Origin of the sequence: Enterococcus sp. AZ089 (genome assembly GCF_050547225.1) — a bacterium.
GTDB classification, from domain to species: domain Bacteria; phylum Bacillota; class Bacilli; order Lactobacillales; family Enterococcaceae; genus Enterococcus_D; species Enterococcus_D entomosocium.
This window is the reverse complement of sequence record NZ_CP172954.1, coordinates 1,051,029-1,108,355: the sequence shown is the minus strand read 5'-3', so window position 1 is coordinate 1,108,355 and position 57,327 is coordinate 1,051,029. Positions and strand designations below refer to the sequence as shown.

At 39.0% G+C, this 57,327-nt stretch carries 59 protein-coding genes, 1 tRNA gene, 1 other RNA gene and 2 pseudogenes (1 of these 63 cut by a window edge); 21 read left to right on the top strand and 42 right to left on the bottom strand.

From position 1 onward, the window contains the following. Positions 1-50 precede the first annotated feature (50 nt). From IGJ01_RS05100 to IGJ01_RS05080, 5 genes are read right to left on the bottom strand one after another with little or no spacing between them, the layout of a single operon-like run. On the bottom strand, positions 51-344 hold the full coding sequence (locus IGJ01_RS05100) for a hypothetical protein (RefSeq protein WP_142964693.1): 294 nt from the start codon (positions 342-344) through the stop codon (positions 51-53). Beyond that, on the bottom strand, positions 337-591 hold the full coding sequence (locus IGJ01_RS05095) for a hypothetical protein (RefSeq protein WP_087627986.1): 255 nt from the start codon (positions 589-591) through the stop codon (positions 337-339). Before IGJ01_RS05095 ends, IGJ01_RS05100 begins: the two co-directional genes overlap by 8 nt. 4 nt (positions 592-595) lie before the next feature. Then, positions 596-733, bottom strand: a complete 138-nt coding sequence (locus IGJ01_RS05090; protein WP_170927549.1) for a hypothetical protein — start codon at positions 731-733, stop codon at positions 596-598. Positions 734-746: 13 nt separating this feature from the next. Next, entirely contained in the window at positions 747-1,073 is a 327-nt protein-coding gene (locus tag IGJ01_RS05085; RefSeq protein WP_041120560.1) for a DUF771 domain-containing protein, read from the bottom strand. 15 nt (positions 1,074-1,088) lie between these two features. Continuing rightward, a complete protein-coding gene (locus IGJ01_RS05080; protein ID WP_142964690.1) occupies positions 1,089-1,352 on the bottom strand; it encodes a helix-turn-helix transcriptional regulator in 264 nt (87 codons plus the stop codon). Positions 1,353-1,501: 149 nt separating this feature from the next. Between IGJ01_RS05080 and IGJ01_RS05075 the strand changes: the two genes are divergently transcribed. The 4 genes from IGJ01_RS05075 to IGJ01_RS05060 all read left to right on the top strand — a co-directional run bounded on the left by IGJ01_RS05075 (position 1,502) and on the right by IGJ01_RS05060 (position 4,471). Beyond that, positions 1,502-1,939, top strand: coding sequence for a helix-turn-helix domain-containing protein (locus IGJ01_RS05075; protein ID WP_413135702.1), 438 nt, complete (start codon positions 1,502-1,504; stop codon positions 1,937-1,939). 8 nt (positions 1,940-1,947) lie between these two features. Further along, positions 1,948-2,424 (top strand): ImmA/IrrE family metallo-endopeptidase, encoded by a 477-nt coding sequence (locus tag IGJ01_RS05070; RefSeq protein ID WP_142964689.1) that lies wholly within the window; start codon positions 1,948-1,950, stop codon positions 2,422-2,424. 93 nt (positions 2,425-2,517) lie between these two features. Further along, positions 2,518-3,228: an Ltp family lipoprotein gene (locus IGJ01_RS05065; RefSeq protein ID WP_430601495.1), complete on the top strand. Its 711-nt coding sequence runs from the start codon at positions 2,518-2,520 to the stop codon at positions 3,226-3,228. A 109-nt stretch (positions 3,229-3,337) separates the two neighbouring features. Then, entirely contained in the window at positions 3,338-4,471 is a 1,134-nt protein-coding gene (locus tag IGJ01_RS05060) for a tyrosine-type recombinase/integrase (RefSeq protein WP_154694574.1), read from the top strand. A 142-nt stretch (positions 4,472-4,613) separates the two neighbouring features. Here the strand turns inward: IGJ01_RS05060 and IGJ01_RS05055 are convergent. Then, positions 4,614-4,701, bottom strand: a tRNA-Ser gene (locus tag IGJ01_RS05055). A gap of 84 nt (positions 4,702-4,785) precedes the next feature. Further along, entirely contained in the window at positions 4,786-5,352 is a 567-nt protein-coding gene (locus IGJ01_RS05050) for a TetR/AcrR family transcriptional regulator (protein WP_086299272.1), read from the bottom strand. A 277-nt stretch (positions 5,353-5,629) separates the two neighbouring features. Between IGJ01_RS05050 and IGJ01_RS05045 the strand changes: the two genes are divergently transcribed. The 4 genes from IGJ01_RS05045 to IGJ01_RS05030 all read left to right on the top strand — a co-directional run bounded on the left by IGJ01_RS05045 (position 5,630) and on the right by IGJ01_RS05030 (position 9,615). Continuing rightward, positions 5,630-6,388, top strand: coding sequence for a threonine/serine exporter family protein (locus IGJ01_RS05045; RefSeq protein WP_016619873.1), 759 nt, complete (start codon positions 5,630-5,632; stop codon positions 6,386-6,388). Next, positions 6,385-6,855 (top strand): threonine/serine exporter family protein, encoded by a 471-nt coding sequence (locus tag IGJ01_RS05040; protein WP_005237187.1) that lies wholly within the window; start codon positions 6,385-6,387, stop codon positions 6,853-6,855. The genes IGJ01_RS05045 and IGJ01_RS05040 overlap by 4 nt, the downstream gene beginning before the upstream one ends. Before the next feature lie 188 nt (positions 6,856-7,043). Beyond that, positions 7,044-7,643, top strand: coding sequence for a TVP38/TMEM64 family protein (locus tag IGJ01_RS05035; RefSeq protein WP_005229140.1), 600 nt, complete (start codon positions 7,044-7,046; stop codon positions 7,641-7,643). Between the two features lie 169 nt (positions 7,644-7,812). Further along, complete coding sequence (locus IGJ01_RS05030; protein WP_034872501.1) at positions 7,813-9,615, top strand: glycerophosphoryl diester phosphodiesterase membrane domain-containing protein; 1,803 nt, start codon at positions 7,813-7,815, stop codon at positions 9,613-9,615. A gap of 61 nt (positions 9,616-9,676) precedes the next feature. Here IGJ01_RS05030 and IGJ01_RS05025 read toward each other — a convergent pair whose 3' ends face one another. The 3 genes from IGJ01_RS05025 to gdhA all read right to left on the bottom strand — a co-directional run bounded on the left by IGJ01_RS05025 (position 9,677) and on the right by gdhA (position 13,047). Next, positions 9,677-9,886: a hypothetical protein gene (locus IGJ01_RS05025; protein WP_005229136.1), complete on the bottom strand. Its 210-nt coding sequence runs from the start codon at positions 9,884-9,886 to the stop codon at positions 9,677-9,679. 362 nt (positions 9,887-10,248) lie between these two features. After that, positions 10,249-11,595, bottom strand: coding sequence for a glucose-6-phosphate isomerase (locus IGJ01_RS05020; protein WP_005229134.1), 1,347 nt, complete (start codon positions 11,593-11,595; stop codon positions 10,249-10,251). A gap of 102 nt (positions 11,596-11,697) precedes the next feature. Next, positions 11,698-13,047 (bottom strand): NADP-specific glutamate dehydrogenase, encoded by a 1,350-nt coding sequence (gene gdhA, locus IGJ01_RS05015; RefSeq protein WP_194188552.1) that lies wholly within the window; start codon positions 13,045-13,047, stop codon positions 11,698-11,700. A 160-nt stretch (positions 13,048-13,207) separates the two neighbouring features. Between gdhA and IGJ01_RS05010 the strand changes: the two genes are divergently transcribed. Both IGJ01_RS05010 and IGJ01_RS05005 read left to right on the top strand, forming a co-directional pair. After that, positions 13,208-14,470: an NAD(P)/FAD-dependent oxidoreductase gene (locus tag IGJ01_RS05010; RefSeq protein ID WP_086316975.1), complete on the top strand. Its 1,263-nt coding sequence runs from the start codon at positions 13,208-13,210 to the stop codon at positions 14,468-14,470. A gap of 137 nt (positions 14,471-14,607) precedes the next feature. After that, positions 14,608-15,645, top strand: a complete 1,038-nt coding sequence (locus IGJ01_RS05005) for a tagatose 1,6-diphosphate aldolase (protein WP_005237193.1) — start codon at positions 14,608-14,610, stop codon at positions 15,643-15,645. 55 nt (positions 15,646-15,700) lie between these two features. Here the strand turns inward: IGJ01_RS05005 and ybaK are convergent, their stop codons facing one another. From ybaK to IGJ01_RS04990, 3 genes are read right to left on the bottom strand one after another with little or no spacing between them, the layout of a single operon-like run. After that, positions 15,701-16,192, bottom strand: coding sequence for a Cys-tRNA(Pro) deacylase (gene ybaK, locus IGJ01_RS05000; protein ID WP_008377655.1), 492 nt, complete (start codon positions 16,190-16,192; stop codon positions 15,701-15,703). 50 nt (positions 16,193-16,242) lie between these two features. Beyond that, positions 16,243-16,995 (bottom strand): type I 3-dehydroquinate dehydratase, encoded by a 753-nt coding sequence (gene aroD / locus IGJ01_RS04995; protein WP_194188551.1) that lies wholly within the window; start codon positions 16,993-16,995, stop codon positions 16,243-16,245. 5 nt (positions 16,996-17,000) lie between these two features. Next, entirely contained in the window at positions 17,001-18,170 is a 1,170-nt protein-coding gene (locus IGJ01_RS04990) for a class I SAM-dependent rRNA methyltransferase (RefSeq protein ID WP_430601494.1), read from the bottom strand. A 237-nt stretch (positions 18,171-18,407) separates the two neighbouring features. On the opposite strand from IGJ01_RS04990, the gene IGJ01_RS04985 reads away from it, so the two are divergent. The 3 genes from IGJ01_RS04985 (at position 18,408) to IGJ01_RS04975 (ending at position 21,862) form a co-directional block, all read left to right on the top strand. Next, entirely contained in the window at positions 18,408-20,492 is a 2,085-nt protein-coding gene (locus IGJ01_RS04985; protein ID WP_016613914.1) for an LTA synthase family protein, read from the top strand. A 180-nt stretch (positions 20,493-20,672) separates the two neighbouring features. Then, entirely contained in the window at positions 20,673-21,410 is a 738-nt protein-coding gene (locus IGJ01_RS04980) for a hypothetical protein (protein ID WP_430601493.1), read from the top strand. Beyond that, positions 21,389-21,862 (top strand): hypothetical protein, encoded by a 474-nt coding sequence (locus IGJ01_RS04975; RefSeq protein WP_005237198.1) that lies wholly within the window; start codon positions 21,389-21,391, stop codon positions 21,860-21,862. The genes IGJ01_RS04980 and IGJ01_RS04975 overlap by 22 nt, the downstream gene beginning before the upstream one ends. Before the next feature lie 106 nt (positions 21,863-21,968). On the opposite strand, the gene IGJ01_RS04970 is transcribed toward IGJ01_RS04975, so the two are convergent. From IGJ01_RS04970 to IGJ01_RS04955, 4 genes are all read right to left on the bottom strand, one after another. Further along, positions 21,969-23,264: an ISL3-like element ISEfa11 family transposase gene (locus IGJ01_RS04970; RefSeq protein WP_429972316.1), complete on the bottom strand. Its 1,296-nt coding sequence runs from the start codon at positions 23,262-23,264 to the stop codon at positions 21,969-21,971. Between the two features lie 237 nt (positions 23,265-23,501). After that, complete coding sequence (locus IGJ01_RS04965) at positions 23,502-24,962, bottom strand: sensor histidine kinase (protein ID WP_005237199.1); 1,461 nt, start codon at positions 24,960-24,962, stop codon at positions 23,502-23,504. Then, positions 24,962-25,675, bottom strand: coding sequence for a response regulator transcription factor (locus IGJ01_RS04960; protein WP_005237200.1), 714 nt, complete (start codon positions 25,673-25,675; stop codon positions 24,962-24,964). Before IGJ01_RS04960 ends, IGJ01_RS04965 begins: the two co-directional genes overlap by 1 nt. Continuing rightward, positions 25,656-26,006: an SdpI family protein gene (locus tag IGJ01_RS04955; protein ID WP_005237201.1), complete on the bottom strand. Its 351-nt coding sequence runs from the start codon at positions 26,004-26,006 to the stop codon at positions 25,656-25,658. The genes IGJ01_RS04960 and IGJ01_RS04955 overlap by 20 nt, the downstream gene beginning before the upstream one ends. Positions 26,007-26,151: 145 nt before the next feature. Here IGJ01_RS04955 and IGJ01_RS04950 point away from each other — a divergent pair, with 145 nt between their 5' ends. Then, positions 26,152-26,922 carry a Cof-type HAD-IIB family hydrolase gene (locus tag IGJ01_RS04950; protein WP_016619858.1) on the top strand — a complete coding sequence of 257 codons (771 nt, stop codon included), beginning with the start codon at positions 26,152-26,154 and terminating at the stop codon, positions 26,920-26,922. A gap of 62 nt (positions 26,923-26,984) precedes the next feature. Then, positions 26,985-27,348, top strand: a transfer-messenger RNA (tmRNA) gene (gene ssrA, locus IGJ01_RS04945). A gap of 323 nt (positions 27,349-27,671) precedes the next feature. Here ssrA and IGJ01_RS04940 read toward each other — a convergent pair. Continuing rightward, positions 27,672-27,887: a helix-turn-helix domain-containing protein gene (locus tag IGJ01_RS04940; protein ID WP_034872498.1), complete on the bottom strand. Its 216-nt coding sequence runs from the start codon at positions 27,885-27,887 to the stop codon at positions 27,672-27,674. Positions 27,888-28,001: 114 nt separating this feature from the next. Here IGJ01_RS04940 and IGJ01_RS04935 point away from each other — a divergent pair, with 114 nt between their 5' ends. From IGJ01_RS04935 to IGJ01_RS04925, 3 genes are all read left to right on the top strand, one after another. After that, entirely contained in the window at positions 28,002-28,301 is a 300-nt protein-coding gene (locus tag IGJ01_RS04935) for a hypothetical protein (RefSeq protein ID WP_016613909.1), read from the top strand. Between the two features lie 147 nt (positions 28,302-28,448). Further along, positions 28,449-28,817 carry an ACT domain-containing protein gene (locus IGJ01_RS04930; protein WP_005237205.1) on the top strand — a complete coding sequence of 123 codons (369 nt, stop codon included), beginning with the start codon at positions 28,449-28,451 and terminating at the stop codon, positions 28,815-28,817. A 509-nt stretch (positions 28,818-29,326) separates the two neighbouring features. Beyond that, positions 29,327-30,427, top strand: a complete 1,101-nt coding sequence (locus IGJ01_RS04925; RefSeq protein ID WP_005237206.1) for a mandelate racemase/muconate lactonizing enzyme family protein — start codon at positions 29,327-29,329, stop codon at positions 30,425-30,427. Between the two features lie 53 nt (positions 30,428-30,480). Here the strand turns inward: IGJ01_RS04925 and IGJ01_RS04920 are convergent, their stop codons facing one another. Next, positions 30,481-31,896: a glycoside hydrolase family 1 protein gene (locus tag IGJ01_RS04920; protein WP_430601492.1), complete on the bottom strand. Its 1,416-nt coding sequence runs from the start codon at positions 31,894-31,896 to the stop codon at positions 30,481-30,483. A 15-nt stretch (positions 31,897-31,911) separates the two neighbouring features. After that, a pseudogene (locus IGJ01_RS04915) lies at positions 31,912-33,217 on the bottom strand (PTS sugar transporter subunit IIC). A gap of 170 nt (positions 33,218-33,387) precedes the next feature. Here IGJ01_RS04915 and IGJ01_RS04910 point away from each other — a divergent pair. Then, positions 33,388-34,089, top strand: a complete 702-nt coding sequence (locus IGJ01_RS04910; RefSeq protein WP_430601491.1) for a GntR family transcriptional regulator — start codon at positions 33,388-33,390, stop codon at positions 34,087-34,089. Positions 34,090-34,138: 49 nt separating this feature from the next. On the opposite strand, the gene IGJ01_RS04905 is transcribed toward IGJ01_RS04910, so the two are convergent. The 4 genes from IGJ01_RS04905 to IGJ01_RS04890 form a co-directional block, all read right to left on the bottom strand. Continuing rightward, entirely contained in the window at positions 34,139-34,906 is a 768-nt protein-coding gene (locus IGJ01_RS04905) for a serine hydrolase (RefSeq protein ID WP_086299221.1), read from the bottom strand. Positions 34,907-34,942: 36 nt separating this feature from the next. Then, positions 34,943-35,854 (bottom strand): C40 family peptidase, encoded by a 912-nt coding sequence (locus tag IGJ01_RS04900; protein WP_176285399.1) that lies wholly within the window; start codon positions 35,852-35,854, stop codon positions 34,943-34,945. 21 nt (positions 35,855-35,875) lie between these two features. Beyond that, positions 35,876-36,949: a dipeptide epimerase gene (locus tag IGJ01_RS04895; RefSeq protein WP_430601490.1), complete on the bottom strand. Its 1,074-nt coding sequence runs from the start codon at positions 36,947-36,949 to the stop codon at positions 35,876-35,878. A 182-nt stretch (positions 36,950-37,131) separates the two neighbouring features. Then, positions 37,132-38,793, bottom strand: a complete 1,662-nt coding sequence (locus IGJ01_RS04890; protein WP_430601489.1) for a peptide ABC transporter substrate-binding protein — start codon at positions 38,791-38,793, stop codon at positions 37,132-37,134. 718 nt (positions 38,794-39,511) lie between these two features. On the opposite strand from IGJ01_RS04890, the gene IGJ01_RS04885 reads away from it, so the two are divergent. Further along, the gene (locus tag IGJ01_RS04885; RefSeq protein ID WP_244733302.1) at positions 39,512-39,847 is read left to right on the top strand and encodes an antibiotic biosynthesis monooxygenase family protein; all 336 of its coding nucleotides are present in this window, start codon (positions 39,512-39,514) and stop codon (positions 39,845-39,847) included. A 74-nt stretch (positions 39,848-39,921) separates the two neighbouring features. On the opposite strand, the gene IGJ01_RS04880 is transcribed toward IGJ01_RS04885, so the two are convergent. From IGJ01_RS04880 to IGJ01_RS04815, 14 genes and pseudogenes are all read right to left on the bottom strand, one after another. Continuing rightward, on the bottom strand, positions 39,922-40,695 hold the full coding sequence (locus IGJ01_RS04880; protein ID WP_086332132.1) for a hypothetical protein: 774 nt from the start codon (positions 40,693-40,695) through the stop codon (positions 39,922-39,924). Between the two features lie 168 nt (positions 40,696-40,863). Next, positions 40,864-41,091, bottom strand: coding sequence for a hypothetical protein (locus IGJ01_RS04875; protein WP_005237217.1), 228 nt, complete (start codon positions 41,089-41,091; stop codon positions 40,864-40,866). A gap of 181 nt (positions 41,092-41,272) precedes the next feature. Continuing rightward, positions 41,273-41,734, bottom strand: coding sequence for a GAF domain-containing protein (locus IGJ01_RS04870; protein ID WP_008377623.1), 462 nt, complete (start codon positions 41,732-41,734; stop codon positions 41,273-41,275). 166 nt (positions 41,735-41,900) lie between these two features. Beyond that, positions 41,901-42,551, bottom strand: coding sequence for an NAD(P)-dependent oxidoreductase (locus tag IGJ01_RS04865; RefSeq protein ID WP_244733300.1), 651 nt, complete (start codon positions 42,549-42,551; stop codon positions 41,901-41,903). Between the two features lie 135 nt (positions 42,552-42,686). Next, positions 42,687-43,112: an Rrf2 family transcriptional regulator gene (locus tag IGJ01_RS04860; RefSeq protein ID WP_034878711.1), complete on the bottom strand. Its 426-nt coding sequence runs from the start codon at positions 43,110-43,112 to the stop codon at positions 42,687-42,689. Between the two features lie 191 nt (positions 43,113-43,303). Beyond that, entirely contained in the window at positions 43,304-43,708 is a 405-nt protein-coding gene (locus IGJ01_RS04855; RefSeq protein WP_096742382.1) for a VOC family protein, read from the bottom strand. A gap of 267 nt (positions 43,709-43,975) precedes the next feature. After that, on the bottom strand, positions 43,976-44,695 hold the full coding sequence (locus IGJ01_RS04850; protein ID WP_176285408.1) for an AraC family transcriptional regulator: 720 nt from the start codon (positions 44,693-44,695) through the stop codon (positions 43,976-43,978). 101 nt (positions 44,696-44,796) lie between these two features. Then, the gene (gene adhP, locus IGJ01_RS04845; protein ID WP_008377614.1) at positions 44,797-45,810 is read right to left on the bottom strand and encodes an alcohol dehydrogenase AdhP; all 1,014 of its coding nucleotides are present in this window, start codon (positions 45,808-45,810) and stop codon (positions 44,797-44,799) included. A gap of 909 nt (positions 45,811-46,719) precedes the next feature. After that, positions 46,720-47,898 (bottom strand): tyrosine-type recombinase/integrase, encoded by a 1,179-nt coding sequence (locus IGJ01_RS04840; RefSeq protein ID WP_430601488.1) that lies wholly within the window; start codon positions 47,896-47,898, stop codon positions 46,720-46,722. Positions 47,899-48,000: 102 nt separating this feature from the next. Beyond that, the gene (locus tag IGJ01_RS04835) at positions 48,001-48,312 is read right to left on the bottom strand and encodes a helix-turn-helix transcriptional regulator (RefSeq protein ID WP_430601487.1); all 312 of its coding nucleotides are present in this window, start codon (positions 48,310-48,312) and stop codon (positions 48,001-48,003) included. 342 nt (positions 48,313-48,654) lie between these two features. Next, a complete protein-coding gene (locus tag IGJ01_RS04830; protein WP_430601486.1) occupies positions 48,655-48,888 on the bottom strand; it encodes a helix-turn-helix domain-containing protein in 234 nt (77 codons plus the stop codon). Then, positions 48,885-49,286, bottom strand: a complete 402-nt coding sequence (locus tag IGJ01_RS04825) for an RNA polymerase sigma factor (protein ID WP_430601485.1) — start codon at positions 49,284-49,286, stop codon at positions 48,885-48,887. Before IGJ01_RS04825 ends, IGJ01_RS04830 begins: the two co-directional genes overlap by 4 nt. A 567-nt stretch (positions 49,287-49,853) precedes the next feature. Continuing rightward, a complete protein-coding gene (locus IGJ01_RS04820; protein ID WP_430601484.1) occupies positions 49,854-50,138 on the bottom strand; it encodes a glycoside hydrolase family 2 TIM barrel-domain containing protein in 285 nt (94 codons plus the stop codon). 194 nt (positions 50,139-50,332) lie between these two features. After that, positions 50,333-50,440 (bottom strand): annotated as a pseudogene (locus IGJ01_RS04815) (glycoside hydrolase family 2 TIM barrel-domain containing protein); the annotation flags it as partial. Between the two features lie 284 nt (positions 50,441-50,724). Here IGJ01_RS04815 and IGJ01_RS04810 point away from each other — a divergent pair. Further along, entirely contained in the window at positions 50,725-51,291 is a 567-nt protein-coding gene (locus IGJ01_RS04810; protein WP_430601483.1) for a transposase, read from the top strand. A 202-nt stretch (positions 51,292-51,493) separates the two neighbouring features. On the opposite strand, the gene IGJ01_RS04805 is transcribed toward IGJ01_RS04810, so the two are convergent. The 4 genes from IGJ01_RS04805 to IGJ01_RS04790 all read right to left on the bottom strand — a co-directional run. Further along, on the bottom strand, positions 51,494-53,734 hold the full coding sequence (locus IGJ01_RS04805; RefSeq protein ID WP_430601482.1) for a S8 family peptidase: 2,241 nt from the start codon (positions 53,732-53,734) through the stop codon (positions 51,494-51,496). Next, the gene (locus IGJ01_RS04800) at positions 53,706-54,836 is read right to left on the bottom strand and encodes an AAA family ATPase (protein WP_430601481.1); all 1,131 of its coding nucleotides are present in this window, start codon (positions 54,834-54,836) and stop codon (positions 53,706-53,708) included. Before IGJ01_RS04800 ends, IGJ01_RS04805 begins: the two co-directional genes overlap by 29 nt. A 1,151-nt stretch (positions 54,837-55,987) precedes the next feature. Then, on the bottom strand, positions 55,988-56,758 hold the full coding sequence (locus tag IGJ01_RS04795) for a hypothetical protein (RefSeq protein ID WP_430601480.1): 771 nt from the start codon (positions 56,756-56,758) through the stop codon (positions 55,988-55,990). A gap of 131 nt (positions 56,759-56,889) precedes the next feature. Further along, positions 56,890-57,327 carry the 3' portion of an LPXTG cell wall anchor domain-containing protein gene (locus IGJ01_RS04790; RefSeq protein WP_430601479.1) on the bottom strand. It continues 138 nt past the right edge of the window, so 438 of the gene's 576 nt are visible here — the last part of the coding sequence; its start codon lies beyond the right edge, outside the window; its stop codon occupies positions 56,890-56,892.

Here is a 57,327-nt window from a genome sequence, read left to right as displayed (position 1 = left end):
TTTTCCAAATACTCGATTGCCTTCGACAACATTTACATCACCTGCAGCTTTCACTCATCTTCGAACAAATTTATCTGTCCAGAATTATTGACATCAATTGGATAAACAACTGGTTCCAATTCTCGTTTCGGTAATCCGTGATTCGATTCTGCATCGATGGTAATTCCTCGATGATCACTAGTGACTTTGATTCCAACCTTTATTGAGATCGTGCGTTTTGCTTCAATGTCCTTTTGAGTATCCTGTAAATCGTTAGTAATTGTTCGAACTTCTGCATCTAGCAAACTGTTGACTTTTGCCATCAACTTATCGGCTAACGTTAAGGCTAACTTGTCATTATTCATATTGAATTCCTCCTTTACTTACTAAATCCGGTAGCAATTTAGGGATGGCCATTTGCAACTTTTGAAACTGATCATCAGAAACAACGAAATATAAAGCAATCGTTGGTGTCTCATCGCTATCAAATGAACGATCCTCTACTTCACATGTCGATTCAAACTTATTCCAGATAATCGACTTAATTTTTTGAGTGTATGGCTTAACATACATTCGATTAGTAGTGAAAATAATTTCTCTTTCTTTAAACATCTAGTTACCCTCCAATCATTAATAGGAAACAAATAGCTAACAAAATACCGTTTAACAATAAGCTGGCATAAGCAATCCCTTGTAATTGACGTGCTTTATACAATGGATTGTTATGGAGTGTTGCTAACCATTTCTTATTCACAAAATCCCTCCTTTCAATCTGACATGATATTTGCCCAGTTTTCTTGCAAATACTTTGCCATTTCTAAAGCATTGAATTTCCAAGGGTTCCCTTTGCCTTTTGAGTAACGAACAAAACCGCCGTTTCTGACATCTAGTATTTCTCTGTTTGGATAAAGAATTTTTTCCTTTATCCAATCTTCGTCAGTAGTTTGCAGCCGTTCCTTAAGATCATCCATTGTCCATGTTTGACCCATCAAATCTTTTTTCTTTAATGATTCATATTCTTCAATCTCCACAACTTTTAAATGTGAAGGTATTAAGATTTGAATCGGTGTATTGATTTCAATGGTTTGAGACATAGTGTTTCTCCCTCCCTAATTTCTTTGTTTGCTTTTGAAGGTCAAAATGATTGATTTCTTTTTATCTTGCTCATGTACGAAATTTTCGTATTCGTTACCTAAAAAAATTTCATCATACTTGACACCGAAAGCATCAATATATTTCCTAAGCAAACTATCTTTTATTTTTGAAGAGTCTTTTTCCATATTTTGAATAGTTCTTGAAGTAACATCAAAAAGTTCAGCTAGCTCTTCCTGAGTCAAACTATGCATCACTCGCAACTCTTTTAGGGTCTTCATCCAACTTCCTCCTCATAGTTCTGTATTTGATGAGTCAAATATAATACGATTTTTTCGTATTGTCAACAAATAAATTCGTAATTTTCGTACTTATATATTTACTTTGATTCGATTTTTTCGTATAATATGAAATATAAAGAGGTGAGAACATGGATGATAAACAAAGGAATATCATTATTGCAGCAAATATAAAAAGTTTTATTAGAAAAAATAATATAACCCAAAAACAGTTAGCTAAAGAAATTGGGATTTCTCCATCAACTATGAGTGACTATATGAATTTGCGCTCTAATCCATCTCATGGAGTTATTCAAAAAATCGCTGATTATTTTGGGATTATGAAAAGTGATATTGACACTACTTACAAAGAAAGCAAGTCTTCAATAGATTCTATTTACAGCCAGTTGAATATGGATCGCCAAAAAAGAGTATATGATTTTGCTCAAAATGAACTCAAAGAACAGAAGAAAGAATTATTCACAATCGCAGCTCACTCTGACGATCCTAATATGAAGTTATCTAAAAAAGAATTTGAAGATCTAAATCTATATTTAGATGAGGCAGATAAAAAATTTGATGATAAGTAGGGTTGCAGATGGATGATTTTGAAAATCTTTTAAACAAGGTTACGACTGAAATTCCAGTTATAGAATTACCTTTAGAACAGGACACTGGATATACAGGTCTTTATAGAAACAATCGGATATACTTAGATAAAAATAAATCAAGTAGAAAAAAGAAGGTTGTTTTGGCTGAAGAATTTGGTCACCATAAAAGAACTATTGGAAATATTCTTAATTATAAAGATCCCGAGGCTTGGAAAGAAGAATGGAAAGCTAGAAGATATGGTATTGAAATTCTGATCACACTTGATGATCTCTTAGACTGTGCTTTGAATGGATGTAACAACATTTATGAATGCAGCGAACACCTGAATGTAACTCCCGAATTTTTTGAAGATACCCTCATTCACTATTTCAACAAATACGGTAAATACCATTATCATCGCAACTATAAATTTACATTCGACAATGAGTTTATATTCGTGGAACCTATTAAAATTTTTGGATAAACAAAAAATCTTTTGGAAGTTCCCGCTCCCAAAAGATCTGCTCATTTCTGAGACTGTACAAATATATTATATCAAAGAAATGAGGAAAGAAAAATGGCAAAAAGAGTTAGAGGCGAAGATGGTAAAATGTACAAGGTTAAGAAACCATTTTACAAAAGGGTTTGGTTTTGGGTACTAGCTATTATCTTTATAGCAATAGTTGGTAACGGATTATCTGGTGGTAATAATGATTCTGCTGCCGAAAAAACTTCAAATAGCTCTTCTGTAGCAGATAAATCGACAAGTTCATCAATTAAAGAAGAAAGTTCATCTACTGTTGTTGAAAAAGAGTCTAAGCCAGAAGATAATGTTTCTAGCGAATTTAAATCTGCACTGAATCAAGCGAAATCATATTCAGATACAATGCACATGTCCAAACAAGGAATTTATGATCAGCTAGTATCCGAGTATGGTGGTCAATTTCAACCTGATGCTGCGCAGTATGCAATTGATAATATCCAAGCTGATTGGAATGCTAACGCATTGGAACAAGCTGAATCTTATTCTGATTCAATGCATATGTCTAAACAAGGAATTTATGATCAACTAATTTCTGAAAATGGCGGTCAGTTTACTGCTGAAGAGGCACAATACGCTATTGATAACATTAAAGCTGATTGGACTGCTAATGCATTGGAACAAGCGAAAAGTTATCAAGAAAGCATGTCAATGTCTCCTGAAGGTATTAGAGATCAATTAGTTTCTGAACACGGAGGTCAGTTTACACAAGAAGAAGCTGATTACGCTGTTAATAATTTAGATTAATAAGAAAAACACGTCCCTCTTCTTGGCGGTCGAGGACGTGCTGGACACAAATAAACGTAAGGCTTATTTAGTCATGCCTATTGTAGCAAAACTAAGGAGTTGAATCAATATGGCTAGTATTCAAAAGAAAGAAAACGGATGGCAGTATCGTGTCTCTTATAAAGATACTGATGGTAAATATAAAACAAAAACAAAAGGAAAATTTGCAACAAAAAAAGAAGCGCATCTAGCTGCTGCTGCTATTGAAAAGAAACTAACTGAAGGATTTAGAATTTCTGATTCTGACCAGGAGTTTTCTGTTTATTTTCGAGAATGGTATGAAGTTTATAGAAAAGGAAAGTTTTCTAAAGCAAATGATGCCGATATAGAAAAGTCTATAAAATTTGCGGAAGCAAATTTCAAAGGAATAAAACTTAAAGATTTGAATAGGAAAATATACCAACAGAAGTTGAATGAATTCGCTAAAACGCGACGAACCTCCACTGTTTCAAAAATTCACATCTATATGAAAGCAGCGATACAAGATGCACTGCAAGAAGGAATTATTTTCAAGGACCCTACTTATAAGGTTTCATCTCGTGGTGGTGTTTCAGATAAATCAGATAGAGATAAATTCCTAAGCTACAATGAAACCAAAAAACTCACAAATTCTTTAATTGATGGTATCAAACCAACATACGTATCCAGATATATGATTCTTTTAGGTATTGCTACAGGAATGCGATATGCGGAAATACTTGGATTGACTTGGAACTGTATAGATTTTGAAGATAAAACTGTTAGGGTTGAGAAGACATGGGACTATGTATACAAACAAGACTTTTCAAATACTAAGAATTACCAATCAATGCGCCTTATTACTGTTGACGACTTCACTCTTGATCTTCTGAAACAATTAAAGAAACATCAACGTGAATATTACTTTGGCAGAATACTAAAGAATGAGAAAAATCTAGTTTTTTTAAATGACGATATGGAGTTAATATCAAACTCTGCAGTAAACAAAACGTTGAAGAAACATCAAAAGAAAATTGGAATAGATCAACCGATAAACTTTCATGGCCTTCGACATACACATGCATCAATACTTATCTATCAAGGTGTTAATCTAAAATACGTTTCCAGACGTTTGGGCCATAAAAAAATTGAAACGACATTAGGTATTTATCAGCATATTCTTGATGAAATGGAACAAAAAGAATCTCAAATCGTTAGCACGACAATGGGTGAGCTATTTGCATGAATCCTTAATCTCGTGCAAAATCGGTGCAAAATAATCTTATTTTCTCTAGTTTTCTTCCACTTTCTTATATATTAAAAAACACAAGAACCCTTGATATATAAGCATTCCTTATATAATCAGGGGTTCTTCTGGTTTCTTCATAAGGAGAGTACAGGATTTGAACCTGCGCGCCGGGATGAACCGGGTCGGCGGATTTCGAGTCCGCTGCATTACCACTCTGCCAACTCTCCATAACAGTTATTTTCGCTAGTTTTACAAAAAATGTCAAGAAAAATCTGCATCCAAAATGGAAATGGATACAGATTTTTTGTTCTTTAATCGAAAATATAGTTTTCTTTCTTTTCGATTACGCCTGCGATCGTCTCGTTGATGATTTTGATGATCTGATCATCGGTGGGTGTGATGATACCCGCCGACATTAAGGAAGCCAAACCAGTCACAACGATCCATGCGCCATTATGTAGTGCATTTATCGCATCTTCGGATAGATCTGCATATTTTTCTTCTGATTTGATCAAGGATTTGAAATAGGTGGATGAAAAATCATGCATCAATTTCCCACCGCCGTAGTCGTCGATAAAAAGGGCGATGTAGAGATTGTGCTGCTCTTGCGCGAAGCGTATATAATTCAGGCCTAAATCAACAAGTTTGTCTCCTGTTCGAACGACTGGAAAAACATTTTCCGATAAATCTTTGAAAACAGCCTCCACCAAGGTATTTTTTAAGTCCTGCATATTTTCGAACTCAAGATAAATTGGTTGAGTAGAAATTCCCATGTGCTTAGCGATATTCCGGGCCGTAAAGTTGCCAAAACCTTCTCTATTGATCAGTTCATAAGCGGCCTTCAAAATGTGTTCTCTTGTATAGACCTTCCTTCGCATCAATAAATCCCCCTTTTTATATTTATTTAATTGTAACCGAGATATTCATTTTTTAAAAATAAAACACTCCTTCCGTTATCTTATTTCTATTCACTTTGTTCACTAAAAACGAATGTTTAGTAATAGGAAATGTTCTGCTTTTTTCATTTATCACAAAAAATCCAACGGATGGCGTTCTAGTTATTTTTCAAATCTACTTTTCTTTCTTGTTGAAAACTCGCTGAAATTGTACACTAGGAGTGTAGCACGCAAATTCGATTGAAAAAGGGGTTTGGAAATGGCTGAATCAAAAGAGCTATTATTGGAGACCTGCTTATTAGCAGGGAAAATCATGATGGAAAACGGCTCGGAAGTGTATCGCGTGGAAGATACGATGAATCGAATTGCGGCAAACGCTGGAGAGCAAGGGAGTATTAGTTATGTAACAGCAACTGGACTTTTTATGGGCTTACGCAGTAGCCACTATGCACAAGTAGAAAATGTTCATGATCGAGTCATCAATCTCGAAAAAATTGTTGCCGTCAATGGGCTCTCTCGCGCCTATGCGGAAAAGAAACTTTCCTTAGCGGAACTGCATGAGGCATTAAAAAAGGTCAATCAGACAACACCAAGTTTTCCTTACTGGCTACAGGTTCTTAGTGCTGGCGTGGTCAGCAGTACCTTAATGATTATTTTTGGCGGTGCTTGGTTTGACTTTCTAGCGACCTTCGTCATTGGCTGCCTTGGCTTTTTGTGTGCGTATTGGGTCAAGAAACTGATCGACATTCGCTTTTTGGATATGTTTTGTGCCTCCTTACTGATCGGTACTTTGTCTGTCTTAGCGGTCTCTCTTCATATCGCACAAAACGTCGATAATTTGATTATCGGTGCCGTCATGCCCTTAGTTCCTGGTGTAGCAATCACCAATTCCTTTCGGGATATCTTGGCGGGCCATCTCATTAGTGGCACAGCTCGGGGAACAGAGGCCATCTTTACTGCTGCCGCGATCGGTGTAGGCATCGCCACGGTCTTCACCTTATTTGGAGGGATCTCATGACGATTTTTATTCACCTTTCCTTCAGCTTCTTAAGCACTGTAACCTTCGGCATCTTGACCAATATTCCTAAAAGAGCCTTAGTTGCCACAGGCATTGCTGGAACGGTTGGCTGGATGATCTATTGGTCATTGCAAACGATTGGCTACGGTCTAGGCAGTGCCAACTTCTTAGCCGCATTTGCCGTCGGTTGCGTCAGCATCTTTTTTTCCCGCAGAAAAAAAATGCCCATGATCATTTTTAACATTCCTAGCCTCGTTCCCCTCGTACCGGGTGGGCCTGCCTACAAAGCCGTTCGAGAATTCGCTTTGGGCGACAACTTTGTCGGTTTTGAAAATCTGATGATCGTTGTCATCACCGCTGGGGCGATTGCCGGCGGGTTCATGATGACGAGTGTGGTTGAAAAGATCGTCAATCGCTGGCAAGTGAAACGCACAAAAAAACGTCACCCGGATAAAAAAATCTCCTAAAACTATTGGCGCGCAGAAACTATAAATTTTTCTTATTTCAGACTTTAGTACAATGTTTTCTTTTCGGACTTCTTTTATAATAAAGGCATACCTTACAAAACTGTTTGACGTTTGTCATTTGTTTTACTGGATTTTTCTGGTCCCACCCCGTATAGTGAGATTATGAAACATAAAGGAGATGAAGTCCTGTGAGCATAGCAACTTCTCGTCGTATCATTAATACGATTTCTATTATTGGCTTAGGTTTATCGATCGCGTTAACCATCTATTTTATCAATCTAGGTGTTTTTAAAGATATTAATGCACTGCGAGGTCTAGTTGGAAATTCCGTTATCTTAGGACCAATCGTCTTTATCCTATTGCAGATCTTGCAAGTAGTAATCCCGATTATTCCCGGTGGTGTCTCCAGCGCTGCAGGTGTCTTGATTTTCGGTCCTTATCTAGGATTCGTTTATAACTATGTAGGAATCAGTATTGGTTCTGTCATTATTTTCCTGCTTGGCCGACGATACGGTAAACCATTCATTTTAAGTATGATCAGTGACAAAACTTACGATAAATATATCGGCTGGTTAGACAACCAAAGCCGATTTGAAAAACTTTTCGCCCTTGCAATCTTTCTACCGGTTGCCCCTGATGATGCCCTTTGTCTAATGGCTGGCTTGACCAACATGACGGTGAAGAAATTTACGTTGATTATTTTGTTGGCAAAACCTGCTTCAATTTTCTTGTACAGTATGGCATTGATTTACGGTGGAACATTCTTAACTGGTTTGTTAGGCGGATAAGAATCATATGTAAGAAAAACGATCAATTCAGCGAGCCGAACGTAAAGAAGCTGCTTTTCAAACAGGGAACTATGCCTGTGGCAAATGTGCTTCTAAAACTGTTCGGCTCTTTTTTACCGCCTTTCTAGAATAAATTAACCACAATACTTACTTTGTTAGGATGACGACCATGAATTATTTAAAAAACAGCTTAGTCAACACGTGGGATTTTTTGAAAGACAGCAATGCCTACTTCCGTGATGTTTTATTGATGCACGGTGCCTTGTTGTTCTTAGTGATCCCGATATTATCGGCTTCCACCAAGTTCGTCTTAAAGCGCGGCGGATTGCCCTACCTTTCTTTCGATAATATCGGTAGTATCTTTACAGATCACCCTATTGTGTTGCTCTCATTAACCCTGATTTTGCTTTTGATCTTATTAGCCGTCTTTTTTGAATTTACTTTCTTGCTGCTGAGTGTCTATTTTATCAAAAAGAAGCAGCCCATCAGCTTGCGGCAATTGTTACGAATGACTATTTTGCAATTGCGCAAATTACGGCCGATGACCTTTTTATTTTTCCTTTTTTACTTCTTACTGATTTTACCCATCGGTGGATTGAGTTTTAATTCGGATTTACTCGCAAAAATCAAAATCCCTGCCTTTATCATGGACTTTATTTTTGCCAATCGTGTCTTGATCATTGGGGCAGTGCTTTTGGTTTATGTTTTGTTGATTTACTTGGGGATTCGCGTGATCTTTGCCTTACCGGAAATGATTTTACGTGATCTGCCCTTTCGAAAAGCGATCAAAGAAAGCCTCCAAGTAACAAAACGCCGTTTTTTTGCCATCGTTGGTCAATTTGTCTTTATCGGTGGTAGTATCTTATTGATCACGACTCTGGGCTTCACGCTGCTGATTACCCTTCAAGCAGTGATTGAAGTTGTTACACCGGACTATGCGTTGTATAGTGCTGTTTTTATTATGACTTTCTTGCAGTTTATTTTGTTACTGAATGTCATTTTATCGACCGTGGCTATTTTTTACATCATCGTTGATTTCATGGATGATGAAGGCTTTTTACCAGAGATCCCTTCGTGGTTCCACCAAGAACCATTGAACCAGCGACATTTTCTAGGACTGAAAAGTTCCTTGTTTACCTTGGTCACGGTACTTTTTGGTGTTGGGGTTAGTCTGTATAATATGAACTATCTGACCTCAGCTGCTTCGATCCATCCGGTAACGATCTCCCATCGAGGGGTAAGCGACGGACAAGGGGTCCAAAATTCCCTTGAAGCGTTACGATTTACTAGTGAGAAATATCAGCCGGACTACGTGGAAATGGACGTCCAGCAAACAAGTGATGGTCATTTTATTGTCTACCATGATTTTTCTTACCGGCCTTTGACAGGCGGCAAAGGAAAACCCGAGCAATTGCCCTTGAGTTACGCCGAATCACTGACGGTTTCAGAAAACAACCAGACAGCCCGTATTCCAACTTTTGACGAGTACTTGGCGCTTGCCAATCAGTTGGACCAAAAATTACTGGTGGAGATCAAAACCCAACAAAAAGATACTGCGGCACTCGTAGATGCCTTCTTAGACCGATACCAAGAGGATTTAGTTGCAAATGGGCATATTATGCAAAGTCTCTCCTATACAGTTGTTGAAGAATTAAAAGATAAGGCGCCTGAATTGACGTCGGGATACATCATGCCTTTCAATGTCGTAGGGCCGCCACTGACCAGTGCCGACTTTCTGACAATGGAATACAGTACGATCAACCGCAACTTCATCGCTTCTGCCCGGACCGATGGCAAGGAAGTGTTCGTTTGGACCCCCAATGATGCGGATACTATCAGCCGAATGCGTTTTTACGGTGTAGACGGGATCATTACTGACCAAATGGGGATTTTAAATGAAGAGTTGAGTTTGTCGGAAGAAGACATGACTTATTCAGACAAACTATTGAATTTCGTGATTGGGGTTGGCTGATCTCACACAAAGAAAAATACTGCTCACGGTGATCCGTTGAGCAGCATTTTTTGCTAGTTGGTTAGGCAACGTTCGTTTGCGTACAAATTTTATTGAAACTGACGATCATCCGACGATTACAAGCTTCTACTTGTGCTTGATCTTCTTCTTCATAACTTGAAACGACGATCAACGCCGTATTTACGTATAGTTTTTCAACCACACCAATCACAGGCTTGCTCGCCCCGACAGGTTGGCAGACATATTTTTCACCAATCGTAATATTCTCCATATCCTCACCTCAACCGTTTTCTTTCTTAAAGATATAATAACAAAAAAGCATCAAATTGAAAACGTTTTATTTCAATTCATCACGCATTTGTCACCAAGAAATGACAGTTTCGTTCGTTGAAACGCACTGGTTTGTTCGTGCCACTTCTTAAAAAGCATTTTATACTAAAGGAAATCAAAAGGAGATGAGTCAAATGCCAATTATTCAAACCTGTATCTTTGGACTATTGTCTGCTGCGTTGCTTTGGGGATTAAAAGAAGACCGCTGATTTATTGGATCAACTATCGAGTAACACAACAAACGCGAAAATAAAACAACGCCTTGTGCCAATCAGAACTGGCACAAGGCGTTTCTTTGTCGAATTATAGACGTTCGTTCAATTCTTTTGCAAGATCTTCGAAACCTGGTTTGCCAAGTAAGGCGAACATGTTTTTCTTGTACGCTTCAACCCCTGGTTGGTCAAATGGGTTCACCCCGTTTAAGTAACCAGAGATACCTACAGCGATCTCAAAGAAGTACATCGTGTAACCTAACGTGTACGCATCCATTGTAGGAATTTTTACTAACAGATTAGGTACATCCCCATCTGTATGGGCAAGTAACGTTCCTTCAAAAGCTTTCGTATTAACAAAATCAACTTCTTTTCCTTCTAAGTAGCCAAGACCATCAAGATCTGCTTCTTGTGTAGGGATCGCAATTGATTTGCGTGGTTTTTCAACTTTTACGACAGTTTCAAAGATATTGCGACGGCCTTCTTGGATGTATTGACCAAGAGAATGCAAATCTGTTGAGAAGTTTGCGCTTGAAGGATAGATCCCTTTTTGGTCTTTTCCTTCAGACTCGCCGAATAATTGTTTCCACCATTCTGAGAAGTATTGCATGCCTGGTTCGTAGTTGATCAGCAATTCGGTTACTTTGCCTTTGCGATAAAGGATGTTACGCATTGCTGCATATTGATACGCTTCATTTTTTTCAAGGTCGTCACTTGCGTAAGCATCGCTAGCATCCGCTGCCCCTTGCATCAAGGCATCGATATCCGCTCCGCTGGCAGCGATTGGCAATAAACCAACAGCAGTCAATACAGAGAAACGGCCGCCGACGTCATCTGGAATGACGAAGGTTTCCCAGTTTTCGGCATCTGCTTCAACTTTTACTGCACCTTTCGCTTTATCCGTTGTTGCGTAGATCCGTTTGTTGGCTTCTTCTTTGCCGTATTTTTCAATCAAACGTTCTTTGAAAACACGGAAAGCGATCGCTGGCTCAGTAGTTGTTCCTGATTTTGAGATCACATTCACAGAGAAGTCACGGTCACCAATGATTTCGATCAAATCTGCTAAGTAAGTTGAAGAAATCGAATTACCGGCAAAAAAGATTTGTGGTGCTTTGCGTTCTTCATTTGGTAACAAGTTAAAGAAAGAATGATTTAAGAAATCAATCGCTGCTTTCGCTCCTAAATAAGATCCGCCGATCCCGATCACGACTAGTACTTCAGAATCAGATTGAATTTTTTCAGCCGCTTTTTTGATACGCGCAAATTCATCTTTGTCATAATTTTTAGGAAGGTCGATCCAACCTAAAAAGTCGCTACCAGCACCTGTTCCTTCGCGTAATTGTTTGTCTGCTGCTGTAACTTGACTTTGCATGTAGCTCAATTCGTATTCGTTCACGAATGGTGCTACTTTCGAATAGTCAAACTTGATGTGTGACATGATTTGTCCTCCTTGAAAAAATAGTTTTTCATACACTACCTACTTTACGTTTTTTTCCAACTTTTTTCAAGTAATTCCTGATAGATAGCCTGTCAGGTGATTTTAGACAAGTCCTTGAGCAAACATTGCTTTAGCAACTTTTTCAAAGCCTGCTACGTTCGCACCTAACATAAAATTATTTTTTTGATCGAAGGTTTCAGCTGTATCACGGCATGCTTCATAGATCGACTTCATGATATCATCCAATTTGGCATCGACTTCGGCTTTTTCCCATTGCAATCGTTGGGAGTTTTGACTCATTTCTAAAGCAGAAACGGCTACGCCGCCGGCATTGGCTGCTTTTCCTGGGCAGTAGAAAATTCCTTCTTCAATAAAATATTCTGCTGCTTCTAATGAGCTAGGCATATTCGCGCCTTCAGAAACGACCCGGACGCCATTGGCTTTTGCACGTTTGGCTTGCGAGAGATCAATTTCGTTTTGGGTCGCACAAGGAAAGGCTAATTCCGCTGGAGTATCAAAATCCCAGACAGTTGCCCCTTCATGATATTCCGCTGTTGGCCGTTCCTTGGCGTAAGCCGTCAACCGTTCGCGTTTCACTTCTTTGATCTCTTTTAATAAGGCCAGATCAATGCCGTCTTTGTCATAAATAAAACCAGAGGAATCAGAACATGTGACAGGGATCGCACCTAATTGTTGCAATTTCTCAATTGCATAGATCGCAACATTGCCGCTTCCAGAAACGATCGCTTTTTTGCCTTCAAATGTTTCACCTAAGTCTGTCAATAAATGCTTAACGAAATAAACAGCGCCATAACCCGTTGCTTCTGTGCGGTTTTTACTGCCCCAGAAGTCTAGTGGCTTACCGGTTAAAATCCCGGCATCATATTGTTTCAATCGTTTGTAGGCACCAAACAAATAGCCGATTTCCCGACCTCCGACACCAATGTCGCCAGCAGGAACATCTAGGTCAGGTCCGATATGTTTTGACAGCTCCGTCATAAAGCTTTGGCAAAAACGCATCACTTCGGCATCTGATTTGCCTTTTGGATCAAAGTCACTTCCGCCTTTGCCGCCGCCGATCGGCAGACCCGTCAAGCTGTTTTTGAAGATTTGCTCAAACGCCAAAAACTTCAAAATACTCAAGTTTACACTTGGGTGAAAACGCAAGCCGCCTTTGTAAGGCCCCATTGCAGAGTTGAATTGAATCCGATAGCCACGGTTTACTTGCCAGTTGCCTTGATCGTCTTGCCACGGGACTCTGAATTGGATAAAACGTTCTGGTTCAGTTAAGAGTGCAAGGATATTTGATTCAATATATTCTGGATGCTCCTCTAAAAAGGGAACGATCGTAGGCAAAAATTCGTCAATTGCTTGAAGAAATTCCGGTTGGTGTTGGTCTTTCTCGTGAATCTTCGCTTGAATTTCTTTCACGTAAGCTGAAGCTTTGGTCATAGTGCATTACCTCCTTTAAGATATTTTCTATTTTAAAGAAATTTTCTGAAATTGCACGCTTTTTTTTAGAATTGTCAGAATTTTTTATCATTCGAAAAAAATCGCCCTCTCCTTTCAGCAGTCATAGGCGATGTGTTACAATCCCAAAGAGGTGAGAAGAATGGAAAAAACCTATGATGTCATCGTTGTTGGTGCAGGTACGAGCGGTATGATGGCTGCGATCACCGCTGCCAAACAAGGTGCTAGGGTCTTATTAATCGAAAAAAACAAAAAAATCGGCAAGAAACTATTGATGACTGGCGGCGGACGTTGCAATGTAACTAATAATCGGCCGGTAGATGATTTAGTTGCTCATATTCCAGGAAACGGCAAGTTTTTGTATAGTACGTTTTCCCAATTCAATAACTATGATGTAATGGCGTTTTTCGCAGACTTAGGTGTCGTCTTAAAAGAAGAAGACCACGGACGGATGTTCCCTGTGACGAACAAATCAAAAACCATCGTCGAAGCGCTGCTTCAAGCAATCAACGATCATCACGTCACCCTGTTGACGAATACGGTCGTAACCAAGCTGATCCATGATGGCAGCCAAATACGCGGCGTACGAACCGAAACCGATGAGTTCTCTGCCCCAAGCGTGATTTTGACGACGGGTGGCCGCACCTATCCTTCCACGGGCGCGACGGGGGACGGCTATAAGATGGCGAAAAAAGTCGGGCATACCATTACGCCGCTTTATCCAACCGAATCGCCGCTTGTTTCAGAAGAATCTTTTATTCAAGAACGGACCTTGCAGGGCATTTCCTTACAAGACATCACCTTGAGCGTCTTGGATCAAAAAGGAAAGCCCATCGTCGCCCATACCATGGATCTTTTGTTTACCCACTTTGGGTTATCTGGTCCAGCTGCTTTGCGCTGTTCCTCTTTTGTGAACCAAGAATTGAAAAAGCAGCAACCAGTGACGGTTGTTCTGGATTGTCTGCCGACGAAAGCCCAGGAAGCCTTGACCCAAGAATTAATTCAGTCTGCGGCTTCGAAGAAACAATTGCCGAATGCTTTAGCTGGCTTTTTGCCTGAGCGCTTGATGACCTTCTTTTTGCAGCAGCTAGACTTGCATGAGCTGGTTGCTGAAAAAGCCTCACCGGAACAGTTGACGGCGCTCGCTTCCTTGATCAAAGGCTTTTCAATCACCATTGTCCGCACGTTCCCATTAGAAAAGTCCTTCGTGACGGGCGGCGGGGTCCATCTGAAAGAAATCAATCCTAAGACCATGGAAAGCAAGAAAATCAATGGCTTGTATTTTGCCGGTGAATTGCTGGATATCAATGGTTATACAGGTGGTTTCAACATCACCGCTGCGTTTTGCACGGGTCATGTTTCTGGAAAAAACGCAGCAGAAACAGCTAGTTATTTCAGTTATTGATCGACGACCCAGGTGTTGGCAGCAATATCCTTGCCGTTGCTGCCAACACCTGGGTCTCCTCTCTTTTTGCTTATTAGTTGGGTTTTTCTCAAAGTAGGCGTAGACTAAAGATAGCAAGATCGAGGGAGGTTTTTTTTATGAAACGAATTTCAAGAGGTAAATTTGAACGAATGCAAAAACTTTCAAATGAGGACGGTGTGATTGCCGCACTAGCGATCGACCAACGTGGTTCCATGAAAAAAATGATGAAGGCGGCAACTGGACCGGATGACTTTACGATGGAACACATTTATGAATTCAAACAGTTGGTTTCCCAAGAACTGACCAAATATGTCAGCAGTATTCTGTTAGATGAGGAATATGGCTTCTTAGGGATCGAAGCAAAGAATCCCAATGCTGGCTTGATCCTTTCCTATGAAAAAACAGGCTATGATGTCAACACGCCGGGTCGTTTGCCAGAGATTTTACCCAATGAATCGTTGCAGCGCTTGGTGAAAAAAGGTGCGGATGCTGCAAAAGTCTTGGTTTATTATAATCCAGATGAACCCCAAGAGATTTTAGATACCAAACATGCGTTTTTGGAGCGTTTAGGTACGGAGGCACAGGCGGCCGATATTCCCTTATTTGTGGAACCGATCGTCTATGATGATGAGATCACAGATGACAAATCACCTGCTTTTGCCAAGATCAAACCGAGCAAGGTCATCCGAACCATTCAGGAATTGACGAAAGATCACTACCATATCGATATTTTGAAAGTCGAAGTACCGGTTCAGTTCGACTTAGTGGAAGGCTTCCAAAAAGAAGGCTTAGAGGCCGTCTATACGCAAGAAGAAGCAGCCAATTACTTCAAAGAAGCCAGTGACGCCGCGACTCGGCCATTTATCTATTTGAGTGCGGGAGTTCCAGCGAATGTCTTTCGCGATGAATTGACCTTTGCTGGTCAACACGGTGCCAAATTCTCAGGAATCTTAGGTGGGCGAGCAACTTGGCGCGATAGTGTGGAAATCTATGGGAAGCAAGGCGCCAAAGCATTACTGGAATGGCTGGACACCCAAGGGAAAGAAAATGTTGAAGAATTAAACGCCATTCTAAAACAATATGCCACTCCATGGTTTGACTTTTATGGTGGTTTAGAAAATATTGAGGTTTTCGATATTGAAGTAATGGAATAAAATAGTACAAAATAATCCCCGTGAACGGCATTTCAAGATGGTTCACGGGGATTTTTTATTCGTGTTCAGGTGCCAACAAATCGGCAAAGATCGCCCTAGTCAATTGTTGCAACGCTTGTGGGGCAAGCCCCATCTGCAACCCGCGCTTTCCTGCAGAAACCACGATTTCTTCCAGTGTCTGCGCCCCACGATCAATATAAGTAGGAAAGAGCTTTTTCATCCCGATCGGCGAACAGCCGCCGCGAATATAGCCAGTCGTTTCTTCTAAATCTCTCAGATGCAGCATCTCTACTTTTTTGTTTCCACTGACTTTGGCTAACTTTTTCAGATCCACTTCTCTGTTTCCAGGAATCACAGCCACTAGCGGACCTGTTTTGTTGCCCAGTGCCACCAGCGTTTTGTAGATGGCTTGCGGGCGTGCTAGTTGCACAGCGACGGATTGCGCATCGAGATGGTCTTCCGACCACTCATAAGTGTATTCGTTATAAGCGATTTTCTGTTGTTCTACTTGACGGATCGCATTGGTTTTTTGTTTCTTCTTCGCCATTTTATCCCTCTTTTGTTTTGGTTTCTTTTAAGAGAAGGCCTTGGCTGGTCTTACTCATTGAGTGAAAATTCTTGTAAGTAGTTGGTCATTCGTTCGATCGGTATTTGTCCAGGTGCTGATGCCCCTTGCAACGAAGCAAAAGTAAAGACCGAACCAGTCAATGCCCCGCTAACACGGCTGATTTTCCCCAGCTCCCCCATCGACATGATCGCCAACGGTAGTTGGTTGAAGCCACGCGCTTTAGTAATGATCCCCATCAAACGCAAAACATCTTGGACTTGCTTGGGCATCATGGCTAGCTTGCCAACATCGGCGCCAAATTGATTCATTACACCGATCTTTAAAATCAACACAGCATCTTCTGGCGTTTTTTCAAAATCATGATTGCTCAATATCAGCTTTACCTGTGCCTTTTTGATTTCTTGAATAAAGCCGCGACCTAAAAATTCAGCTTTCTCTAATTCGACATCGATCCAATCGATCAAGCCTGAATCAGCAGCAGCTAAACACAATTCTTTGTACTGGGTCAATGTGAACGCCCGCTCGCCCCCTTCTTCCAAGGTTCGAAAAGTAAAGAGCAGCTCTTTGTGCTTTAATGTCGTGCGAATATGAGATAACGCATCTAAGACCGCTTGCTGGTCTTCGACATGTTTGTAATGATCAACACGCCATTCGACGATCTGTGCCTCTGATTCCTCAGCAGCAATGGCTTGTTTCAAGATCTCTTCATTGGTTTTCCCAATCAATGGCACACAAATCAACGGTGTTTTCCCGTCTAACGTTACTGGTTTTGATCGGCTCATCTCCTTCACTCCTTTTTCATTTGATAAAAGAATACTTTCAGATAATTTCCTTCTGGAAAGTGCTTGTCTACCGCAAAATCAGCTGGTAGACGATAACTTTGAATACATTCATAAGTAACATGTGCTTTCTCTAACGATGCTTCAATCATTTCTTGAAACTTCCTCGGTGAAAGATTGGCTGCATTCGTTGAGGCGATCAATAAACCATCTGGCGCTAAAATCCCCAAGCTATCTGTGACTAAATCGCCATAGTTTTTTGCAACCGAGAAGACTTTTTTCTTATTGCGGGCAAAACTCGGCGGATCTAAGACGATCACATCAAAGCGCAAGCCTTTTTTGCTGGCATAATTGAAGTAATTGAAAACATCCATGACATGGATACGTTGGGTATCTGGATCAATGCCGTTGACTGCAAATTGCTCGCGGGTCTTTTCTAGACTGCGTTTTGCCAAATCGACGCTCGTTGTTTGAGCAGCGCCACCGACAGCAGCAGCGACAGAAAACGCCCCTGTATAACTGAACATATTTAAAACCGACTTGCCAGCTGGCAGACCATCAACAAGTTGCCCACGCACTTCTTTTTGATCCAAAAAGATGCCCGTCATTAGTCCTTCGTTCAAATATGTCGCATACGTGACACCATTTTCTTTCACAAGTAAGGGTTCAGGCGCCGTTTCCCCATAGACCCATGCTGATTCAGGCAGTTCAGACGCAAAGCGAATTTTTTCATAAGCCCCTTTGATTTCGGGAAAGATTTGACGAAAAGCGGCTACGATCGCTTTTTTATGTTGATAAAGGGTGGCATTGTACCAAGAAAAAACGACATACTCGCCATACAAATCTACGGTAAGTCCCCCCAATTGATCCCCCTCGCCATTAAACAGACGAAAGGCATCTGTCAGGTCATCTTGATAATACGCACTACGCTTGCCTTTTGCTTTCGCAAAGCGTTGCGCAAAGAATGCTTGGTCGATCACTGTTTCTTCAAAGGATACGACCCATCCGATCCCTTTATTTTGTTCCCCAAGATAGCCGACACCTAAGAAATGGTTGGCCTGATCAATAAAGGTGACCCACTCCTTCGTCTCGATTGCTTGTTGAAGATCTTCTCGTTGGATCAACGGATTCTTTTTGCGAAGCTTCGCTGATCCTTGCTTCGTTAGTTTTATTTTCATGTTCATCTGCTCCATTCATTCTCCTTTTTAGTATAGCAAAAAGCGACAGTATTGTCTGTATCCTTGAAAGTAAAGAAATACTTAATTCCGCGTCATGACAAGGAATTCATTTGACACGTCTTTCACAGCCTAGTAAAATGTACTGTGATGTAAAATCGTAATTTACCGGTTATACTGGAAAAAGAGAGGACGATTCCTTTGAAAAAAAATAAAGTATCCACCTTTGTGAATACAAGAATGGGCTTTTTTTTCCTATTAGCCCTATTATTTTGGCTAAAAAATATCTTTGCCTATATGGTGGACTTCCACCTAGGTATTGAAAGCAGCATTCAGTACTTCATCTTATTCATCAATCCGATCGCAACGACTTTGTTGTTGCTGTCGATAGCATTGTACGTAAGAAGAACCAAAGCAGCTTATATCACGATGCTTGTGATCTATTTCTTGATGACTCTGCTGTTGTTCTCTAATGTTTCGTACTATCGAGAATTCACTGACTTTATCACCATCAACACGATGCTCGGTGTAGGAAAAGTAGCAAGTGGTCTAGGAGAAAGCGCAATTCGCTTGTTCCGTCCCTACGATGTGTTGTACTTCATTGACTTTATCGTGCTGATTGCAGCCTTTTCAATGAAAAAAATCAAAATGGACACTCGTCCTGTGCGGGCACGGATGGCTTTTGCGATCTCAACCTTAGCTGTCATGGTCTTTTCTGCCAATCTTTTCTTAGCAGAAGCGGATCGTCCTGAACTGCTTACTCGAACGTTTTCTCGTGACTATTTAGTCAAATACCTTGGGATCAACGCCTTTACGGTTTATGATGGGGTACAAACTTATCAAGCTTCGCAAGTACGTGCCGAAGCGAGTCCCAACGACATGAACGAAGTAGAGAGCTATGTTAAAGAACATTACGCAGAACCAAATGATGATCTGTTCGGTATCGCAAAAGGCAAGAATGTCATTTATATTCACTTAGAAAGTGTTCAGCAATTCTTGATCGATTATAAATTGAAAGATGAAGATGGCGTGGAACATGAAGTCATGCCGTTTATCAATAGTTTATACCATAGCGATAGTACCTTTAGTTTTGATAATTTCTTCCACCAAGTAAAAGCTGGGAAGACCAGTGATGCCGAAACATTATTCGAAAATTCCCTGTTTGGATTGAATCAAGGAGCGTTATTCACTCAACTGGGTGGGAAAAATACCTTTGAGGCAGCTCCAGATATTTTAGGTCAAACGCAAGGCTATACCAGTGCTGTTTTCCACGGAAATACCGGTACCTTCTGGAACCGAAATGAAACCTACAAACGGTTTGGCTATGATTATTTCTTCGACGCATCGTATTATGATGTCAATGATGAAAATTCATTCCAATACGGTCTACATGACAAACCGTTCTTTGAACAATCCGTACAATACTTAGAACGTCTGCAACAACCGTTCTATTCAAAATTCATTGCGGTTTCTAACCACTACCCATATTCTGAATTTACCAATGAAGAAGGCGGCTTCCCGCTAGCGAACACTTCTGATCAAACGATCAATGGCTATTTCGCAACCGCGAATTATTTGGATAAAGCCGTGGAAGAGTTCTTCAATTACTTGAAAGAAAGTGGCTTATACGAAAACTCAGTCATCGTTTTATATGGTGACCATTACGGAATTTCCAATTCTCGTAACCGTAACTTAGCAGAATTGCTTGGAAAAACAAGTTCTACATGGACAAACTTTGACAATGCCTCGTTACAACGTGTGCCTTATATGATTCATATTCCAGGACAATCAAACGGCGGCATCAATCATACGTATGGTGGCCAAGTCGATGCCTTGCCAACCCTATTGCACTTACTGGGTGTGGATACATCAAACTATATCCAATTAGGACAAGATTTATTCTCTGATCAAAACGAACAACTGGTTGCTTTCCGCGATGGCGACTTTGTGACACCAGACTACACCTACTACAGCAGTACATTGTATGACAATCGTACCGGCATGCCGATCAACGATCCATCCGATGAATTGCAAGCCAAAGTCGATGAATGGAAAGCCAAAGTCGACAAGCAACTTTCGGTTTCTGATCAGATCAATAATGGTGACCTTTTACGATTCTACGCGAAAAGCGGTCTAGAAGAAGTTGATCCTTCGACCTATAACTACAAAGACGCCCTTCAGCAAATGATGGACATTGAAAAGAATCTAGGCAGTGATTCAACTAGTGCCTTTTCTCAAAATGGCAATCAATCGACCGTCGATCTGTATCAAACAAAAACCTTCCAAGAATACCAGCAGATGACGGAACAAGATAGCGGCGAGTAAAGTAAGAACAACCAATAATCAATCCAGTAAGGCACCTGCCTTGCTGGATTTTTTTGCACTATTTGATAGGAAAAAGTCGAACTTTCTTGCCACTTTTTTAGCTTCGATATTTTACTACAAGAACTTCATACTTTATTCAAACTCCCCTTTTATACTATGTACTAGGATGAGGTGACTTAGATGAAAACTATACATTTTGCGATTGCCAGCATTTTTTATCATAAAAAAGCCATGGTGCTTTATACGCTTGTATCCTTCTTTGCCGTGATTGGCTTGATCGTGACGTTTGCCTTGATCTATTCGATGGATCAAGTGATCGCTCAAACAAGAGATCTCTTGGCGACAGAAGATCTGCAAACGAAAGTAGCCGAAGAGATCCAACCAGTCACGACAATCTATCATCAACTGTTCTATTTGATTTTTAGTGCCTTTACACTGGTCTTTATTGGCTTTCAAGTTTACTATCAATTATATAAACGCTCGGAATACACAGCTTGGTTAGCAAGTGGCGCCACCACCAGACAATGGGTAGCGATGCAGATCATTGAAATGCTCTTGCCGCTCTTAGCAGCCGCTGTGATCGCCTTTGTCTTATTGCTACTCTTCCAGCCTTATTTCCAGCGGGAATTACTCAGTGGGCATATCATTGCCCTTGATCGAGAGCGTGTTTCTGATAACTTTTGGGAGGCTGTACAAAGTCTTCCTGGACAAGAATTCGCCATTACGATTCCGCAGAATAGTCAAATTCTGGTCCAAAATGTCGATTTGAACAGCACCACTTGGCTTGCTATTTTATTTGAAAGCACACGCCACACACTTGTCGTCTTACTTGCCGCTGTTACCAGTTTTACTGGTTTGATTGCCAGCGGACATAGTCTGTATTGGAGGAAAAAACAATGGAAAAACCAACTCAGCTAACGAAACCAATTGGTTTCTATTATGTTTCGAAAGACAATGAAACAAAAACTTCTGAATTAAGTTTGCTGCTTTCACAAAAAAAAGCCATCTTGATTCGTGCTCAATGGCCTTCCGTTCCCTTTTTATCCGTCATGGACAATGTATCTCTTGCAAATAAAAAAGGGGGCGATTTAGAGGGTGTTCTGCCTTATGTTCAGCTTCCCTTATCGGCTTTGAAAAAAGAGCGGACAGAATTAGGCCCCTTTGAGGAGATCAAAATTCAGCTGCTCTTAGCGTTACTTTCAGAAAGAGAAACCCTTTTAATCGAAAATGTCTTGAGCACGTTAACAACAGAAGAGGTCCAAATCCTGCTACCTTTGTGCCAAGAAATCGCCGAACAATTTGCTGTTGCCATCTATTTGATCCATGAAGACGAATGCTTTGCCCATACGCCCTATACCACTTATCTATAGTTTACATAGCCCTCATACAAAAAGGGCTCTTTGTCAATAAGGACTGATGAGTTGTGCAAAATCAAATCTGGGTCAGAATGAACCACATTCTGGCTCAGATTTTTTGTTATCTTACATTGATTAATTGATTGATCAAAAAGATTCTAATTCTCATGTTCTCGAATGATTTAAATCCGTAGGATACTCGTTTCATTGTCTTTATGTGGGTATTCTTCGCTTCTATTTTTCCATTGGAATAAGGATAGATCATTGCGTTGGTGATGCCTTCTTCATAAGTCAGAAGGTTTTGAAGCTTCTCCCGAAAGCCGTCATCTAACGTTTCGGGAAGTTCTGCCAATATGCAGAAAAATAAGTCAGGGTCTTTGTCTCGAAAGGCTTCAACTAATTCATGAAAAAAGGGGTACGCCTCCTTCAGGGGCGTAGAAAACTCAAGCAATCGATCAATCATCATTGCTTCAGTAAGAAATGGGTATTTTGGTGCTCGGAAACTTTTCCATGTTTTGTATTCATAATGGTTGATGTTTGCACGATTTTTTAGCAAAAAGCGCCAGTTCTTTTTCAGTTTTTCTGCCTGGCTTTTCTGTCCCGCTTTACGAAGTTCATTCATTTCACGGATACGCAACTCATTGAACGCTTGATTCATGTGTTTGACAATATGAAACCGATCAATCACTACTTTCGCATTTGGCAGAACACGTTTGGTGAGCTGGAAGTAGGCGGCGTTCATGTCTGTCACCAAGAATTCTACTTCTTCTGGATTGGTACAACCTAAGAAATAGCTTGTTAATCGAGGTAATTTACGCGTAGGCAAAACATCTATTAATTTTCCTGTTTCGCCATCTGCGCAAATAAAGCTCATTTTATCTTCTATGGAAGCATGCGAACGAAATTCATCAACCATCAATACTCTGGGGAGAATCTTCTTAGATTGCTTTGGTAAATAGCTTTTAAACTCTTTCAATGTACGAATAACGGTGGTCAAAGATACCTGACAGCTTTTCGCAATAAAAGATAAAGATACTTTTTCAGTCAGTAAAGAAGCAATTTTATATCTAACATGATTTGCGATTGAATGTCTGGGTTGGACAAAATAACTTTGAGCAGTCCAATGGGTTCGGCAGTTTTTACAGGTATAGCGCTGCTTTTTTAGGCGCATAACCAAAGGCATATGATTGTATTGTTCAAAACGGACAATCGTTTCCTTCTTCCCATTTTTCACTATAATTGCTTTCCCGTTTCCATCTACCACAGTAGAACCACAACTTCTACAAGCACGAGGAGTAGGCGAGAGAACAGCATCGACGACCAACGTCTTTTTCTTCTGAAGGGTCTCGTAAGAGACCTCTATAATCATCAAATCTTTCTCTATTATTCTCAGCATTTTTTTGATAGAATCATTCATATAGCATATCGTCCTCTCAGTTGTTTATTTTGTGGTGATTTAATCATACTAGAGAACGATATGTTTTTTAATACCTAAAATGAAAATGGGACTGAAGAATCAATTCTGATTCATCAGTCCCATAAATTATAGAGCCACAAAAAGGCTTGCTTGCAAAAGCAAGTCTTTTTGTTTGGGCTGCTGCCAATGAACCGCAAAAAAATCGACCGGCTAAGCGAATTGCTGCCGGTCGATTCCTTATTCTTCATTTAAGTCGATATCTGGAAAAGAGATTTTAAAGGTCGTGCCTTTGCCAAGTTCACTTTCTACACTGATCTTTCCTTTGTGCAGGCGTACGAGCTGTTCAACGATTGATAAGCCTAGACCTGATTCGCCAAATTGACGGTTTTTACGGGACGGATCGACTTTGTAGTAACGATCCCAAATATTTTTGACTTGTTCTTCAGACATACCGATCCCCGTATCACTGATTTCGATAATCGTTTCTAAATAGCCTTTTTCTATTCGGACCCGAATTTCTCCATCTTCCGTAAACTGGATCGCATTTTGTAAAATATTGACCATGATCTGGACGAAACGATCATAATCCGCGTAGACATCGATTGGCTCGGTTGTTTCTAAAATCAGCACATCTTTGGCAATTTCTGCCTTGCTCTCCAGTTGCGTCAACAGATTTTTGATGGTTTGCGTCGCATCAAATTTTTTGATGACCATCGAGATTTGATTGGTCCTGATTTTTTCGTAGTCAAGGTTTTCGTTGACTAATCGAATCAAGCGATTGGTTTCATTTTTCATCAAGCGGATCGCATTGTCTTTTTGATTCTCAGGAATTGCGTTGTACTCTAAGCCCTCCAATAAGCCATTGATGGTCGTCAACGGGGTACGCATCTCATGAGAAGCATCCGCCATAAATTGCCGACGACGTTCTTCTTGCCGTTCAATTTCTTCTTGGGATTCTTTTAAGGATTTCGTCATTAAATTAAAATCTTCGGCTAATTCATCAAATTCATCCCGATTATGCACCGGCAAGAAAATATCAAAATTGCCATTAGTAATTTCTTTGGTTGCTCGTTTCATTCGATTGATCCGTCTTACTTGGAACGTAGCGAAAAGGTAACTGATCAATAATGAGACAACGATCGAGATCAAACAAACTTTAAACAAGTTTTGATTAAAAGCACTGACAAGATTCAAAATACTGCTTGCCGATTGCGAAACCACCATTACACCGTAAAAATCCGTGCGATTGACAGAAAAAGGTATCAACACATAGGAAGTCAGTTCTTTTTCCCCGTATAAATTTGTGGCGGAAGTCAGTTGTAGACGCGCCCCATTTTCTAAGGATTGCCAGTCTTTTTCAGAGATCGGAAAATCAACAGCATGAGCGGTATCTAGTGGATAAATAATGTCATCAGGACTTTTAAAGAAAGCAAAGGAGATATCTTGGTTGCTCAAAATATTCTCAGCCAAACGCAAGGAATACTGTAGATAGCCATCCCGGGTCATATTTTGCTGTAAATATTCTGAATCACTGATTTGCGAAATCGTCGCGACCGACGAAGCATACCCCATTAACTGCTCATAATTCCGTTCTTGTAACGTTTGGCGTGTCATTTGAGTAAACGCAATACCAATCGTCATCAAGATCACGAAGATCACCACGAAAAATGCAATCAGCTGTTGATACAGGTAGCGCATTAAGCAGCACCCGCATCATCAAATTTGTACCCAACGCCCCAGACGGTTTGAATGATCTGTGGCCCCACTTTTTCAATTTTTTGTCTTAGTTTTTTGATGTGTGCATCAACGGTCCGTTCATCGCCAAAGTATTGGTAATCCCAAACCAGTTCTAACAGCTGTTCTCTCGAAAACACTTGTCGCGGTTTTTTCGCTAACGTATAAAGCAAATCAAATTCTTTCGGCGTCAACCCATCGATGGGTTTGCCATTTAAATAGGCTTCCCTTGTTTTTGTGTTCATTTTGAAATGATCGGTGACGATATCAAAGGTGGCATCGGAAGCTTCAGGTGTTGTTTTTTCAACCAATTCACTGCGGCGGTGTAATGCCTTGATCCGTGCAATCAAGGTCAATGGACTAAAGGGTTTCGTCACATAGTCGTCCGCCCCCATCTCTAACCCGATGACTTGGTCGCTTTCTGAATCACGGGCCGTCAACATAATAATAGGAACTGTACTAGAGATTTTACGAATTTCGCGCGCCACCATCATGCCATCCATGGAAGGAAGATTCAAGTCAAGGGTGATCATATCCCACTTGTCTGGTTCAGCAGCAAAGGCCTCTAGTCCTTCTTTGCCATCGTATTTAAATACTGCTTCCCATCCTTCATTCAAGAAAAACATTTGCATCATTTCAGAAACAGATTCATTGTCTTCAATCATTAATATATTCATTTTCTTCACCTCTATGTTCTTTATCAAATCGTTGCAGATTTTCTTCGATCAGGCCAAAGATCGGCACGATGAACCAAGGGATCACGATCATTTCAACTAGAAAAAAATTGGTCCATTCTTGCCATTTCAAGACAAACCCAATGAGCGCCATGATTCCGCCAAAAAGCAGAAAAAATCGGGCAGATAGTTTTTGGGCCTGTCGCCAATTGCGTTCATTTTGTTTTGCTAGATAGGAACGGTATCCATAAATAAGGTTCATTTTTTTTGATGGAAAAAGAAAAAAAGTGAGACCAATCAAGAAAAAAATGCTGCCAATTACTAAAAAAATCATCGTTTCACTCCATTCTTCCTATAGTATACTCGAATTTCTTTCTTCTACCAACAACTTCACCGATTATTCATAAAGGTTTGCCTTTTTTTCAATCTTTGATAAGATTGTGAGTGGACTATGACTATAAACCTTAGGAGTAAGATACATGACCTATAAAGCATTAACTTTTTTTGATCTTGACGGTACACTTTTAGATGAACACTCGCAAATCACTTCGGAAATTGCTGAGGCGATGGCGAGGTTGCGTAAAAACCAAGTACTGCCGATCATTGCAACAGGCAGAACCGAACCTGAAGTTACCGCTATTCGTGAAGCAGCTGGTATTACCTCAAACATCGTCATGAACGGTGCTTTTATCCGCATTGATGGCAAAGAAGTTTTTTCCGATACCCTTGAGCCTGAGCTTTGCGCACGGATGTACCAAGCCGTCAAAGATAATGGCGATGAGCTGTGTTATTACAATGAGAAAGGCTATTGGGCGACTGGTCACACCGAGGAAATGGTTGGTGCATATAACTACGTCCGTAGCCCTCTACCAGAAATCGATCCTCTGCATTATGAAACTGATCGGACCAATATGTTGTTGGTTTTAGGTGTCGGCAACGATGCTTATTATCATGAGCGTTTTCCCGAACTAACTTTTTATCGTAATACGCCCTTTTCAATCGATGTCGTAAAATCCGGGACTTCTAAAGGGACTGGCGTAAAAACCTTGGTAGAATTATTGGGTCTAGAAGATGTACCTACCTTTGGCTTTGGTGACGGCAGCAACGATTTCGCCCTTTTAGAAGCTTGTGACCACAAGATTGCAATGGGAAATGGGATTCAAGAGTTAAAAGAGCTGGCAGACTTCGTGACCTTGAAAAATACCGAAGGCGGGATCGTACACGCCCTGAAACATTTTGACTTAATCTGATTCTTTGCACACGCACGAAAATATGGTATACTAGTGAATGGTAGCGATACCCCTTTTATCAAGGGGATGTTACGGATTCGACAGGCATAGTTGAGCCTGAATTGCGCTTCGTAGGTTACGTCTACGTTAAAACGTTACAGTTAAATATAACTGCTAAAAACGAAAACTCTTACGCTTTAGCTGCCTAAAAACAGTTAGCGTAGATCCTCTCGGCATCGCCCATGTGCTCGAGTAAGGGTCCTATTCTAAGTGGGATACGTTTTATCTTTCCGTCTGTAAGATAAAAAAGAGATCATCAGACTAGCGATACAGACTGCCTGTCACTCGGCAAGCTGTAAAGCGAATCTACAAATGAGTTGACTATGAGCGTAGATTTTTAGGTAGCAATATGTTTGGACGCGGGTTCGACTCCCGCCATCTCCATTTTAAACTGTCAGTAAGTGACACTAAGAGCCAAAACCTTGATTTTACAGGGTTTTGGCTTTTTACTTGTGCCAGTATGTGACACTATTTGACTACCAATCTAAATAGTTTTTTCAAAAGCACGCAAAAAAAATCCCGCCACTCCGAAAAGTGGTGGGCTAGAAGTGATGCCGTCCGCTGGCGTGCTTCCTAAATCCTTCTGTGTCGCCTTCTCTGATTTCTATAGGATATAAAAACAAAGAGAACCTTAGAATAGTCACGTCGCTACAGTGTGATTACGATATTCTAAGTGTTCTCTTTTTTGCCTTAGCCTACTTTTCAAAAAGTTATTTTTTCGTGAGTCTGATAATTTCTGAAATATCGTCAATTTCTAATGCATTAGCGATTCTTTCAATATGTTGAAGGTAAACTTTCTCTCGTTTTCCATTTGCCAGCTTATTAATAATCGAAGGTTCAATATCCGATAAGCGTGCTAACTCTCTTAGAGAAATTCCTCGGCTTTTTACAAGCTCTTTTAAGCCTATTTCTATTCTTCTGTTCATGTGTTCCCCACCTTTTCTGCAAACAGATGTTGTTCCTAGAGACATCATATAGTAAAATAGGATTAAAAGTGGTGTCTATACAAACATCAATAAAATCAGAATGGAGGCGTTACGTTGAAAGAAATAGAAAAGATGGGTATTAAGACGAGTAATAAGCAGCCGGTAAAAGAAATTAGCTACCAGGACATATATGGTTTAGGAGATACTTTGGAGCAATTGAAATCTTGGCAAGAACCACTCGGTGTATTAGAAAAATTTTTCAGTGACAAAAAAAGACCCGTGAATAAGCAGAAAATCATCCGAGATTATCATGCCTGCTCCTTATTATTCCATGTTTTTCTCACAGACTTAGGTAGCTCCCTCGAAAAACTGGAACTCCAGATTGGTGATTTAAAGACTCGAAGAAAAGTTTAATACCAGAACGATAGGTTGAGCTCCTATCAAGGTATAGACTATCGTTCTCTTTGCTAATTGGTTTGATAATTGAAAATGTTTAACAGCTTATTCCCTTAGTTCTTCCCATTTGATATGATGAAAGCATCAAACGAAGGACGTGATTAGATGAAACTAACCTTACTGGCTCCCTCTTTTTCTGTCATCCAAGTAAAGAGTATTGATCCTTCGATACTGAAGATTGTTCCTCTTTTTTTTGCCCATACGTCAGAAGAACTTTCTTTGGTGTTACCAACTGCAAACGTTCCAGCTGAAACGCTAAACAGAGAAGATGGATGGAAAGCGATGAAAATAATTGGTGTGCTGGATTTTAGCTTGATTGGCATTATTGCAAAAATCTCTTCCCTTCTAGCCGAGGAGTCAATCAGTATTTTTGCTGTTTCTACCTTCAATACTGATTATATTTTAATCAAGGAGCATCAGGTAGAACAAGCTCGTACTGTTTTAACCGCCAATGATTATTCTTTTGTCAATTGAGAAAAAACTTTTTCTTCCTTACTACAAGTTACTCTCGATCGCTTTATGAAATACAAAAGAACGACTGAACCAAAGAAGTTCAGTCGTTCTTTTGTATTTCACTTGTCGTTGAAGAAAGATAAGAGTACTGGGTATCCCAAATAAAAGACTTCCCCAAGCTTTCATTTTCCCCAGTACTCTTCATTGCTCGTTGTTAAGATAATCATAATACAAAAATGATTTTTATTCAATAACTATGCTTTAAAAATAAACAAAATGCTATTTTGTGACAATTTATAGGGGTTTCACTTCATTTCTAGCTAATATTCCCTATATCTGTTTATATTCTAAATCGTTACGTGAAGCATCAGTTGATGAGATGCGATCCCTTCGATAGCGATCCTCCTTCTTTTAAAGTTTTGAATTTGAGGAAATTCAGCCTTGTCAATCTCGCGTTCCCATGCTAACATGATTATGCAAACGTTAACATTAAAATGCACACGTGAACATTAGTTTGAGGAGGATTTTTAATGGCAAAAATTACAGATGTACAAACAGCGTATTATCGGATACCTCTTCCGGAAATCATGGAAGATGCGAAGCACGGCTTACACACCCACTTTGAAGTGCCTATCGTCAAGATCGTTACTGATGAGGGACGTGAAGGTGTGGGCTATACGTATACTGGTGGCTTCGGTGGCGAATCGATTGCCAAACTGATCGACAAAGAACTAAAAGCAATCCTCTTAGGGAAAGATCCAGCATGTGTGGAGGCCTTGTGGGATCAGATGAACTGGGGCATTCACTATGTTGCCAGAGGCGGTTTAGCGAGTTTCGCCATTGCGGCTTGTGATATTGCCTTATGGGACTTACGCGCGAAAAAAGCACAAGAACCCCTCTACAAACTTTTAGGCGGCGCAAGTAACAAAGTCAAATGCTATGGTGGTGCGATCGATCTAAACTTTTCTCTTGAAAAACTCTTAGCCAATAATCAAAAATATTTAGACATGGGATTAAAAGCGGTCAAAATCAAATTGGGCCAAAAAACACTTGCCGAAGATATTGCTCGAATAAAAGCGGTCAGAGAATTGATTGGTCCCGATGTTGTCTTTATGGTGGATGCCAACATGAGCTGGTCTGTTGAAAAAGCGATCAAAGCCGCCAAACTGATGGCGCCTTATGACATTTTGTTTCTTGAAGAACCAACAATCCCCGAAGATTACGAAGGCTACGCTCGTATCGCTAAAGAAGGGCAAATTGCGGTCGCAGGCGGGGAAAACTTGCGCACCCCTATTGAGTTTGCTCATATGATCAAATATGGCAATGTCGATTTTCCACAACCCGACGCTTCCAATTGCGGTGGGATCACCGGATGGTTGAAAATTGCTGCCTTAACACAAACAAGTAACTTATCTGTTTCTACACATGGCATGCAGGAATTACACGTCAGTCTACTGGCGGCGATGCCTAATGCTGGGTATCTTGAAATGCACAGTTTTCCAATCGATCAATACACCACGAGACCATTAGTGATCGATCCATCCGATGGCCGTGCGATTGCACCAGAAGAACCAGGGATTGGTGTCATATTTGACTGGGAGAAACTTGCTCCTCATAAACAACCCTTTTAACTGAAAACCCACGATTATTTCCTTTAGGATTAGGAAATAATCGTGGGTTTTTATTACAGAATCAATGGCTTTTCTTCAAATGGAAGCCACCGTTCATCAATAAGGGAACGATACCAAGCGGCTGATTTTTTTAATGACCGGGTACGTTCTTCATTTAACTCAATTCGGACGAGACCATAGCGGTTCTTAAATGCATTCATAGGTGAAACACAATCGGTAAATGCCCAAAGCATATAGCCTTCGCAGTTGGCGCCTTCCTCGACGGCTTTTAGCAGCCAGTAAAGATGTTCGGTAATAAACTGAATCCGATAATCATCTTGGACTTGACCTGTGGCATCCATATACTGTTCTTCATTTTCCCGCCCCATACCATTTTCAGTGATCAGCCATGGAATATTGCCATAATTCTCTTTAAGATAATTAGCCATATCGTACATGACCTTCGGATAGATTTCCCAGCCACGAGAGTTATTCATTTGTTTTCCTGGCAAATCAAAGGTCTCATAAAACATTTCTGGATGAAATGGTGTATCCGAATGCCATTGATATCGTGGTGCCCGCACGCGTTTCGGGTAGTACTGATTGACCCCTAAGAAATCCACCGTATGGGTGCGGATCGTTTCCAAATCTTCTTCTGTCGGATCAAAGTAGATGCCATAGGTTTGGCAAAGTGTGATAAGTTCATTTGGATAATGCCCCTTGACCATTGGATCAAAAAAAATTCGATTGAAAAAGAGATCATACATTTTTTGCGCGTTTTGATCTTCTGGTGAGGAAGAGCGTGCGTAAACCATTTCCGGATTCAACACACAACCGATGCGCCCCTCGTAGCCTTTTTCATGATAGACAGCCACCGCTTGAGCGGACGCCAATACCTTGTGATAATTCCAAAGCATCCATTTTTTCGTATTTTGTTCATGGGGCCAGCGGATCGCATCGAGATAACAACGAGTCTGAATAACGATCGGCTCATTGAAGGTAAACCACTGTTTGACTCGATCACCGTAACGTTCGAAGGCGATCTCGGCATAACGGGTATACAGATCGACCACTTTCCGCGAGCTCCAGCCATCATAAGCATCCATCAAACTAGCTGGCAGTTCATAATGTTCCAAACAAAGCATCGGTTCGACCCCAGCCGCAAGCAATTGGTCAATAAGCTGATCGATATGAGCAGCATAGTCTTCATCAACGATCAGCTGTTCATGGTCGGTAAAGAAGCGCGCCCAGTTGATCGATGTTCGGTAATGGCTCAAATGAACCTCCTGCATCAGTTGAATATCCTCTGAAAACTTTTCCATAAAATTCGTCGCAACAGCCGGCCCGTAGCCATTATGCCAAACAAAGCGTTCTTCTTTGTACCAGCGGTCGAGATACGAATCTTGCCCTTCTTTCTTTCCTTGCCATCCTTCTGTCTGCCAAGCAGACGAAGCAGCTCCTAAAATAAATGTTTCAGGTATTTTTACCATTTTTTCAAAACTCCTTTATGCAACTTCATTGGTCGTACGATTCATTACCAAAACAAAAGGTAGATAGATCAAAATCGCCACGACAATACAGATAACTTGCGTGATCACAGCCCCGATATCCCCAGCAGTAGCTAGATAAGCATTGACGATCGGTGGCATCGGCCATGGGACCATTACCACCGCTTTAGCGGCAAAGCCTAGACTTGTCGCCACGTAACCCAATCGTTCCTGTTACTAACGGTGTCAAGATAAAGGGAATCGCCAAAATGGGATTCAGCATAATTGGCATTCCGAAGATCACTGGCTCATTGATATTGAAAATCCCAGGTGCTAATGACAATTTAGTGATTTGGCGCATATCCTCTCGTTTACCGACGATCAAAATCGCAATCAGCAAACCAATCGTCACGCCAGAGCCGCCCATACTCATATACATATCCCAAAACGGCATCGTAATGATATTGGGTACTTCTTTTCCAGCTTCAAAGGCTTCCGTGTTGACGGCAATCGCTGCCAACAACAATGGTTCTCGAATGGGTTTGACCATCTGGTTCCCATGAATCCCGATCACCCAAAAGACTTGTGCGATAAACATCAACAACAAGATGCCTGGTAAGCCTTGAACGATTCCTTCCAGTGGGCGTTGAACGACATTGTAGATGATATCGTAAGCATACATTCCTGTGAGCGCCTTGATAGCAAAACCAGCGGTGGCGATGATGGTCACGGTGAAAATCGTTGGAAACAATGCCGAAAAACTTGCCGAAACATTCCCTGGAACACTATCAGGCATCGTGATCTGCAGCCGTTTTTGTCTTCCTAGCCACGCATAAAGCTCGATGGAAACGATCGCAACGAACATGCCTAAAAATAGACCTTTCGTGTCCGTGTATTGCTTAGCCAGCACGTTTTCGGCAACCACCGTCGCATCTTCGTGCAAAAATTCAAAGATCATTGGATTAACAGAAAGATAAGACATCACGGCGATGATTCCTGGAAAGACCCCAGAAATCTTATTTAGTTTTGCTAGCTCAATCCCAATCAGAAACACTGCATAGATCGTTAAGAAACTCAATGTCACATAACTGACCGCAGATGAGATTGGTTTTAAACTTTCTAAAAAGCGCAGTACCTCGATTTGTGCCAATCCATTTTCAGCATCAAAAACCATTGCTGAAAATAATGTACCAAATGCCCCTGTAATGATTACTGGAATCAAAGCAGCAAAGGCATTTTTAATGACCATGATGTAGCGTAAATTGTTGATCCTGTTGGCAAATTTTCCCAAAACGTCAGCGAGTCGATCCATAAATCCTTGCATAAAACTCCCTCCTATACCCTATTCTTCAATTGATAGAAAACGATTACATTACAAATGTAATTCATTTCTTGAAGAATGTAAACGCAGGAAAAGCTTTTAAAACAGGGTATGTAAAGCTCCACGTTTACATACTTCGTTTTATCACTTATTATTATTTTGAGGTGAAGCAAATGGCGAACTACCATGACATCGCTGCCGATTTACGGAGCAAAATCAATCACGGGTTTTACGAAGAAGAGAAAAAATTGCCGAAGCAATCCGAACTGGCTGCGGATTATCAAACGAGCCGCGTGACGATTCAAAAAGCATTGAATATTTTACAAATGGAAGGCATTATTTACGGTAAAAAAGGCACGGGTACGTTTATCAGCGATTCCTATTCAACCTTCGATTACAACGCCAAGATCAATCGCGGGCTGACCAAGCGCATTGGAGAAACAGGAAAGATCACCAGCAAGATCATTTCTTTTGCCATTCTTTTTCCCGATGAGAAAGAACAAGAAAAACTAAACATTCGCAGTGACCAGCAAATTTATGATATCGTTCGTTTGCGTCTATTTGACGATATACCCGTTGTTTTAGAATATACCATCATGCCGCTTCATGTCATTCCTGGCATTACCGAAGAAGTCTTAACCTCTTCCGTCTATAGCTACATCACGAACCAACTCCACTCCTCGATTGGAACATCTGTCCGTCGTATCAAAGCGGATCGTGCAGACACCTACGACCAGCAATACTTAGCTTGTGCTGCCACCGATCCCATTTTAGAAGTGGAACAAACGGTTTACCTCGGCGATGGGACGCCTTTTGAATTTTCCCAATCACGGCACCGCTATGATATGGGGGATTTTATTGTTGTAAATAATTAATACGCTGCGGATCGAGTGCCTCTGATTGAGGGTCGATACGCAGCGTATTTTACTTAAAATACTGCTGATAGACTGTTTGACCAATTTCTCTTAGCCAACTGATCCCTCGGCCACTACCGGCTTTATCATAGGAAAATGCCGCAATGATGATCGTCGTTTCATTGGCTTGTAAATATGCTACATCGTGTTCGATGCGGTCAAGACGACCTGTCTTATTAAAAATGCGGCAAGAAGGCTGCGCAGTTTCAGCAAAATTCCCCGCTAATCCATCTTGAAATTGCTGCTGATTTAAAGGTGAAAATCCTAGTGCAGCTTCTTCTCGTTCCACACACCTTAGTAGCAGTTTGGCAGCCACCGAGGGTGTCAAGCGGTTCTCTTTGTCTTTGATCGGTCGCATCATATACCGTTCAAATTGGATCTCCGGCTCCTGAATCCATGCCTGAAGCGTGGGCAACCCTACTAAGTCCAATAGTACATTGGTCGCAGTATTATCAGATACGGCGATCATTGCCGTGAGAAGTTCACTGATGGTCCAACCTTTCTTCTGAGGAAAAAGACGGATCACCCCAGCACCCCCTGTCAGATCAACAGGGTTCACACAAATTACCTGTTGGGGATCGATCTTTTTTTCGATGATTTGTTCAAGATAATACGCGTACAAAACAAGCTTACTAATACTCGCTGCCGAAAACGACTTTTGACCCTGATAGTCAACAAGACATTCCGTTGGCGTACCGATCCATACCCCCATTTCCAACGTTGCCTGGTAGTTTTTTAGAATAGGATCAATTGCTACACGCAAGTCATCTTTTCCCATCAAATGCCCCTTTCCTTACGATCATGAAAAGAATGTTCATGAGTATTCCTGTGATTCATTCGGCTGGTTTTGCCAATAACGCGCCACAACTGCGAGTTCTGGTTCATAATTAGAGCCAGTGATTTTGGTTTTCATGACCCGTGACCCAGGTGTTCTTGAATGAATCATTTCGTCATCCCCCAAATATAGACCGACATGATGGACTTCGCCTTTTCCTTCTTCATAAGCAAACAACAGCAGATCCCCTGGTTGTGCCTGACTGTAAGGTACGATGTTTGCTTGTTGTGCTTGCTCGATCGTATCTCGGGGGATTAAAATACCATGAAGTCGATGCAGCGAATACATGAATCCAGAACAGTCAAAGCCACTGCCGCTAATGCCTGCCCAGACATAGGGCTGGTTTATAAATTGTTCTGCCAAGGCTATTATTTTTTCTGGGAGCTTTGCCCATGTGTCCGATAGGACGTGAGCAAAAGCTTTAGCGATCGTTGCTGGTCCATTAGGCGTAGCCACTTGATAGGAATCTGCGGTTTCCCCAACAAGTGGTAAAACTGTTCCAAAAGAAACGAGTCGTGTGGTCGAGTCAAAAACAAGCACGGCTTCTTTTACAATCACACCAATCCTTCTTTTAGCTATTGCATAGTCTGGTGGCAATGGCTTCAATACCTCGTTCGGCAGATAACCAAGATACCCGAGTGGGTGTTTATTGCTTATTTGATCCAAGACGATCACATGGGACCAACCATCCGTTTGGGCGATGACTTCTACAATCGTCCCATATAATACTTCGGAGTCCACTAAGCTTTCCTGATAAAGCCGCATCGTATCTTCATCAGTCAAAAAAGTGTGCAGTGCTTCTAAAGGAAATGCTTTGATTTTTGCTAGTACTTTGTTTTCTTTGGGTTCCTTCCATAAGAAGGAAGAGCTAGCCTGAACAATTTGTTTCATCTTTGCTCCTCTCATAACTGTTTATTCGTTGATTCCTAGTCCGATGCGTTCGGTGACGCTCAAGCTTCCTGGACGCTGAAGAATCCCTTGCATTTCAGGGGAAGTCGTTTGGGTCTCCCACATAAAAGGAACATCCAGATCATAAAATTGGACATCCGCCATCCCCAAGGCAAAATGGGCGGCTGCAGCCATTCCCCCATACCCTTCAATCATCGAACCGACCATCACCGGCATTTGATGCTCTTTTGCCAATTGATAAATTTTTTGTCCCTCTTTGATCCCGCCGCTTTTCATCAATTTAATGTTCATATAATCGCAGCAGTTTTCAGCAATCAAACGTTTGGCATCCTCATAGGAAAAAAGACTTTCATCGGCCATGATTGGAATCGTCGTACGAGCAGTCACATAGCTGAGTCCAGCAAAATCATGGGCTTTTACTGGCTGTTCAACAAACTCGATCGGAATGTCTTGCCATTGGTCTAAAATCTGCACCGCTTCTTCTTTGGTCCAGCCTTGATTGGCATCAATTCGAAAGGGGATCTTTCCTGCCAAGCGTTCATTGATGCAGCGAATTTTCGCAACCTCCTCTTCGATCGCGCCTACTCCTAGTTTGATTTTCAAGGAGCGAAATCCCGCCTGGACTTTCGCTTGCGCATCCTGCAGCATCTGCTCCTGTGAACCAACACTGATCGTATAGTCGGTTGTCAGTGTATTGGCAGAACCACCTAAATAGCGGTAAAGCGGTAAGTTAGCTACTTTAGCCAGTGCATCGTGCAACGCGATATCAATCGCCGCTTTAGGGCTCGTATGATGCTGGATCAACGCATGAAGCTCATCCATTACCAGCAATTGGGCATCTACCTTTCTACCTAACAGGAAAGGGGCAAAAACAGTTTCGATATCTGTTAAAATACTTTCTTTTGTATCACCGGTGATCACTTCGGTAGGTGCTGCTTCTCCGATGCCAACGATCCCATTGTCAAAAGAAAGCAGCACTCGAATCACTTCGACGGCGTGCACTTCTCTGAGCGCCGTTTTAAACGGTGCATTCAGCTGGATCGGAATTAGCTTCGTTTCAACTGCTGTGATTTTCATTCGTGTTCCTCCCAAAAGGAAAAGCCGTTCTTATCTAGCTGGAATGAATGATTCCTCTTCACTGCTAGATAAAGAACGGCTTTATTCCTTGCTCTAGTTGCTGAACGCTTGGCGTTCCTCTTTTCTGCAGTACTGTTTGACTACGTCAGTCGGTAGATGTATGAAAGAATTGTTTTTTTTACTTATTCTTCGACAAACACATTTTTATAATCATAGGCAGCACCGACACTATGAACGATGAGGCCTTTGATCTTAGGCGACCGCAGATGTGCTTCTGCACTTTGGAAAAGCGGTATAACGCCCAAATCTTCATTTAAGATTTTTTCTGCTTCCACCATATTTTCCCAACGGGCTTCTGGGTCGTTGGCATTTTCATTGGAGGCTTGTTCGATCAATTGGTCGTATTCATCATTTAGCCATTTCCCACGATTGTAGGAACTGTCTTTTTTGAACAATTCCAAAAAGTTGATTGGATCTGCATAGTCCCCGATCCAATTGTTCATGACCATCTCAAAATCGCCGCTATTGGAACGATCCAAACGAACAGAAAAAGGAACGTTTGTGACTTCGACAGTCAATCCATCCAGTGTTTGCTGCAAGGTTCCTTGAATGTATTCCGCCATTTTTTTCGATTGGTCGGTATCTGAGGTCAGCAGTTCAAAAGACAATGTATCGATACCCAGTTCTGCCTTGGCCTTTTCCCAATACTCTTGGGCTTTTTCTTCGTCAAAGGCTAACGTGGTTGCCGCATCCTCAACAAAGTCAGCTTTTGTCTCTGGATTAAACGCTAGGTCAGAAGGAACAAAACCGACAGCCGGTAATGAGCCGTTGCCTAAAATATTCTCAACGATTTGTTGCCGATTCATGCTATAAGAAATGGCTTGCCGCAAATTTGCATTTCGAAAAGGCGAATCTTCTGGTGCTTGATTCATTTCTAAATACTGAGTGGTTGCACTAGGCTGAACAATGTAATCAGGATGATTCACATTCTGCATCGCCAATTCACCGCTTAGAATAATGTCATCGGCTTGTCCGCTTTCGTACAAGTTATAAGCAGTCGATGAGTCTTTCACGACATCGAAATTAACTGTTTCAAGTTTGACTGAATCGGCATCCCAATAATCCGGATTTTTTTCCAATGACCACTGGATATCGGTGCCTGGGCCAGCATAATTGGTCAATAGGAATGGTCCATTGTACGCCGCGTTTTCACTTGTTAAGGCGTATTGATCACCAAATTCCTCCACGACACGTTCGTTTTGTGGGAAGAAGGTTGGAAAAGCCAGTAAAGATAAAAAGTAAGGTGTTGGTTTTTCTAACGTGATTTTCAACTCATGATCATTGACTGCTTCGATCCCTAACTCGCTTTTATCTAGCGTCCCATCTGAAATAGCGGCAGCGTTTTTAACGGGTGCCAGCATATAGGCATAATTGGAAGCAGTGGCTGGATCAACGGTTCGCTGCCAACTAAAAACATAATCAGCCGCAGTAACTGAATCGCCATTGGACCATTTTGCCTCTTCCCGCAGTGAAATGGTGTAGGTCAGCCCATCTTCACTGACTTCAGCTTCTTCACTTGCCCCGGCAATCACTGGAACATTGTTCTCATCCAAGCGATAAAGGCCTTCATAAGCATTGTTCAGAGTAATAAAGCTATAAGAGTCGGTTGCTAAAGAAATATCGGCACTGCCCATCTCCGCCGAAAATTGCACATTGATCACTTGCTCTGCGGAAGAAGCTGCTGATGAATCCGTCTCGTTTTCTTGATTGCCATTTTGACAAGCTGCTAAAAAAAAGCTGCTTAGTAACACAAGCGATACTGCATATTTGCTGCGTTTCCCCATTTCTACTCATCCCCTTCTAACATTCAGATAATTCAAAAAATTCTGTTTGTTGTACCGAGTTTACCGCATGTTTATGCAGCCTGTCAATTTAACACGACCAAAAAATGTAAGAGGTTACATAGTTGTGTCAGAAGTTCTCTTCTGAATGTTAAAATTAGAAAAGAGCGACTTTATGCTAAATATCGTTGAAAGGAGTAGTTCCAAGAAACCATACAAAAAAGTTCTGATCTCCTAGCGATCAGAACTTTGGCTACTCTCTTATACATCATTTCGAAGAAAAATGGATAAAAAAAACTTCCACTATTTTCCTAACATTTCTTTCCTAACATTTCAAAAAAAGACGCAAATTTCGTCTTCATAGCGCTTTCTCAGAACCTTCCCACTTTTTTGCCTTTCAACTCAAGGAACAAAAGAAATCTCCTCAGAAAGCAAAAAAAACGTATCTATTTTAAAATGGGAGTGGTACACTAAACAAACGAAGAGTACTGCACGTGAGAAAAGAAAGACTTCCCCAAGTATCCATTTTCTCCAATACTCTTCGGACTCTTCAGTACGTATATTAATTATACGTACTTTTTTCATTTGTTCAAGGCTTTTGAGGGATTTAATCAAAAAATAACTATCGATAAAAAGCTTACAAGATTCCACAGCTAATTGACAATCATTCTCAATTATCGCTATACTAAATGAAATCATTCACAGTCAAAGGAGGAATTTCATGTATATCCGTACCGTTGCGTTTGAAGTCATTCCAGAAGGCAAAGACATCTTTCTTGCTAAAATGAAAAAAGATTCCGCCTCAATGAAAACATTTGCTGGCTGTCACTCTGCTGAAGCTTGGTTTTCAGAATCAAAAGACAGCCTCGTTTTCCAGTTGGTGTCAAAATGGACTGAGAAAAAAGCCTTTCAAGCTTGGTTAAAACGTCCTGAACATTTGCAAAAGCACCGAGAGGCGTATCGAGCAGAAAAAGAAGGAACTGCAAAACCGAAACTTGTTTTGTCCAAGACCGGTCAAGAATTTGTCTTGATCAATGAAGAGGCTACTCCTAGTTAAACTATAAGAGCGATCCACCAAAGCAGATTGATTTAGCTATGGTGGATCGCTTTCTTGTTCAGTGCCTCTCTTTTCTACTCCACCGTTCGCTCGTTCAAGGTTCTTCCTTGCTGATCTTTTAATTGTAGCCAACCATTGGTGCCCCCATAGTAAAGAAACATTCCTACCTCGTTGACACTTTTTAATACAACGTCTTCAATCGTGTGTCCCTCTTTGATCGCCGCTTGGTTTTCTTGCCGAATTTTTTCCGCTAAACGAGCAGAAAAACCAACCGATCCGTCTTTATTCAAGGGAATCTCTTGACTCAAAATTGCGCCTTTTTCAATTCGAACCTCGTTGCGTTTTTGCCAATAGACCCTTGCTTTACTTCCTTGATAGTCAACCATGAAGGGTTCATCTTGTAACTCTTTTGACCATTTGTGTCTCGGTTTGCCCCCTTTTTTTGCCTCTTTTGTCGTCTTTTTGCTCGTAGATCCATAGCCAAGAAAATCGATAAAACGATCAAATGGTTTTGCGCTAGCAGCAATGGTTTGCTGCAACTCTTGTGGGATGCCGATGGATGCTTTGGACCCACTAGTTAACTGATATTGTTCTTGATAATAGGCTGCTAAATAAGGAGCCATGATCTCCCAAGATGGTGTGAGGATCATCAAGCGGTCGTATTCTAGCTTGTCGTCAAAGGCTTTATCGTCTGCTACTGAGAAAATTTGGCCGTCTTTGATAAAAAATAGCACAGTATTTTCTTTGACTTGTGCTAGACTTCCCTTAACAATTTGCAGTTGGCCTGCTTCATTCGGCCATTCAAAAAGCAACTGCTGCTCCTCAACGATCGTCTTTTTTAGTTCCATCCTAATCCCTGCTTTCTGTTGTTTTCTCGCCTATTATAGCACTTCTTTTGCTAGATACCTGAGTTTAAGAATCAAAAAAGAGACTGCTTCTGAGAAACAGTCTTTTTTTAAGGGAATTGGTTTACATGCATGGTTTCATTTTATTTTGATTGGTTGATTACCAATGGATCAGCTAAAAAAGCACTCAACTAGCGCTGGTTGATAGATCTCATTGTATTTTGCAACTACTCGTCCGCAACGTTCTTCGATGTCTTCATGATCGATCCCATCGTAGCGGATCACATTTAATACGACACATCGTTCCATTTTTCTGACCACTTCACCAATCACGCGGCTTTGTAAGCCGACTGGTTTACATTCATATGCTTTACCTAATACAATTGTTTCTGCTTCCATAATTCTCTCCTTAAAAACTCATTTTTCTAATTGTATTATCATATTATCATCTAATTTTAATTAAATAAAGTAATATGCCCGACATTTTTAAATAATAACTAAAAAAAGCGTTCATTATTCAATGAACGCCCCACTTAAAAACATTATGTTGTTTTATAATTAAAATTAAAAAACAAGTACTTTATTGACGACTTGCTACCAATAAAGCAGCAAATTCTTCCAGATATTTCTGATCGATCGCATCATAGCTGTTCGTTTTTCCACTATCGATATCCAGCACTCCAAGCAACTGATCATCAACCACCATGGGAACTACGATTTCAGACATCGCTGCTGAGTCACAAGAAATATAATTTTCATGTTCTTTGACATTGGGTACGATCAATGTGGTTTTTTTCTCTGCTGATTCCCCACAAACCCCTTTGCCTAATGTGATTCTAGTGCAAGAGACTCTTCCTTGGAATGGACCTAAGATCAGTTCGCCTTCTTCAAACAAATAATAGCCGGCAAACACTGTATCTTCCAATGTTTCATTCAGTAAAGCAGAAGAGTTGGCTAGGTTGGCGATCCAATTACTCTCCGCTTCTAGCAACCCTTTTAATTGCAGAAGCATCAATTCATACGCTTCGATTTTTTTATTCATTTTATCACCTCTGTCCTTGATTATAAGCAAAGACAGAGGATTTGTCTTGTCTAAATTATTGGGTATTGGAAACAAAAATTGTGAAAAAAGAAGTTGCCTGAAACAGTCTACTTGCCAACCTATGCAGCTATCGATTCTGATCGATTGGGTCAATCATTTGTTGAACCTACTCTGCATCAATCACAGTAAAACGAGTATTTTCATGTTGCACTGTTTCAATTTCATCAAGAATTGCTTTGGCTAACGTACCGCTGGAAGTTACTGATTTCTTTTGGTCGTTGAAAAGCAAGTGATCTTTGCCTAAAATCGCTGGTTTAGCTGGTCCCTCTTGAAATAGATTCCCTGGAGAAATCCCGACCCAATGAACATTTTTGACGGTTTCTAAAAAGAGATATTCATCTAACTGATTTTCTGGGATCGCGATCCAGCTTTCACTTCCTGGGGCTTTTTTCAATTCGGTAAGATTGCGTTCACCCGCTTCGTTGAACAGGCTGCCAGCTCCTAAAATGAAGAACAAGCGTGTGTTCTTTTCTCGAAACAGGTGCACTAATTTTGCTGCCAAATCCACATGCAAGTACGCTTGGTCAGGACTTGTCGCAACCGCATCGACCAATACGTCAAACCCGTCGAGGTCTCCTTCTGTTAACGAAAAAGCATCTTTTGTAAGTGTTTTGACTGTATCACCAAATTGTTCTTTGGCTTTAGCTTCATTTCTAACGATAGCAGTCACCTCATGTCCTCGCTGTACTGCTTCTTGATAAATAGCTGAACCTGCATTTCCTGTTGCGCCAATAACACCGATTTTCATGATAATCATCCTTCCTCATCTTTTGTTTGACTAAAACAGTTGTTACTAATCAAGTTACAACTAAAGTATAAAAGAAACTTTCTTTCCTGTCAAGAAATTGCTTAGCAGGTGAAAGTTCTTTTTACTGTGTTGTGTCCGTTCAATCTACTGTTTGGCTTCTCCTCGAATGCCTTCAATGATTGATTGCAACGAGATGGCACTCATCTCCTGCTCGATTTTCTTTTGCAGCACATCATAGGTTTCTTCTAATACCCCTTGAATATTCCCCCCAATTAAGCAGTTGGGGTTGGTTTTTTTGTCTGCATGTAAAAGATGGTGGTCTTTTTCAACACTCGCATAAATGTCTAACAAAGAAATCTCATTTGGTTCCTTCGTTAGTTTAGGGTTTGGTTTTCCTCTTTGGCTTTCGATCAATCCAGCAACCCGTAAATCACTCATAATCCGGCGAACATAAGCAGGATTCGTTTCAACGCTCTGGGCGATCCGATCACTTGATAAATCAGTTCCTTTAAAGAGGTGGATGTAAGCGAGGATGTGAATGGCGTCGCTGTATTTGGTTGAATATTTCACTTCGTCTCCACTCCTTTTTCTTGTATCATACCTCTTTTTTAGCATTTAGACAAAGGGGACTGATCAATCTTACAAAACTCAAGAATCCCGTCAAAAAAAACAGCCCTCAAAAAGTTAGCACAAAAGCTTAACTTCTTGAAGGAACTGCATACTGAACCACTTTTTTACTTTTTATTTAAACGATCACTTTGCTAATAGCCATTCATCCATGCTGATTCAAGCTGATTGCCATCGGGATCAACGATTTCATAGCCGACCATCATGTCTTCTGGAATCCCCATATCAACTTGGAACGATTGGCCGCCATTTTCTTCTGCAATCTTCGCAAAATTCTTCGCTTCTTCTGGTGTATCGAAGCTAAACGCAATCAATGCACCACTTGTGTTCTTCGTATCCGCAATACGTCTGCCATTCAGAAACTGTTGATAAAACTCATGTTCTAACAACATCACCCAAATCGATTCACTCCAAACCATTCCGCTGCTAGTCTCGTTTGAGAACTCTTCATTTTTGACAAATCCCAACGCTTCATAAAAGGAGGTTGCACGTTTGATATCAGTGACAGGCAAATTTATAAACACCATTTTATTCGCCATTTTCTTGCCTCTTTTCTTTGATAAGTTGTATTGATGAATCCGCTCTCATTATAGCTTCTATCGTTGGATTCACAAAAACATCAGACCTTATCCTACGCCGTTGGTTTCTATCAGCTCATTCAAAACTCGTTTTTCCAAGCAAAAAAACCTTTTCATGAAAGGCCTTTTGCTTTTATCATCTATGGAAAAGTAACCAGATACGCATCACATAGAAGTCATTTTTTCGCTAATCAATTCAACTGCAAGCTGATCTGTTTTTTTCAATACTTAAAGCTCAAGTCTTGAATCGATCACGGTAGCTTTCCCACGATAAATTTTCCGATACTCTTTTGGCGTATAAGTAGTTGCTTTTTTAAATTTCTTACTAAAATAATTTGGATCATTGAATCCTGCTCTGACAGAGATTTCACTGATTGATCGATCACTTGTTGATAGTTCTTTTTTGGCAACTTCAATACGATAAATCATCAAGTACAATGAAAAGGTCATTCCTAATGTATTCTTGATCAAACGACTGGTGTGATACCGGCTTAAATGCAGGTGATCTGCTAAAGTATCTAACGTAATATGTTCTCTATAATTTTCATGAATATAGCGCAATATCTTATGTCTTAAAGAAAGCGAAGGAGAAGCCTCATTATTTTTCTCGATGTGTAGCAAGGAAATCTGATTGATGGATTGAATTCCCCGATCCAATGCATAAACAAAATCATTTGTGATCGGTTCGACCAAGTAATCAATCAAGCCGTAACGCAACGCTTTTTGAGCGGTAGCAAAACTTTCTACAGCAGAATACAAAATTGCTTTTGCATTAGGGCAAAATGAAAGCAATACTTTATATAATTCAAAAGAGTCCTCTTCGCCATCCGCATTAATCACTGCAATTTCAACCGGCTGCTCAAGACAGGTACGCTGAAGCGCTTTTTTTGAACAAACCGTCGGAAGCAAGATGACATTTGGAAAATGACGATCGATCAAACGAATCATATCGTTAACTGCTCCATGCTCTTTGCTATCAATGATCAATAAGTTACACACGAAATCTTCTCCTTCGTTTAAAATTCACCCGTTGGTTTTTCTATTTCTATTTATTTCTCTTGAAAATCAATGACCATTCGCCCTTTGATTTTTCCTGAAAGCATTTCATCAAAAATATCATTGATCTCTTCTAACTGACGCATGACAACTTTTGGAACGACTTTTCCTTCGGCTGCGAATTGGAAAGCTTCTGCTAAATCAGTCCGTGTTCCAACAAGGGAACCGACGATTTTAATACCGTCCAATACAAGTCGAGGAATGTTCAAGTCCATGCTTTCTGGTGGAAGACCAACCGCTACAATCGTACCACCCGCACGAACGGCATCGACAGCAGAATTGAAGGCTGCTTTTGAAACAGCTGTTACTACAGCTGCATGTGCGCCGCCGGTTGCTTCTTGAATAATTTTTGCCGCATCTTCTTTCGCAGGATTGATCACAAGGTCAGCGCCATGATCTCTTGCAAAGTCCAATTGTTTCTCGTTGATATCAATCCCAATCACTTTTGCATTAAAGACATTTTTTGCATATTGCAAGGCTAGGTTTCCTAATCCTCCTAAACCATAAATCGCGATCCATTGACCTGGTTTAATGTCAGAAACTTTTACCGCTTTATATGTGGTTACACCTGCACAAGTAATGCTGCTGGCTTCAGCAGAACCTAAGCCCTCTGGTACCTTCACTGCATAGTCAGCTACAACGATACACTCTTCAGCCATACCGCCATCTACAGAATATCCGGCGTTTCTAACGGAACGGCATAATGATTCATTCCCGTTCACACAGTATTCGCATGATCCACAGCTTTCATATAACCAAGCGACACTTGCACGGTCACCGATTGCTAGAGAAGTAACATCATCACCGATCGCGACCACTCTACCGATTCCCTCGTGTCCAAGTACGATTCCAGATGCATCTCCGAAGTCACCATCTTTTACATGCAAGTCCGTATGGCAGACACCACAACACTCCATTTTCAATAATGCTTCATTCGGACGAAGCGCTCTCAATTCTTTTTCCTCAATTTTTACAACCTTATCGTTTGATACTACAGCTGCTTTCATAAAGACACCTCTTTCAGTTCATTTAAATAAAGAACTTTCTTTTATTTGTGAAGTAATTAACTAACACGAAGAGGTCAGTAATAGCTAGATAAAAGAAAGTTCCCTATCGAGAAGGTTACCATAGAAACCATCAAAAAAAGGGGAATATATTGCTTTTTTTCTGTAATCATTTATGAGAAAAAAATAATGAAATAATTCAAGTTTTTTTCTTAGATTTCAAATTCCATAAACTACAAGGACTAAAAAAACGAAAAAAATCATCAGATAAATAACAAAAGTTTTAATAAAACCTATCAAGAGGAAATTACATAAACATGTAATCTTGGTCTTCCCCATTATTCTCTAATCCTTTTTTTATCAATTCGGTGATTTACGATTTATTTTCTTTCAGGCACTGAATGTCATATTGGTATTTAACGTGATGTCCCTCATCAGTGTTTTTCTAACAATTTTCACTCCCTTTTTCTCCTTCTCTGCACATAAAAGCAACTAGTGCTGAAAGGTGATCGATCAAACAATCGACAACCTGCAATCTGTCACTATCGGATAGCCGATAAATGTCCACAAAAAGTTTCAGTCGATGGCATTGTGTTTCACTCAGACGACTGTTCCCATCAAAATACAAGGGTACCCAGCGGTATGCAGCAATGATCCCCTCCTGTTCTTATAGTCGTTTCATGATTTTATCACAACGAATAGAAAGTTTTTTTCACCTCAGACAAAAGAAAAAAGCCCTTGAAATCAAGGGCTTTTGCTTCATCTGATAATAAATGATTAACGACGAATTTCTTTGATACTTGTGAAAAGCCATTAAAGCATTGATATAAAAGCATTTAAAAAAAGTGACTACTTTTTGACTACTGAATAGAAAAAACACTTTTTGAGAATCTTAAATACCTTTGTTTTTCCCTAATTTTCCAATGAATTAAAAGCAATTAAGGGCTTTAATTTTTCATTTGATGTCAAGTGTCGATAGATTTTTGAGGTCGTGCTATCTGTATGACCTAAACGATCCTTCAAAACATCCCAACTACAATATTCTGCAACTAAACTTGCCATAGTGTGACGTGCTAAATGGGTATGAAAATCTTTATTAATTCCACAACGTTCAACACAACGCTTAACATGATCATTTACATACTCACGACGATAAGGAATTCCGCGCTTACCAGGATCAAGATAGACAAATAAGAAAGTCTCATCTACAACGAATTTACTGTTTGTTCTCATATCATTCAATACACTAATTAATTGTCCAAGCTTTTCTATTACTAAAGATGTGACCGGTACTCGCCTAGCAGAACTAATAGTTTTAGTTGTTTCAATACGGAAATCTTTACTTTTACCTTTTACTGCTGTCTGTTTATAAAATAAGATTTCATTTCGCTCAAAATCTATATCTTGAGGTTGCAAGGCGAGTGCTTCACTCACACGACATCCAGTATAAAATAAAATATGAAAAAGCACAGACATAGGTAACTCTTCATTAATAATCCCGTAGTTTAAAAAAGTTCGTAACTCGTCTACTGTTAAAAACTTATCCTCTAAACTACTCACAGACTCTTTTAAATCTTTAACAGTTAACTGATACTTGGGCATTCTAACAAACTTCATTGGATTCTCATTTATCAAATTCTTTTTCTTGCAATAATTGAAAATCATATTTAGAACCTGAACAAGAGACTGTAAACTGTTTTTTGCATAACCTACGTCAACCCCATTAATTCCTTTTTCTTTTAAAATGAAAAGAAACTCTTGAAGTTCTTCTGAAGATAAGTTACTTAGCTTCATATCACCAATCCATCGATTAAGAATTTTCACCTGTTCTTCTCTCTTGTCATAAGTTGTCAGCTTCTGTTCACACAGAGATCGATAGTATTCAAACCACTTTTGACTAATTACATTAAATCTATCATCACTACCAATAAATTTTTGCTTAATTCTATGCTGTTTTTGCATTTCGAGATAAGCTAGTTGAGCTTCTCTTTTAGAATTAAACCCTCGTCTTGTAGTTCTAAAAGCCTGAAAGTACCAAGTGACCTTTCCAGTTGCAGTAACATGTTTTTTAAATCGATTCATACTTTCCATTTGTTTTTCCCTCCAATTACTAAGGAACCCAACAATCGGAAATTCTTGAAAATCTTTCTATTTATGAAATAATTATACCTCAAATAGACGAAGAAATGAATCCTATAATGATCGAAGTAAACGAAGCTGATCACGAAAATCATCTTCCTTTCCTTTTTTTACCCATTCTAAAATATCGTCTCTAAGATAGTGTCCTCTAATTCCAAACCAACAGTTAGGAAAATCTCCAAGTTTTATAAGACGATTTAAAGTACTATCACTTATTTGCAATTGTTCTTTTAAATCTTTATTAGTTAAAACTAATGGCAATTGATTGAGACTTAACAATTTACTAGTGTAATCATCTCTCTTTTCCTGACAAAACAGACAATTCTCTAATACCGAAAATGTTTTTTTATCGCCATCATTTGACATATTGCCTCTTCCTTTCTAATAATAAATTGCTCTATCAGCTGCTTTTGTCAAAAGCACATAGGTTTTTTCACCTCTCCCCAAGTTTACGGCGAGCCTTACGGAAGTATCATTATCCCACTATCAAGTCATCGCTTTTTATTGACTATATAAAAATTATTTTAGAACATTTATCGCTCGCTATTATAAAAAGGTCATGGCGTAACTAAAATATGCTCTTTGAAGTGTTAACGTACTGATAAAACCTATTCAAATTTCAAGGAACAATTAGAACTTTCAACTAAAGATCTCCTAATCTGAATATTAAAAGATCCTTTTAGAGAGAAAAATGGAAAGGGGATTTTTTTATTTTTTAACTTTAAATTTCAATATAGATTCTATTAATTTTGTTTCTAATTGTCTTAACATGATTTCATCTATATAAACAATAGATTTTCCCGTTTCGTTAAAACCATTTGACAATGATAAACTAGCCATGTAGCTTTGATAATACTTAAGTATAATTTTTATCGAAACTGGATCTTCCTCTATAGCAGATAAAATAATTGGTATTGGAACTAGTGGATAATAATTTCTCACCAAAGACCATACCCCGTTTTTAACTGTTCTATTGCCTTTGTTCGTTGGTACCAAATACCACTAGTACTCATGTTTAGTATTGTTGAAATTTCTTTGTCGTTAAAACCTGCAAAGTAATAAAGCAAAACAATCTTTCTCTTCGTTTCCGTTAAATCGTCAATGGCTGCTGATAATTTTTGGTCTGAAACTAAAATTTCCATTCCTAGTAAAAAATAACTACTTTGATTTTCAAATTCAGTCTGCGGATATTTTCCCTCATTGGAATAATCTAGTGGTTCTTCACTCTTTTTTATTCTAGAATTCCGTTTTCTGATATTTTTTGCTTCATTCCGTAAAACCTTTTTGCAATAAGCATCAAATTGATGTTGTATAGAATTTTCATTAAAAATTTTTCCCATCGTAAATTCGCTCCATTTTCCCCTTTCCACTAATACAACAATCTAAGAGTGCTTTTTTTTCGAAAAACTAGAAAAATATTGTAAAAATCCATATACTGAAATAGATAAAACTTGTTTTATCCTACAACTATCAAATGTTGCACTTACATTAAAAAAACAGATAACAAAAAACCGACTAGGTTAGCCTAATCGGTTTTCAAAATCTAAAAACTTATAATTTTATTTTATTATGTTTCTATAAAAAAACATTCATAACTCTAAATATATCTATTTTTTATAATTAAAATTTGGTATCGACAACCTTCCGATCTTCCCGATCTTCAGAAAGTGCGCAATCCTTTTTGGCCTTCTCTCTAGTACATATTCCTTTTATTACTTGTACTCTTAATATTGCTTCGCTTGACTCAAAATCTGCAAAATTCCAAACCTGTTCACCAACAAAATGATTACATTTATCTGTTACTTCGTGATTTACTTTTTAAGAGGCAGCTTGATAATCTACTATGAACATTGTTGGTAATGTATCATGAAGTCATGCTACTGTATCTACACCACATTCTGTAAACATTATTGGTATATCAGGACATATTTCCATCTACCTAGCTCTTTCTTCAACAGATATTTTGCATGTGTTAAGTCTTCACCTAAAACATACCAATTATAATAACGACTTAAAAATAATATATCAACAATATCACCTATTTTATAAATATTGAGTGTTGACTTTAAATACGTAACGTTTGTTACAGGTCTCTTCTGAGAATCAAATTTTCTAGTCAATTCGACTAAGGTCCCAAAATATTCTTTAGCATCTTCAGAATCCGAATCTGGGTCATTTACTATAGACCACATTACAACATTATGATGATTCTTATCTCATTCTATCAATTCTTTAATTACTGCTTCGTGGGCACTTTTTTCCGTATTTCTTTCCACGTATCATGCTTTTCTACAGTATCATCTATTAAAGTAACTATGAAATTTAATTACAATCCTACTGCAAGTAATTCATCAATAACTACAATACTTTCTCGATTTGCTAATCAATTAATTTCTTCTGAATAAGGATAATGGGAGGTTCTAAATGAATTAGCACCAATCCATTTCATTAAATTAAACTCTTTAATATTTACTGGTTCATTCAAACCACGCCCTTAAAGAATGTCTGTCGACATTCAACGCTTAGACGCAACTGTCCTGCGTGTTCTGCACGCCTGTAAAAAAACGTATCATCCTCGTTTTGATACGTTACCTTCGGTCCCTTGTTTTGATGAGTTCAAATCAATGAAGTCCTGCAGTGGAAAAATGAGTTTTGTTTTTATGAATAGGCAGACCCAGCAATTGATCGGTGTATTAGGGGGTCGTCGACTTGCTTTCTTAAAACTACATTTACTTAAATTCACTCGAAAAAGAACGAGCGAACGCGAAATACGTCGTGATGGATATGAATACACCACATTTTGAACTTGTAAAGGCGGTCTTCCCAAAAGCAAAAATTGTGACCGATCATTTTCACATTGTCCAACAAATCACTCGTTCGTTAAATCAGTTGCGAATCAAAACAATGAACATCTTTCAAAAAACGAAACCGACAAAGTATCGACGATTGAAACGATTCTGGAAAATACTCCTTAAGCATGCCTGTGATCTGGATAGTGCCAATTATCAATATGATCGATCCTTTCGTAGACCAGTGACGCAAAAAGCGATCGTTGATGAACTTTTGAGTTATGACGAGCAATTAACAAGGGCTCACGAGACTTGTCAGCTCCTCCTCTATCACTTTGAACACAAGGACAGCCAAAGCTTTTTCGATACGATCAACAGCTTAGATCAACACCTCCCCCAATGGTTTTGTAAGAAGCTAACGTTTTTAAATAAATACAAACTAGGGATTCAATATGCTATAAAAACCAGGTATATTAATGGTGCATTAGAAGGAACAAACAACAAGATAAAAGTGATAAAACGAGTAGCCTACGGATTTAAATCATTGAGAATATGAGAAATAGAATCTTTTTGAGCAATTAATTAAAGTAAGATGACAAAAAATCTGAGTTAAAATTTGATTTTATACAACTCATCACTCCTTATTGACAAAGAGCCTATTTTATTCATTCTGTCTCAGTTATGATTTTAAGTAACTCATCATGCCTTATTAATAAAGGAAAATTTTTCCCTCTATTTCTTAAAAAGCCCCCAAATTGCTATACTCTTTGTACACTATTATTCTGTAAAGTGATTGATTGTAATATTGGATATTTGTTCATAACATTATTATATATATTGGTATCGTTCTTATATTTCACTGTAACAACTAAAGCGTATTCTATTCTATCTCGTGCTTCTGATCTTGATAAACCATGAAGTCTGATAAATGGTTTATTTAAACTAGATATTAATTTGTTGACTCTTTGAGTTTTAGTAGTATCCCATTTTAGTAGCGTTCTTCTTCTTTGTCCTTCATCTAAATATTTAGGATTTTCTTTTATTGGATATGAAGCTTTACGATACCCACTTTGAACCAATGCCTCAACTTGTTCCCTATCTTCTTCACGAGACAAATCAATTGTCTTGGTTTTATTAGATTCTCTAAACATATATTTCTCTGAATTTGGATAAAAATCATCTTCTATCCCATATTCTGTGTATCTATCTGTGTGATTAGGATTAACTTTTGTTTTTGTTACCAGAGTCCAAGTGATGGTTGCAACTCGCGCTTCTGTGTTATCTGGAAGTGGGATAGGCAATAATACATAGCCTTTCGCAGATATTTTACCAGAATATAAAATTCTTATTTCATCTTCATTAGATAAAAAAAGTTGCTCTTCTCCTCTATTGAATTCTCCTTTTCCTTCCAACGAGATATCTCTGTCTGATGTTATCTTTAATGCAAGTGAGTGTTCTAAAAGAGCACGTGCTTGCCATACGTTTAATTCTGGATATTGGTCGAGAATAAAACCGAGTTTTCTGGCTATATGCGGTGCTGCAAATGATGTCCCATCAACTTTATTTAATAAATAGCTATAAGAAGAAATTGTGTGTATCGGATCCTTAGGAAGTAATCCCCCATGGTCCACTAAGTCAGGTTTTAGTTTAGCACCTTCTCGACCAGGTCCTATTGAACTATAATCAGTTGTTAATAACTTATCTTCATCATTTACATAATAGGCAGACACTGTCAGATTATTTACTGAATCTCCAGGGATTTGTATCCTCTTTGATATTCCTGAGTCTAATCCTGTATTTCCAGCTGCAATAACAAAGATAACATCATTTTCATAAGATATCTGATCCAATAAGCGTGTTAACGAAGACACAACTTCATCAAGTATTGGTCCTTGTGGTCCAATAGATAAATTCCATACTTTTATATTTGGATACCGAGGCACAACTTCCTTAATTAGCTTATCTACTGTAATTAAGTTAAACTCAACATCAAGATCTGATGGTAGCGCTCTAATACTTTGAATCCTAAACGCAGGTGACAATTCAAGGTTACCCGATTCTTCTAAATCTCCATATAAAAGTACGCTAGCTACAGATGTACCATGTTCTATATATTTTTGACTAGATGGGGCCGAACTCTCATGCAATTGATTTACTGTAGAAAAGAATTCTGTATTTTTTGCCACTCCACCATCAATTAAACCAATCCAAGGCAACTTCTTCAATTCCTCAGTTTCAATTTTATTGTACTTATAATTATTTCTCGTACTTTCTTGAGAAAAAGATGCAGATATAAATTCTCTATTATTAACAGAATAACTTGCTCTTAGTGGGTTGAAACTTTCGATTCTTCTTAATTCATCTTTAGATAGTCTGACAACAATAAATATTACATCTTCATCTGCTTTTAGGACATTGTAACTTTTAGAATCTATACCTAGTTTAGATTCAAATTTTTCGAGTAACTCATCAATATCAGTCACCGAATAAAAAGAAAGCTCATATAAACATTCTTCATCATCTTCGGAATCATAATTTATTAACGGACTCAACAATGAGATTTCTTCCATTCTTCTGATTTCTTTTTTTTGTATTTGTACAGAAGTATCAGAAATGTAATTTCCCAACAAATCAATGCTTTTTTCAGATCCCCTTAAAAAATCTGATCTTCCTTCTTCTCCTTCTTCATCAATCCACGTACAAGAACCAACAACTTCAATTTTTGAATCTCGATAAATTGAAGAAACTTGATATGATTTTGCTAGAAATTGGTGTGGATAGCTAATTTTAAAATAAATATTATCGAGTCTATCATCTATAGACATGGTTTTCACCTTATTTTTCAGCTGATAAAGTTGTGGTAAAAGATGTTCTCTTGCTTCTTCCAATTTTCTTTTAAATTTTTTTTCTTCAATGTCAGGTCCTCCCCCTCTGGATGGATCAGGACCAGACTCGGCTAAAACCTTACCATTAAGAATTAATGGATGCTTCTCCCCCATCTTCTTTCATCTCCTTTAAGTATCTTTGTACAGAACTTTTTGAAATATTAGTTAACTCTCCAATTTCTCTAGTTGTTAGTTTAGGGAAATTTTTATTTACATACTTAACAATCTCTTTCTTTTTTTTGGAATCTATCTTCGAACTAGAAATCTGATTAAAAATTGTTAAGAACATATTTTTATTTTTAAGTACTTGCAAACGCAATCCTTGTTGTGATAAAATTTCAATTTCTGCTGGAGAGAACTGTTCACTAAATTCTGCTAATAATAAAAGTTCTTGTCTAGTTAAACCGTGCTTAGAATATTGATCCCAAAGCTTAATTCTGTTATGAATATCTGGTAAAGTAACGTCTATTTTATCATCAAATCTCCTCCAAACAGCACTATCTAAATTCTCTTTGTCATTTGTAGTAGCAACAATTAGCCCTTCCCCATTCCAATTATCCAAACTTGTTAACAAAGAATTAACGACTCGTCTCATTTCTCCAACATCATTTCCCAAAGATCTACTTGTTGCAATACTGTCAAACTCATCAAATACTATTACAGCTTTTTTGGGTTCGAGTGCTGAAAAAAGTTTTGAAATTGTTTTACCAGAATCACCTAAATAACTCGAAAAAAGTGCAGGTAAATTTACTAAATTAAAGCTAAGGCCTAATTCATAGGCTAAGGCTTCTCCTATAGATGATTTTCCTGTTCCGGGAGGACCATTCAATATGATTTTTTGACTATATCTAATATCTAATTTTCGAAGTTTATCTTTGTTTTTATATGAAGCAATTATATCCTCTATATGGTTAAATACTTCATTATTAAGCACTAATTGAGAAAGCGATTTTGTTGGAATTTTTTGATACATGTATAAACTACTTTCAAAGAGATCTTTTTCACCTTTATATGAGCGAATAATTTTTTGATCTGGATATAAGCCTGCTTGGTGTTTAGATAGAAGCTTAGACATTTTTTCAGCGATGTTTTTTGTAGCATCATCCTTGTTTAACATACGAATCATAGATAAAATAATAGACTCGAGTGAATTGTTGTCATTACCAAAGCTTGCTTCAACTAAATCCGGCAAATAATTAAGAACATTTTTACGCATTGCGCTCCTCCTTTTCGTCCCAAATAAAACCAAATCCATATCGCGGGACAGGATATGGCATATCGATTGATATAACTGAAAAAAAAACGATAATATATCGTCCCACAATTATACAATATAACCATCAATAAAAAAAGAAGAAAAATACAAAGCTAACTGATGTTCGATATTTTTAGTATTACCTATTAATAGTTTTTCTTTTTGAAATATCAAAAATTAGATTATAATGATTTTGACGTCTTATTTTTTGTGATGTTACTATAATTCCAATAATCTCAAATATAAACCTTTTCCCTAATGGTTATCACAGTTTCAATCCCCCATCTAATCCCCTTAATAATTGGTTTTAATTCTTGAATCTCCTTTTTATTTGACAAAAAATCAATTTTTTATTGAAATATTTTTCTTTTTAAAGATTTTACATTATGATTACTTAAGCTAAATTCAATCCCAATAAATCTGTTATCAATCTATCAATTTCTCCATTATCTGATAGATCATTTACAATTACCCATTAGTTTCTTCTTTTATAATCGTGAAAAATCATTCTAAGAAACACACTTTCATTTCTTATTTCACATTCATCATTGACGTAATTGACTACTATATTTGTAAGTGATTGCTCAAAATATTTTGAGCAATCACTTACTTTTGGATAACGTTGTCCATTATAATGTCATTCTCCTATTTTTTTATCTATTTAATTCTAATATAATGTCACATGTTTTTATTTCTGAATACTTTTTCTATTTCTTCGGAATGTTTTTTATTATGTTATTTTCAAGAAGTTATTCCCTGAATTGTTCTCTGTATAACCGTTAAATAGGATACATCCATTCAAAGGTTCCGATAAATCAAAATTAACTATTGTTTAGTTCTCTTGATCGCTGATTGTTCTGCATTAGGACAGTAAATCGATAATAATATATTTTAAAACCTAAAATATCAAATTCATTTTTGACAACTAATCAACCAAAGAACAACAACGAAAAAGGGAGACAAAACGATGTTCATTCTGTCTCAGAATTAATTTTCCCTTTCCATCAGTTCTTTTAAGGACATAAAAACTTTTCATGACACTATTAATTAATTTGCTTAAATAAAAAATAGGCATCCGTAAGTATTAATTTTATTGTATTGCTTAGAATACATTATTCGTCCATTACTTTTAGCTTCGTTTTTACCTCTCCACCGTTCATTTTTTGCTTATAATCATCGATCGAATATGTGGAAATTTTCAATGTGATATTATATTCTCCTTCTTCAAGTTCTTTTGATATAGGTATTGCTTTGACAGCCTTACCCGGCTCAATTAAATCTGTTTTTAATAAAACTTCTTCCGTATCATCCATTATAACTTCAAACTGAAAATATACTGGATTTCCTTCTGGATTATATAGCGCAACGTATGCAGCCCCCTCTCCTTTTTTCGCGACAATTTCATCATACCCTGGAATTGCAATTTTACTATCGTCCCAGTTAGCAGGTCGTTTTAACTTGGATTCATAATCACTTGCCCCTCCATCTAAGCTAGGACCGTTGTCTCTAAATTGTAATCCTCCAACGATTAATAAGACAAGTGCTAATACACTAATCAGTATACCTCCAACTTTTTTCCAGTCTGTCCCATTAATTGCCACATACTCGTCATTATCACAAACTACATAACCTATGTGTCGTTGAAATTTTTTATTTGTCTGAATATTTCCTATGTAATGATACTTTTCTTCTTTCGTATCATCACTCAATAAAGCCACATTTTTTTCTTCATTATTCGTTAATTCACCAATTACTTTAACTTTGTCTTTGAAATTTTTAGAATAAATTTCTCTCATTTTTTTTATTGAATAATATTCCCAAGTGTTGCCATTTTTATCAATAAATTTTTTGTCATAATCCCTTTGTTTTTGATATTTCTTCAACTGTATCTCTCCTTCACAAATTTTTCTGTTACAATATAATTAAAGTTGCTTTTCCTCAAAATAAGACTACAGTGTGCAAATTGTATGCTTTGCCTCCTGTAGCCCATTTTCTAGCTAACTTATGAAAAATATTAATCATTCATAAGTAGTTTTTTTATTTTTTTCCAATACATAATAATACACCCAAGTAAAATCAGAAGTCCCATTTGTACCAAAGTATCACTTTTTAATCCTCCGGTTTTTGGAAAAGTTTTATCTGATGAGGATGGGCTGTTACTAACGTCCCCTTCATTTTTTTCATTAGATTCCTTAAAATGAACTTCCAAAAAAGTATCTTCCGCTAATCCTTTCAGCTTAATTTCTGTCCCATTTCTGCTATCGAAGGTTTGCAAATTATTGATTGTAGTTCCTTGTTTCGTTCGCCAAGTAATACTATCAATCTCAGCATTTTTCTCTGGAACTGCCAATAGAACTTTCTCTTGCCCTACAGGCAACTCATAAATCATTGTCCCACTAGCTATTGTTTGAGAACCATCTACCACCATTCCTGGACCACTCACTGAAACAGA

Bases quoted from the DNA above. Each gene is read 5' to 3' on its own strand.
- IGJ01_RS04905 (WP_086299221.1), bottom strand. From the start codon at position 34,906: ATGGGAAAAGATGACTTGCGTGTAGCAATTGATCCTATTCTAAAAAAC.
- IGJ01_RS05020 (WP_005229134.1), bottom strand. From the start codon at position 11,595: ATGTCACACATCAAGTTTGACTATTCGAAAGTAGCACCATTCGTGAAC.
- IGJ01_RS05005 (WP_005237193.1), top strand. From the start codon at position 14,608: ATGAAACGAATTTCAAGAGGTAAATTTGAACGAATGCAAAAACTTTCA.
- IGJ01_RS04965 (WP_005237199.1), bottom strand. From the start codon at position 24,962: ATGCGCTACCTGTATCAACAGCTGATTGCATTTTTCGTGGTGATCTTC.
- IGJ01_RS04960 (WP_005237200.1), bottom strand. From the start codon at position 25,675: ATGAATATATTAATGATTGAAGACAATGAATCTGTTTCTGAAATGATG.
- IGJ01_RS04800 (WP_430601481.1), bottom strand. From the start codon at position 54,836: ATGCGTAAAAATGTTCTTAATTATTTGCCGGATTTAGTTGAAGCAAGC.
- IGJ01_RS05095 (WP_087627986.1), bottom strand. From the start codon at position 591: ATGTTTAAAGAAAGAGAAATTATTTTCACTACTAATCGAATGTATGTT.
- IGJ01_RS05050 (WP_086299272.1), bottom strand. From the start codon at position 5,352: ATGCGAAGGAAGGTCTATACAAGAGAACACATTTTGAAGGCCGCTTAT.
- IGJ01_RS04825 (WP_430601485.1), bottom strand. From the start codon at position 49,286: ATGGGAAAAATTTTTAATGAAAATTCTATACAACATCAATTTGATGCT.
- IGJ01_RS04855 (WP_096742382.1), bottom strand. From the start codon at position 43,708: ATGGCGAATAAAATGGTGTTTATAAATTTGCCTGTCACTGATATCAAA.
- IGJ01_RS05070 (WP_142964689.1), top strand. From the start codon at position 1,948: ATGGATGATTTTGAAAATCTTTTAAACAAGGTTACGACTGAAATTCCA.
- IGJ01_RS04890 (WP_430601489.1), bottom strand. From the start codon at position 38,793: ATGGGGAAACGCAGCAAATATGCAGTATCGCTTGTGTTACTAAGCAGC.
- IGJ01_RS04930 (WP_005237205.1), top strand. From the start codon at position 28,449: ATGAAACTAACCTTACTGGCTCCCTCTTTTTCTGTCATCCAAGTAAAG.
- IGJ01_RS04985 (WP_016613914.1), top strand. From the start codon at position 18,408: ATGGGCTTTTTTTTCCTATTAGCCCTATTATTTTGGCTAAAAAATATC.
- IGJ01_RS05060 (WP_154694574.1), top strand. From the start codon at position 3,338: ATGGCTAGTATTCAAAAGAAAGAAAACGGATGGCAGTATCGTGTCTCT.
- IGJ01_RS05100 (WP_142964693.1), bottom strand. From the start codon at position 344: ATGAATAATGACAAGTTAGCCTTAACGTTAGCCGATAAGTTGATGGCA.
- aroD (WP_194188551.1), bottom strand. From the start codon at position 16,995: ATGAGCCGATCAAAACCAGTAACGTTAGACGGGAAAACACCGTTGATT.
- IGJ01_RS04940 (WP_034872498.1), bottom strand. From the start codon at position 27,887: ATGAACAGAAGAATAGAAATAGGCTTAAAAGAGCTTGTAAAAAGCCGA.
- IGJ01_RS04910 (WP_430601491.1), top strand. From the start codon at position 33,388: ATGGCGAACTACCATGACATCGCTGCCGATTTACGGAGCAAAATCAAT.
- IGJ01_RS04870 (WP_008377623.1), bottom strand. From the start codon at position 41,734: ATGAATAAAAAAATCGAAGCGTATGAATTGATGCTTCTGCAATTAAAA.
- IGJ01_RS04980 (WP_430601493.1), top strand. From the start codon at position 20,673: ATGAAAACTATACATTTTGCGATTGCCAGCATTTTTTATCATAAAAAA.
- IGJ01_RS05065 (WP_430601495.1), top strand. From the start codon at position 2,518: ATGGCAAAAAGAGTTAGAGGCGAAGATGGTAAAATGTACAAGGTTAAG.
- IGJ01_RS04970 (WP_429972316.1), bottom strand. From the start codon at position 23,264: ATGAATGATTCTATCAAAAAAATGCTGAGAATAATAGAGAAAGATTTG.
- IGJ01_RS04875 (WP_005237217.1), bottom strand. From the start codon at position 41,091: ATGGAAGCAGAAACAATTGTATTAGGTAAAGCATATGAATGTAAACCA.
- IGJ01_RS05075 (WP_413135702.1), top strand. From the start codon at position 1,502: ATGGATGATAAACAAAGGAATATCATTATTGCAGCAAATATAAAAAGT.
- IGJ01_RS04900 (WP_176285399.1), bottom strand. From the start codon at position 35,854: ATGAAACAAATTGTTCAGGCTAGCTCTTCCTTCTTATGGAAGGAACCC.
- IGJ01_RS05045 (WP_016619873.1), top strand. From the start codon at position 5,630: ATGGCTGAATCAAAAGAGCTATTATTGGAGACCTGCTTATTAGCAGGG.
- IGJ01_RS04925 (WP_005237206.1), top strand. From the start codon at position 29,327: ATGGCAAAAATTACAGATGTACAAACAGCGTATTATCGGATACCTCTT.
- adhP (WP_008377614.1), bottom strand. From the start codon at position 45,810: ATGAAAGCAGCTGTAGTATCAAACGATAAGGTTGTAAAAATTGAGGAA.
- IGJ01_RS05080 (WP_142964690.1), bottom strand. From the start codon at position 1,352: ATGAAGACCCTAAAAGAGTTGCGAGTGATGCATAGTTTGACTCAGGAA.
- gdhA (WP_194188552.1), bottom strand. From the start codon at position 13,047: ATGACCAAAGCTTCAGCTTACGTGAAAGAAATTCAAGCGAAGATTCAC.
- IGJ01_RS04885 (WP_244733302.1), top strand. From the start codon at position 39,512: ATGTATATCCGTACCGTTGCGTTTGAAGTCATTCCAGAAGGCAAAGAC.
- IGJ01_RS05010 (WP_086316975.1), top strand. From the start codon at position 13,208: ATGGAAAAAACCTATGATGTCATCGTTGTTGGTGCAGGTACGAGCGGT.
- IGJ01_RS04990 (WP_430601494.1), bottom strand. From the start codon at position 18,170: ATGAAAATAAAACTAACGAAGCAAGGATCAGCGAAGCTTCGCAAAAAG.
- IGJ01_RS05040 (WP_005237187.1), top strand. From the start codon at position 6,385: ATGACGATTTTTATTCACCTTTCCTTCAGCTTCTTAAGCACTGTAACC.
- IGJ01_RS04880 (WP_086332132.1), bottom strand. From the start codon at position 40,695: ATGGAACTAAAAAAGACGATCGTTGAGGAGCAGCAGTTGCTTTTTGAA.
- IGJ01_RS04835 (WP_430601487.1), bottom strand. From the start codon at position 48,312: ATGTCAAATGATGGCGATAAAAAAACATTTTCGGTATTAGAGAATTGT.
- ybaK (WP_008377655.1), bottom strand. From the start codon at position 16,192: ATGGCGAAGAAGAAACAAAAAACCAATGCGATCCGTCAAGTAGAACAA.
- IGJ01_RS04895 (WP_430601490.1), bottom strand. From the start codon at position 36,949: ATGAAAATCACAGCAGTTGAAACGAAGCTAATTCCGATCCAGCTGAAT.
- IGJ01_RS05025 (WP_005229136.1), bottom strand. From the start codon at position 9,886: ATGGAGAATATTACGATTGGTGAAAAATATGTCTGCCAACCTGTCGGG.
- IGJ01_RS04975 (WP_005237198.1), top strand. From the start codon at position 21,389: ATGGAAAAACCAACTCAGCTAACGAAACCAATTGGTTTCTATTATGTT.
- IGJ01_RS04840 (WP_430601488.1), bottom strand. From the start codon at position 47,898: ATGGAAAGTATGAATCGATTTAAAAAACATGTTACTGCAACTGGAAAG.
- IGJ01_RS05030 (WP_034872501.1), top strand. From the start codon at position 7,813: ATGAATTATTTAAAAAACAGCTTAGTCAACACGTGGGATTTTTTGAAA.
- IGJ01_RS04850 (WP_176285408.1), bottom strand. From the start codon at position 44,695: ATGATTCGTTTGATCGATCGTCATTTTCCAAATGTCATCTTGCTTCCG.
- IGJ01_RS04865 (WP_244733300.1), bottom strand. From the start codon at position 42,551: ATGATTATCATGAAAATCGGTGTTATTGGCGCAACAGGAAATGCAGGT.
- IGJ01_RS04920 (WP_430601492.1), bottom strand. From the start codon at position 31,896: ATGGTAAAAATACCTGAAACATTTATTTTAGGAGCTGCTTCGTCTGCT.
- IGJ01_RS04820 (WP_430601484.1), bottom strand. From the start codon at position 50,138: ATGTGGTCTATAGTAAATGACCCAGATTCGGATTCTGAAGATGCTAAA.
- IGJ01_RS04955 (WP_005237201.1), bottom strand. From the start codon at position 26,006: ATGATTTTTTTAGTAATTGGCAGCATTTTTTTCTTGATTGGTCTCACT.
- IGJ01_RS04950 (WP_016619858.1), top strand. From the start codon at position 26,152: ATGACCTATAAAGCATTAACTTTTTTTGATCTTGACGGTACACTTTTA.
- IGJ01_RS05085 (WP_041120560.1), bottom strand. From the start codon at position 1,073: ATGTCTCAAACCATTGAAATCAATACACCGATTCAAATCTTAATACCT.
- IGJ01_RS04805 (WP_430601482.1), bottom strand. From the start codon at position 53,734: ATGGGGGAGAAGCATCCATTAATTCTTAATGGTAAGGTTTTAGCCGAG.
- IGJ01_RS04810 (WP_430601483.1), top strand. From the start codon at position 50,725: ATGGATATGAATACACCACATTTTGAACTTGTAAAGGCGGTCTTCCCA.